Source organism: Lelliottia nimipressuralis (assembly GCF_004402045.1).
Lineage (GTDB): Bacteria > Pseudomonadota > Gammaproteobacteria > Enterobacterales > Enterobacteriaceae > Enterobacter > Enterobacter chinensis.
This window is the reverse complement of record NZ_SOMG01000030.1, coordinates 398045-453930: the sequence shown is the minus strand read 5'-3', so window position 1 is coordinate 453930 and position 55886 is coordinate 398045. Positions and strand designations below refer to the sequence as shown.

Sequence of the window (55886 nt, the reverse complement as noted above, 5' to 3'; positions counted from 1 at the left end):
GAGAATCGCGCATCTTTTTGCTTAGGTCTTCTTTGTCACTTTGTATTAGATCAGCCATATTGATGTTACTGAATGCCACCACCTGTAGAGCGTTATCAAACTCCCCCCGCTTATTCTCCGGAAGTGACTCTCTGACTTTAGCTATAGATGATTTCATTGCGTCATCAGTTGATGAATCAATTTTAGGTTGATCACAACCGGCGAGTAAAAAGGAAAGTAATATTACGCCAACTATTTTTTTCATGTCCCTATTCCATCGGTAAAAATTAGGAATAATCTTATCAGAAAATGACACAACAAAAAACATGCATACAATGCATTTACGTGATTTTCCGCGCGGCAATATCCCCACCATCGACGCAGCAATATTAGGTAAGAAAAATGACAAAAAACCGGGCATCACGCCCGGTTATATTTTCAGCTGCTGATGACTCTACTCACTCAGCCCACGGTTCTCCAGCATCGGTTCAATCTTCGGATCGTGCCCGCGCCAGTTGCGATACAGTTCAGCTAAATCCGTGCTGTTCCCACGAGACAAAATCGCCTCGCGGAATTTCTGTCCGTTTTCACGCGTCAGCCCGCCCTGCTCGACAAACCACTGGTAGCCGTCGTCCGCCAGCATCTGCGTCCACAGATAGGCGTAGTACCCCGCCGCGTAGCCCCCGCCAAAAATATGAGCAAAATAGCTGCTGCGGTAGCGCGGCGGTACGGCCGGCAGATCGAGCCCCTCTTTTTTCAACGCTGCCGCTTCAAAATCTTCCACGCTCGAAACGGCTTCACCGATGCCGTGCCAGTTCATGTCCAGCAGCGCGGCACCCAGCAGCTCCGTCATGTCGTAGCCCTTGTTGAAATGCGTTGCGTTGAGCATGCTTTCCCGCAGCGCGTCCGGCATCGGTTCGCCGGTTTCGTAATGGCGGGCATAGTGGGTAAACACCTGTGGATGGCTGGCCCAGTGCTCGTTGATTTGCGACGGGAATTCAACAAAATCACGCGGGGTATTGGTGCCGGAAAGCGTGGCGAAGCGCTGGCTGGCAAACAGCCCGTGCAGCGTATGGCCGAACTCGTGGAAGAGGGTTATCACGTCGTCCCATGAGAGGAGCGCGACGCCGCCGTTAGCCGGTTTTTGGTAGTTACAGACGTTGTAGATCACCGGACGGGCAGCAAACTCGAAGGATTGCTCAACGAAATTCCCCATCCACGCTCCACCCTGCTTGGAATCGCGCGCAAAGAAGTCGCCGTAAAAAAGCGCCATACCTTCTCCCGTATGGTCGAAAATTTCCCATACGCGGACGTCCGGGTGATAAACCGGAATATCGAAGCGCTCGACGAAGCGGATGCCAAACAGCTGGCTGGCCGCCCAGAATACGCCATCCTGCAGCACGGTGTTGAGCGCAAAATAGGGCCGGATTTGCGACTCATCGAGGGCATATTTTGCCTGGCGCACGCGCTCCGCGTAAAAAGCCCAGTCCCAGGCCTGCACGGTGAAACCACCCTGCTCGTCATTAATGACCTTCTGAATATCGGCCTGCTCGCGTTCCGCGCGGGCGCGGGCGGCAGGCACAATGCCGCGCATAAACTCCAGCGCGGCCTCCGGAGTTTTCGCCATCTGATCGGCGATGCTCCAGCTGGCGTAATCCTCAAAGCCCAGCAGGCGGGCCTGTCGCGCGCGCAGCGCCGTCAGACGAAGGATCAGCGCACGGGTGTCGTTTTCATCCCCTTTCTGAGTGCGCGTCCAGCCTGCGTTGAACAGGTTTTCGCGCGTCTGACGATTGCGCAGCGTTGAAAGCGCGGGCTGCTGGGTGGTGTTCAGAAGCGGGATCAGCCAGCGATCGTTTAGCCCTCTCTCCGCGGCAGCCTGCGCAGCGTCAGCGATCTCAGTGGCGCTGAGCCCATCAAGCTGGTGCGCATAATCCACCACCAGCCCGCCCGTCTTATCGGCAGCTAGCAAGCGCTGATTGAACTGGCTGGTCAGGGAGGCCGCCTCGGTATTCAGCGCCTTCAGCTCGGCTTTTTCTGTCTCATTCAGACGCGCGCCGGCCAGAATAAACCGCTGATATATCTCCTCTACCAGCCGGTGTGATTCGGCGTTCAGCGCGGCACGGTCCTGCCAGACGCTCTCCACGCGGGCGAAAAGCACGTCATTCAGCCAGATATCGTTCGCCAGTGCGGCAAGCTCGGTGGAGAACTGTTCCTCCAGCTCCTGCAGGTACGTATTAGTGTGCGCGGAGGTCATGGCGAAGAAAACGCTGCTGACGCGCGAGAGCATGGCACCGCTTTTCTCCAGCGCCAGCACGGTGTTATTGAAATCTGGCGCAGCGGTTTGAGAGATTATGGCGTCTATGTCCGCCCGCTTCTGGCGCAGGGCTTCATCGAAAGCCGGACGATAGTGGCTGTCGTTGATTTCATCAAAATGGGGAGCCTGGTAAGGCAACAGGCTGATTTCAAAAAAGGGATTGGTGGCCGTCATCTTTCACTCCTGAGTACGGGTATTCTCCCAGAGTAGGCCAGGCCGCCATCCCCTGCAATGCTGTCATACAAATGTTGCCTTAACGCACCCTCTGCGGCCGTGCTATGTTAGTACAACACAAAAAGCGTTGAGGAACAGTGAGATGATTATTTTAGTTACCGGGGCAACGGCAGGTTTTGGTGAAAGCATCACGCGTCGCTTCGTCGCCAACGGGCATAAGGTTATTGCGACCGGTCGCCGTCAGGAACGTCTGCAGGAGCTCAAAGACGAATTAGGCGACAGCATCCTGACCGCGCAGCTGGATGTGCGTAACCGCGCGGCCATTGAAGAGATGATTGCCAATCTGCCCGCCGAGTGGCGCGCCATCGACGTGCTGGTCAACAATGCCGGTCTGGCGCTGGGCATGGAGCCCGCCCATAAAGCCAGCGTGGAAGACTGGGAAAATATGATCGACACCAACAACAAAGGGCTGGTCTATATGACCCGCGCGGTCCTGCCGGGCATGGTCGAGCGCAACCGCGGCCACATTATCAATATCGGCTCCACCGCCGGGAGCTGGCCTTACGCGGGCGGCAACGTTTATGGCGCAACGAAAGCATTTGTGCGCCAGTTTAGCCTTAACCTGCGTACCGATCTGCACGGCACTGCCATTCGCGTCACCGATATCGAGCCGGGCCTGGTGGGTGGCACTGAATTTTCCAACGTCCGCTTCAAAGGCGATGACGCAAAAGCGGGCAAGACCTACGAAAATGCGAACGCGCTGACGCCGGAAGATGTCACCGAAACGGTCTGGTGGGTGGCGACGCTGCCAAAGCACGTCAACATCAATACCGTAGAAATGATGCCAGTCAGCCAGAGTTTTGGCGGACTTAGCGTCCATCGTGGCTAAATGTGCCCTTCCCGGCCTGCGGGCCGGGTCTGTTTCGGGTCATAAAAGAATGGTAGTATGTTCAGGCTAACTCTCTGAGAAATGACAACTCATGGCCGCTGAATCGCAACTTAATCCCACCCAGCCCGTAAACCAGCAAATCTATCGCATTTTGCGACGTGATATTGTCCATTGCCTGATCCCGCCGGGAACACCGCTTTCTGAAAAAGAAGTGTCCGTGCGTTTTGATGTATCCCGTCAGCCGGTGCGTGAAGCGTTTATTAAGCTTGCGGAAAATGGTCTGATTCAAATCCGCCCGCAGCGCGGCAGCTATGTGAATAAAATTTCACTTTCTCAGGTACGTAACGGATGTTTTGTTCGCCAGGCCATTGAATGCGCGGTGGCGCGCCGTGCTGCAACGCTCATCAACGACAACCAGTGCTACCTGCTGGAGCAGAACCTGCATCAGCAGCGTATTGCGATTGACCGCAAGCAGCTCAATGACTTCTTCCAGCTTGATGATGAGTTCCACCAGAAACTGGCGCAAATTGCGGATTGCCAGCTGGCCTGGGACACCATCGAAAACATCAAGGCCACCATCGACCGCGTGCGTTACATGAGTCTCGATCACGTCTCCCCGCCGGAAATGTTGCTCCGACAGCATCATGATATTTTCAGCGCGCTTGAAAAGCGTGACCAGGACGGCGTGGAAAAAGCGATGACGCTGCACCTGCAGGAAATTAGCGAGTCCGTGCAGCTTATTCGTCAGGAAAATAGCGAGTGGTTTAGCGAAGAGTAATATTACGCCGCCCCCTTTCGGGCGCGGCGACAGGGTTAGCGAACGACTAACACCGGAATAGTGGCGTAGCGCAGGATTGTTTCGGCATTTGAACCCAGCAGATGCGTAGTGATGCTCGGATTTTTTGACCCGATGACAATGACGTCATATTCCCCCTCTTTGCTGAGCTTGATGATTTCATCGCGGACGTTGCCAAAGCGAACCATGCTGTGAATATTTTCAGGGGAGATATCGAACAGCCTTTTAAGCTCGTTCATTTTCTTCCCGGACTCTGCGGTCATATACTCTTCAAACTTTTTAATATCGGCATTGAATCCCCGCAGCAGAGACCGACTGCTGGCAGGCAGAATATTGACCAGGGTAATCGACGCGCCCTCTGCCTTCGCCAGATTGGCCGCGTGGCGCACCGCTTTGTCGCTCAAATCCATTTCAAACACATCAACAGGCATCAAAATCTTCTTATACATAAGCCTGACTCCTTATTCCGATGAAAGGGTTATTTCCTGAACCCAGCATGACATCAGGAATATAAACCAATCCTCAACGCTTCCCTGTCGAAACTATGAATTAAAGAAAATAACTGTCGGGTTTGTAAATTACCGTCGTGAACCGTCAGCGCCAGACACAATAAAGAAAAAAGTGTGAGTTTGATCAAAAACAAAAACATGAAGCGCGGACAAGCGTATTTATATGCCCCGTGAACGGCACACCTGAAATAGCGCCGTAACGAACAGGTTAGAGAGGAGAAAATACCATGATGACATACGACCGTAACCGCAATGCAATCACCACTGGCAGCCGCGTCATGATTAGCGGCACAAACCAGTTCGGCGTGATTAAAGCGATCCACAGCGACGGCCTCAGTGCCGAGCAGGTGCGTCGTAGTAAAACGGTTGAAGTGGAAGGATGCGAAGGTAAGTTCGAACCGATCGAGCTGATTCGCCTGGGTATGCACTAAGCCGTGCGCAGACATGCCGCCGCAAACGGCGGCATGTGCTGAATTACCGTTGAGACACGTAATGAGCCACGGTCGCTTTTGCGCCCTTTTGCAGTAACATCTGGTACGCCTTCATCACCGCATCAACAAATTTCGCTTCCCGCGGTAACTCTTTGCCAAAGATGGCCTCGATGCCGAGCAGTGCGTTGACCCGACTTTCCCCTTCCGCGCTTCCCTTCACCGCCGCCTGAATCACCGCCAGCTGCGGATCGCTCACGTCAATGGCGTTACCCTGCTCATCCACGCCGCCGACATAGCGCATCCACCCTGCCACACCCAGCGCCAGCAGCGGGAAAGGTTTCTGATGCACCAGGTGCCATCGTACGGAATCCAGCATACGCTGCGGGAGCTTCTGGCTGCCGTCCATCGCGATTTGCCAGGTACGGTGGCGCAGGGCCGGGTTGCTGTAGCGGGCAATCAGGAGTTCGGCATAGCGTGCTAAATCGACGCCTTTCACTTTTAAGGTTGGTGCCTGCTCGTTAAGCATCAGAGCGTGAGCGGCGACGCGGTAGTGCTCATCTTCCATACACTCGTTGATATGCTGATACCCCGCCAGATAGCCCAGGTACGCCAGGAATGAGTGGCTGCCGTTGAGCATGCGCAGCTTCATCTCTTCAAACGGAATGACGTCTGACACCAGCTCGGCGCCGGCTTTTTCCCATTCGGGGCGCCCTGCGACAAAGTTATCTTCGATCACCCACTGGCGGAACGGTTCGCAGGCCACCGCTGCGGGATCGCGCACGCCGGTCAGCTGTTCGATTTTATCCAGCGTATCGGGAGTAACTGCGGGCACGATGCGATCCACCATGGTTGACGGGAAGGTAACGTGGGCTTCGATCCAGTCCGCCAGCTCACCGTCTACCGCGCGGGCGTAAGCGCAGGTCACATTGCGCATCACGTGGCCGTTCTCCGGCATGTTGTCGCAGGACATTACGCTAAACGCAGGCAGGCCAGCCGCTTTGCGTCGCGCCAGCGCTTCCACGACCACGCCCGGCGCGGATTTTGGCTGGTGCGGGTTTTGCAGGTCGGCAACAATAAACGGGTGATCGAGCATCAGTTGCCCGGTTGCCGGGGAGTGGCAGTACCCTTTCTCGGTGATAGTCAGCGAGACAATCGCCACCTGCGGTTCGCACATCGCGGCCAGCACGGTCTCAAGCCCGTCAACCTGCGCATGCAGCGCCTTTTTGACCACGCCAACCACGCGGGATGTCCACGCATCGGCGGACATTTCCGCCACGGTATAGAGTTTATCCTGCGCGTTAAGATCGGCAATCTGCTGCTCGCCGCCAATCAGGTTAACCTCACAGTAGCCCCAGTCGCTGCCCTGCTCAGCCGCGAGAATGTCGGCATACACCGCCTGATGTGCGCGGTGAAATGCGCCAAACCCTAAATGAACAATGCGTGCTTTAAGGCTGTTACGATCGTACTGAGGCAGCGTCGCCCTGGCCTGTAATAACGTGTTTTCCATGATTAAGACTCATCAATTAGAAAGCTGTGGTTCGCTGCCGCTCTTATCTTAAGCGGCAGCGCCTGCTGACTACACCAACTAGAATGGCAGCTGGAGTAAAAAATATCTGCCATCAACCATACTGATACTGCCGTTTGAGATTTTGATTTATGTTAACTTTTGGTCATGTGGTGTGACATAAAGATAAAGTTGTGTGACAAGTCACGCAAGCTATAAACCATTAGCGTCGCGAGGAGACAGCGCCATAGGCCGCAGGCTCTTTTGGGGCGTTCTCCGCTGCGTCTTCCGCTGCGCTCAAATCACGGTCCCGCACCTCTGGCATCAGGATCGCAGAGATCAGCCCAATCATGGAGTAGGCAACCAGCATGACAACAATCGGCCACCAGGAGCCGGTCATATTGCAGAAGATCCCCGCCAGCACCGGACCAAAGCCCACAGCCACCAGACCGCCCGCCTCTTTTGAGATAGCCATGCGGGTAAAGCGATTTCGCGAACCAAACATCTCGGCCATGGTGATATTTTCCAGGGCAAACAGCCCCAGCACGGCGAAGTTATGAATAACGATGATAGAGAGCATGATCGTCCCCGGCGCATAGCTCTTATCGACGATAATCGACAGCATCGGGTACGCGAGAAGAATGGCGGAGATATTGAGGATAATGTAAGGCAGACGGCGTCCGACTTTATCGGAAAGCCAGCCCAACAGCGGGATGGAGATAAACCCGAGAATGGAGCTGATCATCAGCGCGTCGGTAGGGATGGCTTTATCGAACAGCAGCGTCTGGACCAGATACCCGGCGAGGAAGGTCTGAATCAGACCCGAGTTACCCGCCTGACCAAACCGCAGGCCGGTCGCCAGCCAGAAGGATTTACTTTTTACCATTGAACCCAGTGAGGTGTCCGGATGCACGGTTTGTGCATCGTTCACTTTCTCAAAGACCGGGCTCTCTTTCAGGTTCATACGCAGCCAGATGGCAAAGATCATCACCACCACGCTTGCCAGGAACGGCACGCGCCAGCCCCAGGCAATCAGCTCTTCACGGTCGAGGGCAAAGAACATCACCGCCCAGATCGCCGTTGCGCTCAGCGTCCCGCAGTTAGTGCCCATCGCCACCAGCGAGGAGATGATTCCGCGTTTACCTTTCGGCGCGTACTCCGCCAGCATGGTCCCGGCCCCGGAGATCTCGGCCCCGGCACCCAGCCCCTGAATAATACGCAGCGTCACCAGCAGAACGGGGGCAAAAATACCGATTTGCGCATAGGTCGGCAGGACGCCAATCAGCGTGGTGCAGATCCCCATCATGGTGATGGTGATAAACAGCACCTTCTTACGGCCAATGCTGTCGCCCATTCGTCCGAAGATAAAGGCCCCGACGATGCGCGCAATATAGCCTGCGCCGTAGGTTCCCATCGCCAGGATCAGCGCCATCGCGGCAGACTGTTCCGGGAAGAAGATCTCATGGAAGACCAGGGCGGCCCCCAGGGAGTAAAGCTGAAAGTCCATAAACTCCAGGGCGGTTCCCAGCCAGCCGGAAACGGCGGCTTTCACCAGATCGGAGGTGGTTCTTTGAGGTTGTGCTTGCGTCATAATGGCTATCTCTAAAAGGTAAGATGCGTACCACATAGAGCCTGTCTGCGCAGGCTCTTAACCGCTTATATGATTATTGGCCGAACGTGAGTAACACTTTGCAGCACTGCCGCTGGTCTTTCTCAAACAGTTCGATGGCGTCTGTAACGTGGTGATAGTCAAAGGTATGGGTGATCAGTTTTTCCGGGTCGATCAGCCCCTTTTCCAGCCAGTCGATCACGACCGGGAATTTATTGGCATTCAGGCGCGAGGAGAATATCGACAGCTCTTTGCCGGTGATGCCCTGCTGAACGACCTGGCTCGGCTCGCTGGAGAAGCCCATCAGCACGATGCGCGCCGCCGGAGAAGCCAGGGTTACCGCCTCCTGCAAAATTGTCGGATGGCAGGCGGCATCAATGATTAACGTCGGTTTGATGCCTTTTTCGTCCAGCGCGGCCTGCAACGACTGCTCGCCGTTATTCAACACCCAGTCCGCACCGCTGCGCTGAGCCATTTTCAGGCGTTCATCGATGCGGTCAACTACGATAACCTGCTTCACCTTATAGACGCCTTTCAGCGCCTGCACGGTGACCAGCCCCATCGGGCCCGCGCCGTAAATCAGCGCAACGTCCTGTTCAACAGGACTGGCCTGCCCCGTCACGTTGGCGGCAATGGTGAAGGGTTCAACCATAACGGCGTGTTTATCCGGGATCGCGTCCGGGATGGGCCAGGCATTTTTAGCGGGCACTGCCGCATATTCGCTGAAACCGCCGTCACGGTGAACACCCAGCACCACCAGCGAGGTGCAAACGTTAGGCTTACCGACGGAGCAAGGGTAGCAGTGCCCGCAGCTGATCACCGGATCGACCGAAACGCGCTGTCCCAGACGCGCGCTGTCGACGCCCTCACCCACGGCATCAATCACGCCAAAAAACTCATGGCCGATGACGCGTGGATACTTCGCAAACGGGTTATGCCCGCGGTAGATGTGGCTGTCTGAACCGCAAATTCCGGCCAGTTTAACCTTGACGCGCACTTCACCCGCGCCCGGCAGCGGGAGTGGTCGCTCTTCAATGACCAGCTGGTTCGGCTGTTGAATCACTACGCTTTTCATCGTTCGCTCCTCGTTTACCAGTTCCACAGCGTGCCGTCTTCAAGACGGGCCACCGGCAGATAGGCAGGATCGTACGGATACTTCGCTGCCAGTTTTTCATCAAACTCAATGCCCAGACCCGGCTTATCGCCCGGATGCATATAGCCGTTATCAAACCGCCAGCTGTGCGGGAAGACTTCAAGCATTTGTTCGGAATAGCCCATATATTCCTGCACGCCAAAGTTCGGCACCCACAGGTCGAAATGCAGCGCGGCCGCGTGGCACACAGGCGACAGATCTGACGGGCCGTGTGAACCGGTACGCACCTGGTAGAGCGAAGCGAAGTCTGCGATGCGACGCATCCCGGTGATGCCGCCCGCATGGGTAATGGTGGTGCGGATATAGTCGATAAGCTGCTCTTCAATGAGCTGCTTGCAGTCCCAGATGCTGTTAAACACTTCGCCCACCGCAATCGGCGTGACGGTATGCTGGCGGATAAGACGGAAGCACGCCTGGTTTTCCGCAGGCGTCGGGTCTTCCATCCAGAACATGCGGAAATCTTCGATGCTCTTGCCGAAACGCGCCGCTTCAATCGGCGTCAGGCGATGGTGCATGTCGTGCAGAAGATGTTCATTGAAGCCGAATTGACTGCGCACCGCGTCGAACAGCTTCGGTGTGAAATCGAGGTATTTTTCTGTAGACCAGAGCTGCTCTTCCGGCCAGTCGCCTTTTGTCGCAGGCTCGTAGGCCAGCCCTTTGCCTTTGGCCATTCCGTAGGTGGTTTTCATGCCCGGCACGCCGCACTGCACGCGGATCGCCTTAAAGCCCATCTCTTTATGACGGGCGTAATCTTCCAGCACATCGTCGATGGTGTGACCGGTGGTGTGGCAATAGACCATCACCCCTTCACGGGAGGCACCGCCCAGCAGCTGGTAGAGCGGCATGTTGGCGGCTTTGGCTTTGATGTCCCACAGCGCCATATCCACGGCGGAGATGGCCGACATGGTGACCGGTCCGCGACGCCAGTAGGCACCTTTATAGAAAAACTGCCAGATATCTTCGATGCGGTGCGCATCGCGGCCAATCAGTTGAGGGCAAAGGTGATCTTTCAGATAAGAAGCAACCGAGAGTTCGCGTCCGTTCAGCGTGGCATCGCCAAGCCCGACAATCCCTTCATCGGTGGTAATTTTAAGGGTGACAAAGTTCCGCCCCGGGCAAGTAACAAACACGTCAGCCGCGACAATCTTCATAATTCCTTTCCTTACATCGTTCGTTGTGATGCTGGAAATTTACCCATCAACCCTACTACCATACAAGTATAATGATCATAAAATCAGCTAACGATCACAAAATCCGGGGGGTCAGGCCCGCCCCCATCCCGCCACAATAATCAGCATACCGCACAGGGCAATCAGCGCGCCGGCCCAGTCGTACGCGCTGAGTTTGACGCCGTCCACCACGCGTAACCACAGCAGCGCAGTACAAACATAGACGCCACCGTAAGCCGCGTAAACGCGCCCACTGGCCGCCGGATGCAGCGTTAACAGCCAGACAAACAGGGCCAGCGCGACACCCGCCGGGATCAGCAGCAATACGCTTCCCCCCTTCTTCAGCCAGAGCCAGGGCAGGAAGCAGCCGATGATTTCGCATAGCGCGGTGGCAAAAAAAAGCAGCGTCGTTTTAAGCATATTTCACATCAGGTGAGGATTTATTTAAACATCATACCTGATGATGTCCTTTACTTTTCCATACTTGCTCCGCGGGTATGCCGTCATTTTGCTTTAGTGTAGAATCTGTACGGGGTAACTTGATTATCTGCACCCATTTAAAAGGAAACGCTATGACCACATTAAGCAAACGCCTTTGTCTGACAGCCCTGCTGGCGCTGTCATCGTTCGCCTTCGCCGCCTCCGCGTCAGCGGAAACCAGCAAACTCGTCATTGAGTCTGGTGACAGCGCGCAAAGCCGCCAGAACGCCGCCATGGACAAAGAACAATGGAATGACACCCGCAACCTTCGTCAGAAGGTCAATAAACGTGCTGAAAAAGAGTGGGACAAAGAAGATGTCGCTTTTGACGCACGCGATAAGTGTCAGCAAAGTGCAAACGTCAATGCCTACTGGGAGCCTAACACCCTGCGCTGCCTGGATCGCCGCACTGGCCGCACGGTAGCTCCATAATGTCGGCTCCCTGCGACATTAAGCTCCGTCCGCTGGAGCGTGAAGACCTGCGCTTTGTCCACCAGCTCGACAACAATGCCAGCGTGATGCGCTACTGGTTCGAAGAGCCTTACGAGGCCTTTGTCGAGCTGTCCGATCTCTACGACAAGCACATTCACGATCAAAGTGAACGTCGTTTTGTGGTGGAGTGTGAAGGCGAAAAAGCCGGTCTTGTGGAGCTGGTTGAAATCAACCATGTTCACCGCCGGGCGGAGTTCCAGATCATCATCTCCCCTGAGCATCAGGGAAAAGGCCTCGCCTCACGGGCGGCGAAGCTGGCAATGGATTACGGATTCAACGTTCTGAATCTCTACAAGCTTTACCTGATTGTGGACAAAGAGAACGAGAAAGCGATCCATATCTACCGCAAGCTGGGCTTTATGGTGGAAGGTGAGCTGATTCACGAGTTCTTTATCAACGGTGAATACCGCAATACCATTCGCATGTGCATCTTCCAGCACCAGCACCTGGCCGGGCACAAGCCGTCAGGTGCCAGCCTGCTGAAACCTACCGCGCAGTAACCTGCGCGGCTTTACTCTCAGTAATATTCAATCGTGTTTTTGATGGTGTACTTGCGCTCAACGGCGGGTTTGACGCTATCGTCCGTGATGGTCAGATCGCAGCTCACCGGATTATTGTGGCGATCGTAGTCGCAGCTCTGCGTCACGTTGCCCAGCGGCTTGTCGTTCAGCATGCTGACTGCCGAGTAATCCATTCTTTTGCGAACGTCTTTAGACGGCGTTGCCTGGACGGACAGATGCTGATCCCCGGAGACGGTGGTTTTGCCCAGCGGGTAGCCATCCGCATCGTAGCGGTACTTCACTTCCATCTCTTTGCCGTGCGCCGCCACCACAAAACCGTTATCGTCGGTATCCCACGTGACACCGGCTGACGGCAGTTCGGCCAGCTGGCATTTCCCCTGCAGTTTCACTTTCCGCTGCTGGGTTTCCGCATCGAGGTAGTAATTGGCATCCAGCACCAGCGCGACGCCAGTATTGGCCTCCAGATCATGCAATTCGAGCGTATCGAAACAGCCTTCCGCCGACACGGTACCGGCGATCCGTTTGGACACTTCACCCTTCTCGTTAAACAGCGTCTGGGTAAAATCTTTGACCGGGCCGCGCAGAGGATCAAAATCAAACTCGTTCGAAAAGCTCGCCATCTCGGGCGTAAACGACAGCGGCGCGGAGTTGTTGTCGCACCCCACCAGTGCTGCTGCCAGTAGCGTTATCGCTGCGTATTTCTTCACATTTGTTACCGTACAGGGAGATTATTCCCAATCATATTAGCAAATACAGTTGTTTACACGAAGCCTGCTAAAATTAATCTACACACAGAGAAAAGGAGCTACAGATGAAACGGTTACCCTGGATTACCGCCCTGCTGTTAATGAGCGCCTCAACGGCCGCACTGGCGGCACCGGACTCCTGCGAGCGCGTGAAAAGCGACATTCAGCAGAAAATTATCAACAACGGCGTGCCGGAATCAGGTTTTACGCTGAGCATTGTGCCAAACGACCAGGCCGACCAGCCGGGCACGCAGGTGGTGGGCCATTGTGCCAACGACACCTTTAAAATTTTGTATACCCGAACAGGCTCCGGGGCTGCGGACGCTCAGTAATTTACCCTCAATCCCCATTGATTTGATGAGGATTAAGATCTAATACCCCCAAATAAGTAACACTCACCCCATCATTAGCCCGGTTGTAATTACGGGAAAAATAATACGTAATCTCAATGTTGGGGTGAGCCATGTCTGAGGTCGATCATCACGGCGGAATTAGCCGTCGAACACTCGTAAAATCTACTGCCATAGGTTCTCTGGCGCTTGCCGCCGGCGGTTTGTCGTTGCCCTTTGGCGTGAAAAGCGCTGCCGCTGCGGTGCAAAACGCCATGAACGCTGCCGAAGATAAAGTGGTCTGGGGCGCCTGCTCGGTCAACTGCGGCAGCCGCTGCGCATTGCGGCTGCACGTTCGGGACGACGAAGTGTACTGGGTCGAAACGGACAACACCGGCGAGGATATTTACGGTAACCATCAGGTGCGCGCCTGCCTGCGCGGACGCTCTATTCGCCGTCGCATTAACCATCCTGACCGTCTGAACTACCCGATGAAACGCGTGGGCAAACGCGGTGAAGGCAAGTTCGAGCGCATCACATGGGATGAAGCGCTAAACGCTATCACCGCCAGCCTGAAAGACGTGGTGGCTAAATACGGCAACGAAGCGGTTTACATTAACTACTCCTCCGGCATTGTCGGCGGCAACATCACCCGCTCCTCTCCTTATGCGTCACTGGTGGCGCGCCTGATGAACTACTACGGCGGTTTCCTGAGCCACTACGGCACCTACAGCACGGCGCAAATCGCCTGCGCGATGCCCTACACCTACGGCAGCAACGACGGCAACAGCACGTCTGATATAGAAAATACCAAACTGGTGGTCATGTTCGGCAATAACCCGGCTGAAACGCGCATGAGCGGCGGCGGGATTACGTACTATCTGGAGCAGGCTCGCGAGCGCTCTAACGCCCGCATGATCGTTATCGACCCGCGTTACACCGATACCGCCGCCGGGCGCGAAGATGAATGGATCCCGATCCGCCCGGGTACCGATGCCGCGCTGGTAGCGGGTATCGCGTGGGTATTGATCGACGAAAACCTGGTCGACCAGCCGTTCCTGGATAAATACTGCGTTGGCTACGACGAAAAAACGCTGCCGGAAGGCGCGCCCGCTAACGGTCACTATAAAGCATATATTCTCGGCCAGGGCGAGGACAATACGGCGAAAACCCCTGAGTGGGCCTCCCGCATTACGGGCATACCCGCCGATCGCATCATTAAGCTTGCGCGCGAGATTGGCTCCGCCAAACCGGCGTATATCTGCCAGGGCTGGGGGCCACAGCGTCAGGCGAACGGAGAACTGACGTCCCGCGCGATCGCGATGCTGCCTATCCTCACCGGAAACGTAGGCATCAACGGCGGTAACAGTGGCGCGCGTGAGTCGACGTACACCATCACCATCGAGCGTATGCCGCTGCCGGATAATCCGGTCAAAACGCAAATATCCTGCTTTAGCTGGACGGACGCTATCGCCCGTGGGCCGGAGATGACCGCCCTGCGCGACGGCGTGCGCGGCAAGGATAAGCTGGATGTGCCGATTAAGTTCATCTGGAACTACGCGGGCAACACCATCATCAACCAGCACTCCGATATTAATAAAACCCACGATATCCTGCAGGATGAAAGTAAGTGCGAAACGATCGTCGTCATCGATAACTTCATGACATCGTCAGCGAAGTACGCCGATATCGTGCTGCCGGACCTGATGACCGTCGAGCAGGAAGACATCATTCCTAACGATTACGCCGGGAACATGGGCTACCTGATTTTCCTCCAGCCCGTGACCGCGCCGAAGTTTGAGCGCAAGCCCATCTACTGGATCATGAGCGAAGTGGCGAAACGCCTCGGCCCGGATATCCATCAGAAATTCACCGAAGGACGCACGCAGGAACAGTGGCTGCAGTATCTGTATGCCAAAATGCTCGAAAAAGATCCCAAACTGCCGTCGTATGACGAGCTGAAAAAAATGGGCATTTATAAGCGCAAAGATCCGAACGGGCACTTTGTGGCCTATAAAAAATTCCGCGAGAACCCGGAAGCTAATCCGCTGAAAACGCCATCGGGCAAGATTGAAATATACTCCAGCAAGCTGGCGGAGATTGCGGCCACCTGGGAGCTGGCAAAAGATGAAACCATCAGCCCTCTGCCCGTCTACGCCTCGACCTTTGACGGCTGGGATGCGCCCGAACGCGCGCAATTTCCGCTGCAGCTGTTTGGCTTCCACTTCAAAGCCCGTACCCACTCGAGCTACGGCAACGTCGACGTGCTGAAAGCGGCCTGCCGTCAGGAGGTCTGGCTTAATCCTGTTGATGCCGAAAAACGCGGCATTAAAAACGGCGATACGGTGCGCGTCTTTAACGACCACGGTGAGGTGCGAATTGAAGCGAAAGTCACGCCACGCATCATGCCCGGCGTGAGCGCCATGGGCCAGGGCGCCTGGCACGACGCCAATATGAACGGCGACCGCATCGACCACGGGTCATGCATCAATACCCTGACCACGCACCGCCCGTCCCCGCTGGCAAAAGGCAACCCGCAGCACACCAATCTGGTGCAGATCGAGAAGGTCTAGAAAGTGAAGCGCATGACCGTGGTTTATTCTATGGTCTATAAATTGGTTTAACACAGTCGCGCGGGCGTCATCCGCGCGAACAAGGAAGATGTAATGAAAGACGTCTCACAGCGTGAATCGTTCGCGTTTAGCGCCCGCGTACTGGGCGCGCTGTTTTATTTTGCACCCGACAGCGAGCAGGCTGCGCCGCTGGTGCAGGCCCTCACCGCTGGCGACTGGGTTCAGGACTGGCCCCTGCCGCCGGAAATGCTGCAACCCGTTGCCGAAACCTTTGCCGCGCCTGCCGATGAGCCGCTGACGGACGCCTGGCAACGGCTGTTTATTGGCCCTTATGCCCTGCCCGCTCCGCCATGGGGTTCCGTCTGGCTTGACCGCGAATCCGTGCTGTTTGGCGACTCAACCCTCGCGCTACGCCAGTGGATGCGCGAGAACAGCATTGCTTTTGAGATGCAGCAGAATGAACCGGAAGATCATTTCGGCACGTTGCTGCTGCTGGCGGCGTGGCTGGCCGAGAATGGCCGCGAGTCGGAATGCGATCGGCTTCTGGCGTGGCATATACTGCCGTGGAGCACCCGCTTCCTGTCGGTATTTGTCGACAAGGCCGGGCACCCGTTTTATACCGCGCTGGGCAGGCTTGCGCAGCTAACGCTGGCGGACTGGCGATCCGGGTTGGTTATTCCTGTTGCGGAAAAGACGCTGTATCGCTAAGGGTTGTGGCTTGCTTGCTGGTGGCGAGCAAGCTACGCTCAGAAGAGGACGTTTAAAAATTCATATCGAAACAGGAGGCATATTAATATAAATAATATATAATGACCTTACCTTGAAAGGTCTATGCTATCGTTTGATACATACAAATTAAAAAAATGACTGAAAATCATCACTCCGAGAACAAACTAAAAAGATTACTCATAACAGCCGTGATATTTAGCATTCTCGGTGCATGGATCTGGTATATGTCATGGGTATCAAGCATCTCCAATAATACGATTTTACAAAAATCGGTTCCTGAATGGAAGACGTATATCTACTTTGGAGTATTGATCGGAACCCTTTTTGTTATACGAACCTTTTTTGTGCACGCTTTTAACCAAACATTAAAATACTTTGCCAATGTTTTCTTTAGTGGTTTTTTCCTTGGGTTTTTATTGAGCTTAAATTGTTATGATATTTATGTCTATCTCTTTCCGGACAAAATAATTGGCTATGAATCTGAATATGAGGTTGTCTTCCCGGGACCATCGCGAGGTAAGCATGGACATTGTGAAGCTGGTCTCTGGTTAAAAGATCAGAATACTAACAGATGGATACAGCTTTGTACCAACAAAGAATATCTGCACAGTCACCGTAAGCAGGGAATGACAGGAGTATGGGTAACAGCTCGTGTTAATAAGATTGGAACTTACATTGTGAAATATGAATTTATTTATTTGTAGTCGCCATCTTTTATTGCGCCGATGGGAATGAATAGCACTCAAGGCCTGCTCCTCGCTGTTGGCCAGATGTTCGCACTACAGATTGTGCATCCACAGCGGAGCAACCTGCTATGGACAGGATCATCTCACTGTCCAGTGCCGTCAGTAGTTAAGCCTCGGTGGTAGCAATTGTGAATGTTCCCTGCGTGTCAGAAGCGGTTGTTGTCAAGGTCACGCAAGATAGGTTTAAATATTGTCTTCTAATGGATATGGATTCTACACGTGAAAATACGATTATTACTGCTTATATTGCTCATCACTTCCCAGTCGTGGGCAAGTGAGCTTTCCCCAAGAGAGCAAGCTAAAAAAATGGCTGAAGCAGCATGTCTATACCAATACAATGTGATCTACTCTCGCTTTACTTTAGGCTTTTCTGAGGAAAAAGCAGTTCAGGCGTCATCTAAAATACTCACTAATTATATAGAGAGCAATAAAGAGAATGCAGGTGGTTTTTTTCTCTCATCGATTCGTAGTAGTACAATTGCACAATTACGGGAGATAGAAGTAAATAAAGAGGCAATTCATCAATTAAGAACTCCCCCACCAGATTTTAAAGATAAATTTTTATCATCTTGCAATCAAATGAAAACAGAGCAGTTGGAAGCTATGCATGTTTTTGGTTAAATTCCGCATATAGATATCCTGATACGCTTTTTTGAGGCTATCATAATTGTTACTTTCGCCTCTTGCTCGTACCAGAATTACGACGCCAAAACCTAGCCTTCTTTTCACTGATGAGGGGAAAGCACAGTCCATTATCTGTATCTTGAAGTCGATGATGCGTTAGCGATCTCTGAATCGATTGAAGTTTAAAACGGTCAGGGCTGCAACAGCAGCCCTGTACCAAAAGCAGGAATTACAAGCCTTTAACCAAGGTTTAGTTATACATCGCCGCCTGATTCACCCTCACTCGCACTCTCTTTGCTTTGAATGTACCGGAGAGCAAGATAAAGATCTGGCGCCAGAATCATGTCATCATCATTCATTGTTGGCCGACTATCTTTAAACCAGCGCGTTAATTCCGTTTTCCTGCCCGCAAGGATTAACGTAATCTGTCGACCTTTCAGGTCACGCTTTAACTCATTAATGGTTGCCAGGACACTGATATCTGAATAGGTGAAGCAAGCCACGGCATCAATAATCACCCATTTAGGTTGTAACGCTGCACCATCAACTAAGTTCAATACCCGGCGTTTAAAATAAGCCACATTAAAATAGGTCAACGGCGAGTTAAATCGATACATCAGCACGCCCGGGACCATTTTAATATCGGTTGTATTACCTAATGAGTGAATCATTCCATTTTCGTCAGTACCCAGTAAGTGCTCAGAGGGACGAAAGACTGTGCGAAGGAACTGTAGCAGGCCAAGCAACACCGCAAGGCCGATCCCCTGAATAACGCCGATAATTAACACACAGCCAAACGTGAAGAAGGCCAGGCGAAATGCCTGTTTATTTCTTCGCCTCAGGTTCCATAGCCCACGTAAGTCAATCAATGACCACGATGCATACATTAGAACAATACCTAATGCAGATACCGGAATAAATTGTAATGGCTGAGTGAAAAATACCACTACGATACCGATGAGTAAGGCTGCGACTACGGAAACCAGCTGGCTTTTCCCACCAACTGAATCATTAACCGCGGTCCGGGAATCGGCTCCACTGATAGCAAACCCCTGAGATAAACCAGACATCAGATTCGCAATACCCAGCGCTCTGAACTCAGCATCCGCATTAATTTCATAGCCATTTTTCGCGGCGAAACTGCGGGCGGTCAGCATCAGGCTGACAAAGCTGACCAAAGCCAGGTTCAGCGCCGGGATCACTAAATCACGCATGGGACCGGGCTGGAACGCCCCCCAGTGAACGACGGGTAAACCAGGCTGGAAGCCTTCCCCGCCAATGGTGGCAATACCGTACCGTTGCGCAGATGTTCCCCATACCAGTACCGTTGTTATCACAATGGCAATCAAAGGTGCTGGCCAGTGGCTACGATACGTTTTGATAACCATCAAAATAATTAACGTTAAAAGCGATATCCCTATCGTTAATAAATGGCTGTCTGAAATTCGGCCTGGCAAAGCCATTATTTTCTCAATAACCTGCGTTTCATCTAGCTTTATCCCCAAAACCTTGCCTAATTGCCCGACAATAATCGTCACGGCTACGCCATTGAGCAAACCCGTAAGAATGGGATGAGAAAGCAGATCGGCAAGCGCGCCCAGGCGAAATTTACTGGCAAGCAGGCACCATCCGCCCATCATCAATGTCATGACGATCGTCAGTTGCCAGTGCAGTTCGGGATTTCCCGCTGAAAGAGGAAACACGACGGCCGCAATCACCGCGCAGGTCGTGGCATCAGGGCCCACAATAAGCTGACGTGAAGAGCCAAACAGTGCGTAAGCTATCATTGGTAAAACACAGGAATACAGCCCTACTATAGCCCCAACCCCCGCCAGCTCAGCATAAGCAATAGCAACGGGTAGCGCGACAGCCGCAACGGATAACCCGGCTTTTACATCATCTTTTAGCCAGCTTTTATCGTAGGCCAACAAATTTTGTAACCCTGGCATGTAGTTCAACAATAGTTTTCCGAACACATTATTCTCCGGACATGAATATTATCCACGAAATGTTGGCACACTTTTAAACGAAATTCTGGTTTTCAAATGCTCCGGATTGAGGCCCTAATAACACTTCAACCATTTTATTATTCTGACTGGTTTTAAACATAGTTCAAAAACGACCGGTTAGCCGGAGGTGGGACCGGCAGCCAGATCGCCGACGTTGTGACTGGTTATTGGTAGTTGAAAAGAGGACAGGAATTACGGAAGAATATTTAAACATTACTGAAGATTAAATGGATTGCGGGGTAAGAAGTGGGAATGTCTCAAGCAGTAAAGAAAATCGCTATGGTGGCTATACTGGTGAACCTGGCCGCAGGATGCACGCCGCTACACCCTTCCGGCTGCCATAAGACCACGGCGACGGGTAATTGCGGTTCAGGACGCTGGGACGATCGGGATGAATGGGGTGCGCAAGCGCGGGCAATCAGAGCGGCAATCAATGCCGAAATTGAAGAGCCGCAAACCTGGAAAGGGAAAAAATGCAGGTTGCATATTGAATTTGCGCAGGATGGCACGCCTTTAAACATCTCAACCAGCAACGGCAATAGGGCCTATTGCGAAGCGATAAAATCAGCCGCCCATAAAGCCAAATTCCCGGCCTTCAGCAATCCGGAAGTTTATAGAGATTTTCAAAAATCCGGCTTCGACATGCGCGGTTAGCACCATGATAACGCTTTGAATGGTCGCGCTTTGCTCAACCCCGCCATCCTGAGATAGGCTATGTCTGCTTTGTGCCAAAAGCGGACGGGCGAAGCCAGGGTGTTATCGTAAGCCCTGTGAGCAACCCTTCAGGGCTAAGCAGACGAGTCACAGTTTGCCCCCAGGGCTCTGTGCGGTTAGCCACTAGCAGGCGATACCCCTTCTCACTTAAGATACGGGTAGCGGAATCGAGATCCTGAACCTCATATTCAATCCATCCCTGCGGGATTGGGTGTTCGGCTGACCACTCCTCAGAGCCAAAACATGAAGTAGCGGCCTGTGATAACGGCCAGACGGCAAAATGCTTAACACCCTTAAGCCTGTTTTCCGATAACAGATAATCGCCGTTACCCTCCATTGGCTTAAGCGGCAGACCGAGTACCTGTACATAAAACCCGGAACTGACTTCAGCGTTCTGCGAGATGGGCCCAAACCCAGCGACAAACAAAACGTCAATTCCCGGTAAATTCTGCGACATACCTGCTTCCTTAATTATCTGAAATTGAACCCTGAATTTATCCTACGACTTACTGAATCACCACGCCCAATTTTGGCATCTTTGACACCTGTCAGCGGCAACAATCACGATCGCTTCTCGCTCTCAGCAGAACTTCCGCTCAGTGAGTTCGTCCGCTCCCCGAGCGGCTGTCGTTCCAGTTTATTCTTTTTGAAAGGTTTCCAGCCAACCTCCCTTTTTTATATACCCATAAAAATTAAGCTATTGGCCGGTGTTGCCGATATTAGTTTCTTATGATTAAACAACGGGAAGTATGAATGAATAGTTTGTTATCGAGATCACTTTCAATTGTGTTTACAACTCTGCTACTGACGGCCTGCTCAGGCGTACGCGACAATTCTGCAAAGTCGTACACATACCACGCTGAACATAGCATCGCCTGGAATATCAGCAATGCATCGGATATGGATCCTTTTAGCGATGCCCAGGTCAGCCACTCTCAAAGCGAAATGTTCAGCCGCACAGATTACGATTTTACTTTTCCGATAGTGGAAAATGATAAATTAAATGAAGCGTCATTGCCTTTAACCCCGTTACTGCAGTATCGACCAACGGGTATGGGCGTGGAAGAGTGGCAAACCGATGGAATTCTGGCGTGGATCCCTACTGAACTGGCCCCTACCCCCGAGGCGGCATCACTGGTGCTCTCAGATAAAATTGAATCTGCTGTGCTAGCGACCTTAAAAGAATCTAAACGCAAACATGGCGATGTCCGTAAGGGAGAGGGATATAATAACTGGTTAGGAAAATACGTGTTTCAGACCAATGAATCCCGCTATCTGGTCGTTAAATTTGCAGATAAAGATGCGGGATGTGAGCTTCCAAAAAATGGATATTATGATCCTGCAAGCCAGAATAGTCCGACCTGCGGCTTTTACACCAGCTTCCACGACGCAGAAAAAATTGTTCGCACTCCTGACTTCATAGGTGCGAATGCGACCGGGAAAAGTTATCTCGTAAGGCACGATGGGGTAAATGGAAGTCACCTCAGCCCGGTATTTATAAACAGCGCCGGACAATCGGATGCAAAAAATCAGCGTATGAATTATGCCTTCATGCAACAAGTTAGCCGCCATCTTCCAGCGTGGGTAATTATCTACCTCTCACCCAAAGAAGATAAGGGTTTACCTGCCGTTGTATTACAGCAAGGGAAAGTGCATTTTTTCTTTCGCGAAAAATAAAGCTGATCGCATCAGCGGTTGATCTTAATGTCCGCTCCGTGCAAGGAGCGGACATAGCTAACGTTCTATGTTCTTCAACCAGGTGGGAGCAGGTCCCAGCTTCATTACCCAACCTCAACCTATGAACTTTTTGAGGGGCATTTAGATGGATGTTGAATTTCAGTTCATAAAATTATTCATCAAATGTATCAATAACCTATTCAAACATTTCTTAAACTCAGAGTAGACTAGATTAACAATCTGTTTCAATTGCAAATTGGCAACCTATAGCCAGCGCTAGGGGAGTGTTCATGTTTAGTCAGGTTGACATCGGTAGTTTCGGTAGTTTTACGGACCTCAGTTGGAAAAATAGCCTTAAGGATGCAGGCAACACCGTCCAGAATTTCAAGAGGCTCAACATCCTCTACGGACGGAACTACTCTGGTAAAACTACACTCTCGCGAATTTTCCGCGCTTTGGAAACGGGGCGCATTCCACAAAACTACGTTGACCCAAATTTTACTATTCGTGGTGACAAAGGTGATGTGACACAGGTAGGCCTTGCCGGTCATGGCTACGATGTTCGGGTCTACAACCGGGATTTTGTGAGCGATAACCTAAGCTTCTTGGTCAATCAGACCGACGGCGAGATCAAGACGTTTGCTATCGTTGGTGAAAAGAATAAAGAAATCGAAGATGCCATTACCGCAATCCAAACTAGGCTAGGCAGTGTTGAATCGAAGGCGGGCCTTCGACATGAGCTTGAAGCTAAAAAGAAAGAGCGAGATCGAACGAAAGACAATCATAAAACTGCGTCTGATGCTCTTGAGGGCAAACTTCGTTCTCATGCCAACAATAAGATTAAACAGAATCGCATCTACGGCCCTGCTGTCTACAACATAGAAAGCATCAAAAAAGACATTGGCTCAGTCAAAAAACCTAGCTTCATAGCTCTGACAACCGAAGAACAAGCAGCCAAGGTCAACCTCTTGAAGCAAGAGGCCCTACCTGATATTACCGATACCGTATCGATAAACCTCAACATCGAATCAATAAGCAAAGTAGCTGAAGAACTCCTTTCAAGATTGATTAAGCCAACCCTGCCAATTCAGGAGTTGTTGAATGAGACGGCTCTCCAGATGTGGGTGAAGGAAGGTATACCGCTACACAAAGATAAGCGGGACACTTGCGCATTCTGCCGTCAGAATCTTCCTCATGACATCTGGCAGGTATTAGACTCTCACTTCAGTAAGGAATCCTCGGCTCTGGAGTCGAGTATCGATTCATGTCTGACTTCTATCGCCACCGAAATCCAAGCCATTCCTAACTTCTTGACTTTGACTGGCGATAAGTTCTACGCAGAAGAAAAAATATTATTTGAAACCAGAAAGATAGCACTTGCTGAACATCTTAAAGGCTACATGCAGGACCTCAAAGCTCTGCAGGCGGCGTTGGATAAGAGAAAGAACGCCATTTTTCAGCAGGTTCCCATACCTGTCTATATTTATGATCCGACTGCAATTCAGCAATGCGTGGGCGACATCAATGATCTGATCGCCAAAAATAATGGCCGCACAATTTCGCTGGAGAAAGATAAAAACACTGCACGAGAATCTCTACGGCTTACCGATGTGGCGTCTTTTATCGCTGACATCACCTACGATACAGAATTAGCCCGTATTGCCAGTCTCAAGACAGATGCTGACACAGCCAACACTGCATTTACCGAAGCTGAAGCCGAAATTCTTGAACAAGAAACCGAAGTGACCCGTCTACAGGGTCAGCAGAAGGATGAACGCAAGGGCGCGGAGCGAGTGAATGAGTTGCTCAGCCACTTCTTTGGTCATGATGGCATCGAGCTTGAAGCCAAAGACAATGTTGAGAATACTTCGGTTAAGTTTGAAGTCACCAGAGATGGCAACTCTGCCTACAACTTGAGCGAAGGCGAATGCAGCCTAATTGCTTTCTGCTACTTCATAGCCAAGTTGGAAGAGCCTGAAAGCAAAGGTAAGGAACTGATCATTTATATAGATGACCCAATTTCCAGCCTAGACGGAAATCACATTTTCTTCATGTTCAGCTTGATTGAAAGCCTGATTGCGAAACCCATCAAGAATGCAGATGGAACAAACAGCTATCGCTACAAGCAGCTTTTTATATCCACCCACAACCTAGATTTCTTGAAATATCTAAAGAAAATATCACTTCCTAATGAGAGGAATCACGGTGGATGCCAACATTTCATCGTTGAGAGAAATGGAGGGGCAAGTCAGATTTCCCTGATGCCTTCATATCTGCGAGACTACATCACTGAATTCAACTACCTGTTTCATCAGATCTACAAGTGCCGTAATCAAGGTGGAGCGAATGAATCTCATGAACCATACTATGGATTCGGTAACAACCTCCGCAAGTTCCTTGAGGCATTTCTATTCTTTAAGTTCCCGCACCATGATGACAAGAACGATGCCTTTGAACGGATCAAGAAATTCTTTGGCGAAGATGATCCGACAGCGATAGCTCTTGTGAATAGACTTAACAACGAGTTTTCACATCTCGAATCAATCCCTGATCGCGGATTCAAACCTGTGGAGATTCCAGAAATTTCCAAGGTGGCAAACTACGTGTTGGACAAGATTTATGCGTCAGATCCGCATCAATACAACTCACTGTTAAAAAGCATTGGCGAACCACCAAGGTCACCTTAGGAAAAAGAGCATAAAGAGTTTTTTACGGTGAGCGAGGCGCTATACGGATCTGGAATGCGCCTCTCAAACACGCCGGAAGAGTACCCACTGATGTACGGACAATCGGAACACTCAAAAGAGTGTGGCGCTAAACAGGTATGAATAGTAAATGTCCGTTCCTCGCTCACAGCAGATCTTCAGCTCAGCCAACTCGTCCGCTTAATGCCAACAGCGAACTTCGCTGAAATCAGTGCTTACTGACCGAATTCAGATTGCACAAATTTTAATGTCTGCCCATGCCGCAATTTACAGACGATATTTTGGTTCGCGAAGATGCCAGAAAATGTTTTCGCCTGTTCTCTCGGAAGAGACTTGATCCAACGAACACTAACAACCCATTCGGAAAGCTCTTCATTGTCAGAGTTTGCGTTTGGGTGTTCCGCTTTCAATCCTGCGGAGAGTAGAGGAACATTCGAATCAGTTATGAAATCGCGAATCATAACCGCTGGTTTGGTCACTTCCCCAAAGCCGACGTAACCGCATCCCTTCATGTAAGCATAAATTTTGTCACCAACTGCAAGACGATTAAGTGCAGATGAATACACCTTCCCTTGACCTGCTCCAATAAAGCCAAATTGTCTGTTATCGTCCCAAGTTCGATATTCACATTCGCCCACATTCACGAACCAACTACCAGTCCATTCATCTTGATTAGAAGCAATTGTTCTTTGCTTAACTTCTTTTCGTTCAATATAGTCTTTAGCCTCCGGCAACGGAATAATTGTTTCCGGCTTGATAAATAGCTCACCATCAGAATCGATAAATGGAGCAATTCGAGTGCATTGAATATCTATGCCATATTCTCGTAACCATAATACTGCGGAGATGACTTCAGAGTTAAACTCTTTTGAGGCCAAAATAATATGCTGTTTCGCGTTAAGTAACTCAATGTCAGCATCAATAAATTCCTCAATTTTTTTAGTCGCATCAAATTCAGACTTGTTTAAATAGGACGCGTATAGCTTAAAAATCTCACCGGGCAAGAGACTTGAGCAATACGATGCATACTTTATTGCCTGCCATTCAACGGACGAGCCAGAATCATCCCGTTTCAACTCAACCACAACAAGTGCTGCCGATTTATTTACGCAAAGCAAATCAAGGCGCTTACCAGAGGCAAGAATGACCTCTTTGCCAATGACAAGTAGTTCCTCACCTAAAATAGTCGGGCTTTTTTCGATCCATTCCTGAATATCGAAACGTTCCTTCAGCCCAAGTTCCGAGAAGTTTGTTGGTTTCAGTTTGATTAGTGTCTTATTTATTATATCTACACGAAACATTGGCTCTATCTCCTTTCAAACGTTTCCTACACATGAATATGCCATATTCAGCGGGATGCCTACACTACTATGACCATAAAAAATAGTACGCAACGTCAGCTCCCCGCTCATAAGGGACAGCCGCGATTTTTTCCATTGGTATAAATATCAGGCCGGGTGATACTCCATGCATAGTTTTCCCGATTAACGGGTTCGTACCCAAATTTTTGATAGAGCCAAGGAGCTGTTGTTGTAAACAACATGATTCTGCGAAGCTGCTCAAAGACGGGATGATGATGTATGCATTGCATCATCCATCTTCCCAGGCCCTCACCCTGATATTCCTCAAGAATATAAACATCACATAGATAAGCGAATGTAGCGTAATCTGTTATCAAACGCGCGAAACCTATCTGGTTTTCATCATGGTAAACGCCGAAATTAAGACTGTTTTCAATTGATGCGCCTACAATTGACAGATCAATCCCTTTAGCCCAGGTCGACCTCGTCAGATAGCGATGGATAGCCTGTACATCCAATTTTTCCCTGTCTGTACTCACCAAGTAGTTATCCTTATGCCACTCATGCTTCTCTGAAATGCTCACGGACGTACCTGCTCATAAGGTTATGGGAAACCTGACCTTATCATTTGATGTCAAATCATGCTATCAGTGCTGCTTCGCAATAGCTAAAGCCTGCTGCTGGTATGCGGACCTTATGACCTGGTTTTCTGTCCGCACCGTGCCAGAAGCGAACATAATTGCTATTTACTCGATTGACGTCAGTGAACGTTAAACGGCCCTAATATTCAGCCGTTTAAAATACATAACTAGACCGTTGGGATGGTACCGCCATCTATAACATATTCCGTACCCGTGATAGTGGCAGCACAGGAAGATGCCAGGAAGACGATGAGGTTCGCCACTTCGATGGGCTTTGAGGGACGCCCCACCGGAATGCCACCTAATGCCTTCATAATGATTTGCTTACCGCCCTCGTAGTCCGTTCCTGCCTGCTGCGCCAGTCGTTCTGCCAATGCTACCGATGCTTCGGTTTCTACCCAGCCAGGCGCAACACGAACCACCCGAATTCCCTTAGGGGATACTTCTTTCGACAGGCTTTTACTATACGCCGACAACGCCGCTTTCGCCGCCGCATAACCCGTGGTCGATTCCGGTAACGGAAGCTCACGCTGAATGGAGGTGACGTGAATAATCACGCCATTCTGCTGAGCCAGCATCCCAGGCAACAAGGCACGATCTATTCGTACCGCAGGCAACAGGTTAAGATTGAGTTCCTGTTGCCACTCATCTTCACCGAGTGCTGCAAAACCACCGCCGGGAGAGTTAGAACCACCAGCTATGTGCACGATGATATCGACACCACCCAGGTGCTTCTGAACCGCTTCCACGACTAAGTTACACCCTTTGATTGTGGTCAAATCTGCCGCAACGAATGCGTCTGCAATAGAATCCGTGGGAATGTGACGTGCGGTGGTTAACACCGTGGCCCCTTGCTGCTTTAACAGCGCGACAACCGCTTTACCGATCCCTTTGGTACCAGCGGTAACAAGCACACGCTTACCCTGAAAATCAAGATCCATCGACATCAGACAATCTCCAGCGTGTTAATTTTGTCGCCAACCAGACCGAAAGCATGTTTGAGCACCACTGGGCTGCCGGGGAAATTACCCACCACGTAAGACGTGACTATTAACCGGGCACCTTCAGTGAGAATTTCAATGGGCTCTACGCTGTAGTCAAACTCAGACTGCGCGGCCCGTTGCCACGCTTCGATTGCCGCATGTCCTTGATAAGTTTTCCCTTCGTCGATCACAATAGCATTGGTGGTAAAACAGTGCTTAATGTCGGCAATATCGGCCCCATTACTGATCGTGAAATAGAGTGAAATAGCGTTCGGAAGTGATAATGACATGGCTCAATGATCCCGTTATTTACAGTACGAGAATTTTTAACATAGACTGTTAAATTGACAAGTACGCACGAAAAAGTGAGTGACTGTTCTATGAGTAAGTTATATAGCCCTGAATCTGCCGCAATCGGTGTGGAGCAAGCCCTGCGACTGCTGGAAGGTCGCTGGAAACTGATTATCCTGTTTCATCTTTTCGACGGAAAGGTGCAACGCTATTCGAATTTTGAAAAACTGATTCCCGAAATTTCGCAGAAAATGCTAGCGCAACAACTCAGACAGCTGGAAGCCGACGGCATTGTGTCGCGCATGGTTTACCCGCAGGTACCACCGAAGGTGGAATATCGACTTACTGATTGGGGGCAGGCATTGTGTCCAGCTCTCGATGCAATCCTTAAATGGGCGGAAAAACGCAAGGTTTAGGTATCACTGGTACATTTTGCATCTGAGCGAAATCGTTGGTGTCCGCTTTTCGGTCAAAACCGACCTAACAGCGCTTAAGGTGGTCCGCTTCGCGCCAGGCGCGGACACTGGAAGTAAGTATCATTAGCGAGAGATGTTTTGCCATATTTCCGGAGTCAGGCCGTGCAGAAGCCCGGGACGGCGACCTTCTGGAACAGATGCGGGCTGGCTACGACGGATGAAGGATATGCTGGAAGTTTCGCGAGGAACTCGGGATCTGTGAAGGCCGCACGAACCGTCTCGGTGGATTCCCACATTACATAGTTCAGGTAAGTCGGACTATCGCCGATCGCTCGATGGAGTTGCATGGACATGAAGCCAGGTTGCTTCGTTATGACCTCGGCAGCCGCCTTGAAAGCATCCAGGAAGCCTGCTTCGTCAGCGGGATCTACGACAGTGAAGAGGTTGATGAGCACGAGAGGCGCGGCCGCGATACCGAGTTGGCGGTCAAACGGAAATTTCTCGTCCAGCGGTTTAAATGGTTTTATGGCGGCCATGGTGACGCTCCTGTCTATTATAAATTGAACTGGATGATAGATGCTGCTTGCACTCAACTGAGCATTGACTGCTGAGCGAAGATACCCGCCATCGTGCCTTGCCATGCTGCCGTCGTGACCGAGGGGATACCGGGGTTGGCAAGGTCACCTGCGGCGTAGATGCCTGGCATGCTGGTTTCACGGCGCTCATCGGTCTTGAGGGCGATGCCGGTTGGCGTATTGACCGTGGCAAGGCCCAGTGCGTCATGCAGGCTTGCGGACGGTCTGGTACGCGGATGCGCGAATAGAATATCGACGGAAACATCAGAGCCGGTTTCGATTTTAATGGTGGCACTATGGCTCCCGTAAGGTTCGATTTCGGTGATCCTGCCATCAACTAAAGGTACCTGGCGGGCGGCCAGATCGGCCCGTATGTCGAGGGTGATGTCATGACCGTTGCCAAAGACAGTCAATCTGTCTGTCCAGTCATGGAAGAGCCTGACCTGATTGTGCGACTGCGGGCCAGACCAGACGAGGCCCCAGTGTTGGTCGGCAACTTCAAAGCCGTCGCAGTAGGGGCATGGTATGATGGACGTCCCCCAGCCTTCAGCAAAGCCTGGAATATCAGGCATCTGGTCAGCGACGCCATAGCTCAGAATCAAGCGGCGCGCCCGCAGGCTTTCGTTATCGTCCGTGACGACACAGAAATCGTCGAGGGTGCCAGATACGCTCTCGGCCCGCGCGTTGACCAGCTTGATCGTTGGATAGCGTGCCAGTTGCTGCCGTGCCTCGACCAGGATGTCCTGCGGTGGCTTGTGATCGTGGCCGAGCACGCCATGTGAACGGCCAGCAAAGCGATTGCGTTGCCGGCCAGTGTCGAGGACCGTGACCTTGCGACGGGCGCGGCCAAGCTGCAGGGCGGCGGCAAGACCGGCAAAGCTGCCTCCGATGATGATGACGTCATTCATGGTGATGAGTTCCGTGTTGAGGATGTAAGGAGATGAGCGAGTTCTGGCGCACCTTGCACATTTATGAAACCGAATGGTATCGTAATTAAATAATTACGATACTGTCAAGGACTGTATTTATAGTGACCAATAAAAATAACCCAACCCGGCGGGGCCGCCCTGTCAACGAGGCGCTTGGCCAGACAATCATTGAGGCAGCCTCCGAACTATTCGTAGAACTGGGATTTCAGGCTACGACCCTGGACAAGGTCGCCCAGCGGGCGAAGATATCCAAACTCAGCATCTATCGGCATTTCGAGAACAAGGAGGCACTGTTCAGTGCGGCCATCGTGGCCGGTTGCCATCAGTTGTTTGCACCACAGGCTCTTCTTGAAGGCGTCGACGGTTCAGTTGAAGATCAATTGATGGCGGTGGGAACATTACTGCTGCGCACGCTGTTGAGACCCGACGTAAGTAGCGTCGAAGCCATGGTCATGGCCGACAAGACGAATCAAAAGTCGTTAAGCAAGCTCCATTACGAAGCTGGCCCCGCTCATGTCATCGCCCAAATCGAAGCCCTTTTACGTCAGTTGCACGCGAAGGGACTTCTGAAGGTTCCCGACTCTCTTCAGTCCGCTCGCTTGTTTGCCGCGCTTTTCAAAGGCTCCGACCTTCTGATTATCGCGCGCTTCGATGAGGTCAGAGCAGAGGATGACAACGAAATCGAATCATATTGTCGGTCGGCCGTCGGCATGTTCATCGCCGCGCACGGTGGCACCCAGGATGCGATATCACGACTGTAATCTTGCCCTATATTTCCGCTCACGTACTGGTCGCAGCGTAAAGCCCAGGCGTGATGCATTTTCGCGCCTTCAAGCCACCTGAATGTCCGAGATGTCCGCCCCGCTCTGCGAGTTCAATGGGTCGATGCACGCGACCCTTTAGCAGTGATTTCAGTTTTAATATCAGCTTGCAGATCAAGAGGGTGTCGTATCACTTGGGCATAACCGCTGGTTTCGTGCAGAATTTGATGTATTCTGACGAACTCATGTACTAGCCTAAGGGTTCACAAAAATGACGTTCACCACTATTGATGATGTCAGAAGCCGGATCGACCAGTTAGACTGCGAGCTGGTCAACATCATTGCCCGTCGTGCCGAATGCGTTAAAGCTGCAGCGGCATTCAAGACAGATCACTCAGCCGTTCGGGCTCCCGATCGCGTGCAACAGGTCATCTGTAAGGTTCGCAGGCAGGCAGCTGAGGCTGGGCTTTCAGAAGTGATTATCGAGAAAATCTACCGGACCATGATAAGCGCATTTATCGAGTATGAGCTTGAGCAACATGACCAGCTTCAACATGCTGCGGCAAAGACTGACTGAACCGGTCTGCCTGCAGCGACCGGGTAACGAAAATACAAGCTGGTGTTAATACCCATTCTGGTAGCTGTTAAGAGTACCTTGTTATGACAAAATAGCGCACGCAAACGGTTTCGTTGGTTTTAACCGTTTTCGACACATTATCTATTGCTGTGATGGCATTGTTGTTTAGCATTTTATTCTTGACGTCTCCCTCCCCTGTGGAGACGTTTTTTTTCCCCCACAGATAGTTGCAAACCCAAACTTCGAGACGAAAATGATAGAAACGGGTGAAATGAGCTTCCAACAGACAGATTAGATTATGAGATATAAATCCTACTCAATTAATGAGCTGCAACTGAGGATAACGCGCTAACCAACGTTTCTCATCAACCCGTCTCCTAAAGACATCATACTTTTCCCGCTCAAATGCGGGCGTCGGTCTTAAACGCAGCTCAAACAGGTCATTAAGACCATAGGGTGCAATGACCTCGATAAGATCGTTATCGCCCAGTCTGACGCCCACGGCCGTCGCGGTTTCGGGCCAGTACAACAGCGCATTTTCTGTTGAGTGATAGGGATTATCGCCATTGCGCAGATGCATTCTGGCTTGATTCTTCACAGACCAGTTAAAAGCGGGCAACTGCTGTTTAAGTTCTTTTTCCAGATGACGTTCATCGTCTGGGGTACAACATTCGGGATCGTACCAGACGACATCCACATCGCCGGATAAGGAATGATGCCAATCTCCATGCATATGATCCCATACGGCATCCCTGACGAAACCCGCCCCGACCCAGCAGTCACGAAGTTGCAAATCACGGACCGCGTAAAGAACCTGCATCCGTGAAGGGTCCACTGACAATATTCTCTGCAATGAATTGAGATAGCCCATGATTGTTCCAGCCTGTAAACGGGTCCGCCCCGCCATCTTAAGCGGAGCGGCTTTTATATGTCGCGAGTGCGCGCTCAAAACCTCAGGACAGCGCACCCAATAATCAGAAGCTGTACGTCACCTTCAAACTTCCCGTGGGCGACGTCTTGCGTTGCACAATAGGGCTATCGGCGGCATCTCCCGTCAGCTGCGTCACGCCCGCTGCGGCAAGCACGCTCCAGCGCGAGGTGAGCCTGTGGGTCCAGTCAAGATTCAGCGAATACGCATAAATTCCGGCACCGGCGTCATGTCGGGCAAATCCCGATGCGGCCGACTGGGCGGCGCTGACGCCATAGTACGTTTGCATATACTTGTCGGATCCCCAGCTGCTGGTCAACGCCAGCGTGACCGCATTATTCGGTGAAGTATAGAGCGGACTGGAAATGCCGAAGTGTACAGCCTCACCGTTGTCTCTCTCAGAAACCGGAACCTCAGCCTGCAGCTGCAGATTAAGCCAGTCGGTCACCTTGTACCCCAGCCCGGGCACCACGATAGCCGAGCCTTTTATCTCGCCCATCCCTCGCAGCTCGTCGCTGCCAGAGCTTATCGAATCGCTGCTCACGTCTTTATCTTTACGGCCTATGCGATAGCTCAGCGCCGCGCTGTAATCCAGGTTGCCGATGTTGTTGCCGTAACCGATACCCCGCGTGGTGCCGATAAAAAAACCATTGGCCATGGAGTAATCCACCACCTGAGCCGCGCTGACGCGGGTTTTATCTGAACCCGAGTAGCGTGTCGCGACATCTACGCCGCCGCCCAGGGTTAACACATTGCCCTGGCTCTGCTCTGCCGCCAGTGTCGGAGTGGCCAGTAACGCCAGAACGACGCCCGGCACGATGTTTTTCAGGCTGCGGCCCGGGAATAAATGGGGGAACGTATGACGCAGTTCGATGTTTCTCATTAAGGGAGTCCTTATGGATTCAAATGATGACGATGCATGCGGTTAACCGCCAGAACGCCCATTTTGAATACTGACCCTAAGGTTCTTATGAGCTGAAAATGAAGAAACACTGAAGCACGCGCGGGTGCTGTAAACCGGACAGATTTCCTGATACCGTTTTTTTCTTAAGATGTTCTTCATTCACTGTCGATACAGTTACCAATGTGAAAATTCTACTTATTGAAGACGACCTGGATCTCGGCAATGGCGTACGTATCGCCCTCTCAGATCAGGGATTTGACGTTATATGGGTTCGCCGGAAAGAGGATGCGCTGCATCAGCTTGACGTCTGCGTGCCCGAGCTTATTTTGCTCGACCTGGGGCTGCCCGATGGCGATGGCATGAGCCTGATGACGCGTTTGCGTCAGCAGCTTAAGGGGATCCCCGTGATCATCCTGACGGCGCGAGGTACGCTGCAGGATCGCCTGTGCGGGCTGGATGCGGGCGCAGACGACTATCTGGTCAAACCCTTTGTTCTCGCCGAGCTGCTGGCGAGAGTGAGAGCCCTTGCACGACGCAGTTACGGTTTTGAGAATGAGGCAATAGAAATTCGCGGGCTGTCTCTGCATGTGCCGACGCGTCGCGTAACGGTGAGCGCCCGCCATATTGACCTGACGGCCAGTGAGTACGCCCTGCTTGAAACGCTGATGCTGCGCGCTGACCGCGTGCTTACGCGACGGTTCCTTGAAGAACGGATATTTGGCAACAAAGAAAACCTCAGTAATGCGCTCGACGTACATATGGGTAATTTGCGGCGAAAAATCGGCGACGGCTATGTGCGAACGGTGCGTGGGGTCGGGTATGTCATTGATACCGTCTCTGTCCAGAAGGTGACCGGTTAATGCGAAACTTATGGTACCACCTGAGGCGCCCGACGCTGGTACGGCGAATTATCATCGCCCAGATGTTGCTGCTTACCCTGCTGTGGAGTCTTTTTTTAACCTTTATTTTATGGGAGGACCTGCGCAGCCCTCCCATCCTCACGGGCAGTAATACGTACGAAACCCTTTTTACCCTGGTTGAGCGTACGGACGGACGCCCGCAGGATCGTAGCGCCGTGCTGGAAGCCTTCAGCAAGGCGCTGCGCGAGGGCTATGGCGGCGGGGAAGATCCCGCGCTGTCCATTAACCTCATCGTTCGCAAGAATAATACCGTTATTTTTGCATCAGACGGCGCACCCGCAGGGGTAATAAACACCCGGCTTGGGGAAATGCAGCATGTTCAGAGTGAAGGTCGCGTCTGGACCAGCCGCACCCTCAAATCCGCTCACTCCGACGTGGAGGTCACCCTTTTCACCCCAGCAAGCGGCTGGAACTTCTTTATCTACCTCAACTCGCGCGGCTACTACATCCTGCCGCTGCTGGTGTGCTTCCCTTTCCTGCTGTTTCCCGCGTGGCTTTCAATTCGCATTGCGATGCGCCCCTGGAACCGGGTGGTCAATGAAATTTCATTACGCACGCCGGACGATCTCTCTCCCTTAAAAGCCGTCCCCAAACACAGAGAGCTTCGCCAGATGGTGGATGCGATTAACGACTTCCTTGCCAGGGTGCGTGAAAGCGCTGAAAGGGAACGGGTTTTCATTGCGGATGCCGCGCACGAGCTGCGTACGCCTCTCGCTGCGATGCGCATCAACGTGGAGGCGCTGCAGTCCTGGGTCATCAGCGAGAGCCAACAGGAGCTGCTTGCGGGGGTTATCCGCAGTAACAGCCGTGCTGCGCGCCTCGTTAATCAGCTGCTGCTGCTGATGCACAGCGAAGCGCGCATTGACACGGACATGGAGCCCGTGCCGCTGACGACGCTCATCCAGGAGCGAATGGCCGAGCTGGAACCGTTAGCCTCTGCGCGCAGGATTGAGCTGGAATTCTTCTCTGAAGATGAAATCTGGATCCCAGGCGTCAGGGAACGCCTGATGTCACTGATTGATAACCTCATCGAGAACGCCGTGAAGTACAGTCCTGAGGGCAGGCGGATTCAGGTTGACGTACGCGCACGCGATCGCTGCACGCAGCTGCGTGTCTCCGATGCAGGCCCCGGCATTCCGGTTGAACTGCGGGACCGCGTGTTCGACAGATTTTTCCGCGATCCGAATCAGATGCAAAGCGGGAGCGGTCTGGGGCTTGCCATCGTCAAAGCGGTGGCGCAGCAGCACAACAGCAGCGTAAATCTGAGTACTTCCGCTGAAGGGGGTCTGATGGTGACGGTTGACTTCCCGAACCGCACGTTTAGCTAAACCGGAACAGGGTGTTTGATCGCAAATGCCGCAGATTGCTTCAAAAAAATTACCGTATTTGTTATATTGTTGTTTATTGCTTATTCACCTCTGCGGTGCCAAAAAGAACAAGATTCACCGCAACCCAGGATACAAAAATGTTAGATTACCGCTTCCCGACAGCTTTGCAGATGGTTCTCAGCGTAGCGATGGCGGAGCAATTGGGTGAACGTTCGACAAGTGCGATTCTGGCCTACGGCCTGGAAGCGAACCCGAGCTTCATCCGCAAATTGATGGTTCCGCTGACGCGTGACGGCATTATCGTCTCAACGCTTGGCCGTAACGGCTCAATTCACCTCGGTCGCCCGCCGGAAGAGATCACCCTGCGCGACATCTACCTTTCGGTCATCGAAGATAAAAAGCTGTGGGCGTCGCGCCCTGACGTGCCGGCCCGCTGCGTGGTCAGTGCTAACGCGTGCTGGTACTTTAAATCGATTTCCGAAGAAGCTGAGCAGGCATCGTTAGCGGTACTGGCCCGCCATACCGTGGCAAGCGCCCTGGACGCGGTGAAAAACGCCGACAGCAGCGGATGGGATCCGCTCCCCGATCTTATAGCTCAGTATCAAAAAACGTCATAATGCTTTACCTGTTGCGAAAAAAAACCGCCTTCACAGTGAAGGCGGTTTTTTATTATCTGCAACGTCCCTACGCAGGCAGAACTTCCCTTTCTACTTTGCCGCGCGTCACGAATTTACGCAGCGTCACGTAGAACACCGGCGTCAGGAACAGGCCAAACAGCGTCACGCCCAGCATCCCGGAGAACACCGTGATCCCGGTGACGCCGCGCACTTCGGCACCCGCGCCGTGGCCGAGGATCAGCGGAATGGTCCCGGCAATAAAGGCGATGGAGGTCATCACAATCGGGCGTAAACGCAGGCGACACGCCTCCAGCGCGGCCTCCATGATGCCTTTGCCCTGAATTTCCAGCTCACGGGCAAACTCCACGATAAGAATGGCGTTTTTACAGGCCAGCCCCATCAGTACCACCAGCCCCACCTGCACGAACACGTTGTTATCGCCACCGGTCAACCAGACGCCAAACAGCGCGGAGAGCATCGTCATCGGCACGATAAGGATCACCGCCAGCGGCAGCGTCCAGCTTTCGTACAGCGCCGCCAGCACCAGGAACGCCAGCAGTACCGCGACCGGGAAGACGATCAGCGCCGTATTGCCCTGCGTGGCCTGCTGGAAGCTCAGGTCCGTCCATTCAATATTCATCCCGTTCGGCAGGATCTGCTTAGACATGCCTTCGAGCTGCGTCATCGCCTGCGTGGACGAGAGCATGCGCGGGTCGGCATCGCCAATCAGGTCCGCCGCCGGGTAGCCATTGTAGCGAATCACCGGGTCCGGCCCGTAGGTAGTACTGATTTTCACCATACTGCCAATCGGTACCATTTCGCCCTGGTTATTACGGGTACGCAAGTTCGCAATGTCTTCCACGCTGTCGCGGAACTGTCCGTCTGCCTGGGCCATCACGCGCCAGGTACGCCCGAACTGGTTGAAGTCATTCACGTACGACGAGCCCAGATAGGTTTGCAGCGTACCGAAGAGATCGGTCAGCGACACGCCCTGCGCTTTCGCCTTATCGCGATCAACCTGCACGTCCAGCTGCGGCACGTTAGCCTGGTAGGTCGAGATCGGGAAATGCATCCCCGGCGTCTGCATAATCGCCCCGGACATGGTGTTCACCGCGTTTTGCAGCGCGCCATAGCCCAGACCGGCGCGATCCTGAATGTACAGGGAATAGCCCGACCCCTGCCCCAGCCCTAAAATCGGCGGCGGCAGGATGGAGAAGCCAAAGCCCTCCTGGATTTGCGCGATTTTCGCGTTAATCTCCGCGTTTATTTCCGCAGCAGAATGTTTACGCTGGTCGAACGGCTTCAGGCCAAAGAAGACCGTCCCGGTATTCGGCGTGTTGGTGAACTGCAGCGCATTCAGCCCCGGAAACGCGACCGCATAGTCCACGCCCTCGGTATTCATCCCGATTTCGCTCATTTTGCGGATCACCGCGTCGGTACGCGCCAGGGAAGAACCTTCCGGCATTTTCACGCCGCCGATCAGGTACAGCTTGTCCTGTGTCGGAATAAACCCGCCCGGTACCGCTTTAAACATCACGCCTGCCGCACAAAGCAGCAGCAGATAAACGACAAACACTGAGCCGCGACGTCCAAGCGTTTTGCCCACCAGCCCCTGATAGCCGCTCGAACTGCGGTGGAAAAAGCGGTTAAACGGACGGAAAAGCCAGCCGAACAGACGGTCGATAAGCCGGGTCGGAAAATCTTTCGGCGCGCCATGCGGCTTTAACAGCAGGGCCGCCAGCGCCGGCGAAAGCGTCAGCGAGTTGATGGCGGAAATCACCGTGGAGATGGCGATCGTCACCGCAAACTGCTTGTAGAACTGGCCGGTCACGCCCGAGAGAAACGCCATCGGGACAAACACCGCGCACAGCACCAGCGCAATCGCGATAATCGGCCCGGACACTTCACGCATCGCCTGATGCGCCGCCGCAAGCGGCGCAAGCCCCTCTTCGATATTTCGCTCGACGTTTTCCACCACCACAATGGCGTCATCCACCACGATACCGATGGCCAACACCAGCCCGAACAGGCTCAGGGTATTCAGCGAGAAGCCCAGCAGGTAGAGAATGCTGAAGGTCCCCACCACCGAAACCGGCACCGCGATCAGCGGAATGATCGACGCACGCCAGGTTTGCAGGAACAGAATCACCACCAGCACGACCAGCACCACCGCTTCCAGCAGCGTTTGCACGACGGCACGGATGGAGTCGCGCACAAACACGGTTGGATCGTAAGGTGCCGCCCACTTCATATCCGCCGGGAAACGCGTGGACAGTTCGTCCATTTTGGCGCGCACCGCGTTAGACAAATCGATGGCGTTCGCCCCCGGTGACTGGAAGATACCAATCCCGACCGCATCTTTATTGTTGAGCTGGGAGCGCAGCGCATAGCTGCCGGAGCCCATTTCGATACGCGCCACGTCGCGCAGGCGAACGACCGTACCGTCCTGCGTTGTTTTCAGGACAATATTGCCAAACTCTTCTTCGGTATGCAGACGCCCCTGAGCGTTAATGGAGATCAGGAAATCGCTCTCTTTCGGCAGCGGCTCGGCGCCAAGCTGCCCAGCGGACACCTGCACGTTCTGCTCCTGCATCGCCGTCACCACGTCCGAGGCCGTCAGCCCGCGCGCCGCCACCTTGTTTGGGTCCAGCCAGACGCGCATCGCGTATTCGCCGGAGCCAAAGATCTGAATCTGGCCGACGCCGGGCAGACGCGCCAGCTCGTCCTTCACTTTCAGCGTGGCGTAGTTACGCATGTACAGGGAGTCGTATTTACCGTTTGGCGAAAACAGATGTACCACCAGCGTCAGCGTCGGCGACTGTTTCTGGGTGGTAATGCCCAGACGCCGCACGTCTTCCGGCAGACGCGCCTCGGCCTGCGCGACGCGGTTTTGCACCTGAACCTGCGCCTGATCCGGGTCAGTCCCCGGACGGAAGGTGACGGTGGTCACCAGCACGCCGTCCGAGCCCGCGACGGACTTCATGTACATCATGTTCTCAACGCCATTGATCGCCTCTTCCAGCGGCGTCGCCACGGTCTCGGCAATCACTTTCGGGTTGGCGCCCGGGTACTCTGCGCGCACCTGCACGCTTGGCGGCACGACGTCAGGATATTCGCTTACCGGCAGCAGCGGGATGGCGATTAATCCTGTGATAAAAATCAGAATCGACAGGACGGCGGCAAAAATCGGCCTGTCGATGAAAAAACGGGAAAAGTCCATGGGTTGGATTCTCAGGTCAAGGGATCAGTTGAGGGCGGCGCTGGCGGTCATAGCAACGGTTTTCGCGTTAACCGGCATACCCGGCATAAACACTTTTTGTAAACCATCGACGATGACTTTATCGCCAGGGTTCAGCCCCTGCCGCACGATGCGTAAACCGTCAGCCAGACGCCCCGGCGTAATGTCGCGGCGCTGCGCTTTCCCCTCTTTATCCACGATATAGACGTATTTACGATCCTGATCGGTCAGCACTGCCTTATCGTCGACAAGCGTGGCTTTAAATTCCGCGCTGCCCGGCAGGCGCACGCGGGCAAACAGTCCCGGCGTGAACTGACGCTGCGCGTTATCGAGCAGCGCGCGCATGCGGATCGTCCCGGTGCTCGGCGTGAGCTGATTATCAAGGAAGTCCACTTTGCCCTGATGGGGGTAGCCCTCCTCGCCCGTCAGGCCAATCTCAACCGGCAGCGCCGTGTGATTGCTGGACGCTCCCTGCCCGCTGCGGGCAAGGTTTTGATAGTGAAGGTAGGTTGACTCGTCCACGTCAAAGTAGACGTACACCGTCTTCTGCGAGACCAGCGTGGTGAGGACGCTGGCAGTGTCGCCCGCGGTGACCAGATTCCCGCTGGTGATCAACGCCCGGCTGGCGCGACCATCGATAGGCGCGGTCACTTTGGTGAAGTCCAGGTTGAGCTGAGCCGCGTCAACTGCCGCCTGCGCGGCGCGAATGTCGGCCTGCGCCTGAACGGCGGCCGAGCGACGCTGCTCCCACTCTTCCCGTGAGACCAGGTGAGTATTGATCAGCTTATCGGTACGGTTAGCCTCACTTTGCGCCAGGCTGGCCTGCGTTTTGGCTCTCGCCAGGTTCGCCTGCGCCTGTTCCAGCGCGGCGCGATAGGTTCTGTCATCAATGGTGAACAGCACCTCGCCCTTCTTCACTTCCTGGCCGTCGGTGTAATTCACTTTATCAATGTAGCCGGACACGCGCGGACGTAGCTGAACGCTCTCCACCGCTTCAATCCGACCGTTAAAGCTATCCCACTGGCTAATAGATTTCACAACCACGTCAGCGGCACTGACGGCGGGCGCAGGTGGCGCGGCGTTTTGCGCGACGCTGTTATCACACCCGACGAGCAGCACGGAGAGCAACATCACCCCCAGCGCGCTCAGTTGAAAGTTACCCCAGGTTTTTTGCAGGCTCATTATTTTTATTCCGGTATTGGTAGCCGCCGGGCAAGACGCAGCAGGAGACACCGCGCCACTTCCTTTGTCCGGTAGCTGGCTTAAGGCCATTTGTGTCGTTCATCGCCACAAAACTGTAACAGTTGCGAATACACTATCGCGGCGATTGTAGGAAGGCGCTTAACTAAGTGCAAGAATAATTGTTGCACTTTATGTGCTATTTGAGCCAATGTGAAAAGACCCGTTTCGGTCAAGAATTTAAATGCAACAATAAAACTTGCAATTAATACAAAAACGCGCCACCTTTTAATGCAACAGACAAAGATACTTTTAGATATGCTGCGTGGGGGTAACCAGATGAACACTGGCGCATTTATGCATGATTTACTCGACTGGATCGACAACAACCTGGACAGCCGTCTGGACATTGAGTCCGTCGCCAGGCGATCCGGCTATTCAAAATGGCACCTCCAGCGGCTGTTCAAAGAACATACGGGCTATCCCCTCGCCGGCTATATTCGCGCGCAAAAGCTGCAAAAATCGGTCGAGCGCTTAACCCACAGCGATGAGCCGATTCTTAACGTGGCGATCGCGCTGGGCTTTGACTCACAGCAGTCCTTCAACCGCAGCTTTAAGCGTCAGTATGGTCAGGCGCCTGGTGCATGGCGGCGCAGTATAAGTGGCCCGGAAACGCAACCGTTGCGCCAGCAATCCAGGTAGTGTGCCGTGCGGGATGGTGCCCTCAGTCATCATTCCCCGCATCAGCGGAAATGCCCTTACGTATGCTGGCAATAAAGTTGTCACGGATGACATCTTCTTTGCCTGCGTCCCAGGCGATGCCCACCTTCCAGCTTATTGACTCCCCCGTTAACGAAATCATCACCAGTTCCGGCGGCGCGATATGCGTCACGCTGGTGGGCAGAATGGCAACGCCGATGCCCGCAATCACCATCGCGACGATAGTTTGGATATCATCAGTCAGCTGAGTTGATGAGATGAAAAGACCGTTGTCATGCAGGAAGCGGTCAATTTGCGCATTTAACCCCCTCCCTCGCTCATCATACAGCCGCAGCAGAGGCCGTTGCGTTAGCCACTCAGCGGCCGACATTGTCGGCGACGCGGCGGGCGCAACCAGAACCAGCCGATCGGTAAATAACGGCAAGTATTCAAGCGCCACTGGGGGAGGAACCCTGACAAAACCCACCTGAAGCTCATCATTTTGCAAAAGCGCGTACTGCTGGAAGGAAGGCAGATCCGTCAAGGACATCTCGACTCCCGGGTAGTCCCGGCGAAAGTCAGCGATACAGCGCGGTGCCAGATAAAAGCTTGAAAGACCGAACCCGACGGAAATATGCCCCTCAACCCCCTTTGATACTCGCTCAGCATGCTGCATAAATAGCTGGGTTTGCCTGACCACTTTTTCAGCCTCTGGCAGCAAACGCCTGCCGCCGGCCGTCAGTATTGCGCCGTGACGTCCTCGTGAAAACAAAGACATATTCACCTGAGATTCGAGGAGATTTATCTGTTTGGTCAATGCCGGTTGCGAGATAAACAGCGCTCGCGCCGCATCGGCATAATTTCCTTTTTCAGCCAGCATCAAAAAGGCTTTGAGCAACCGGGTGTTCATTTTTTCATTCCAGATGGTTATCGAAATCAGAAATATTTTGATTATACAGTTATTGGTAATCGTTATGTAATTCAGTTTCGATAACAACCGGAGACGCACCATGAACGAACCTGAATTCTTAAAGGCTGCAACCGTACAGTTTCAGCATCAGGCCAATAACAAAAAATACAACCTGCTGATCATGGAGAAATTTATTGAACAGGCAGCGCTTGAGCAGGTGAACATTCTCACCTTCCCTGAAATGTGTATCACTGGCTACTGGCATGTCCCTAAGCTCACCGCAGCGGAGGTGTCTGCGCTGGCCGAACCGATTGCTGACAGCCCTTCCCTGACGTTAATCCGCTCTCTGGCAATCAAACATCAAATGCTGATTGGCGCCGGGCTTATTGAACGAGCCGACGATGGCCGCCTCTACAATGCGTATGTTGCCTGTATGCCGGACGGCTCAATGCATACGCATCGTAAACTCCATGCTTTTGAACATCCGGCCATCAGCAGCGGGGACCGCTTTACCGTTTTTGATACGCCCTGGGGAGTGAAGGTCGGTATCCTGATTTGCTGGGACAATAATCTGGTCGAAAATGTGCGCGCGACGGCGCTGCTGGGTGCGGATATTCTTCTCGCGCCGCATCAAACAGGCGGTACCGATTCCCGCAGTCCTCACGCAATGAAGCCAATTCCGCTCGCGCTCTGGGAAGAGCGGGAAACGCGCAAGGAAGAGATTACGGCCGCATTCAAAGGCCCAAGCGGTCGGGAATGGCTCATGCGCTGGCTGCCTGCCCGCGCGCATGACAACGGAGTATTTGTCCTCTTCAGCAACGGCGTCGGTGCCGATGACGACGAAGTGCGCACAGGCAATGCGATGATCCTCGACCCTTATGGAAGGATCGTGAGTGAAACCTGGGCAGCGGAAGATGCGATGGTGAGCGCCGAGCTGGATTTAAGCCTGCTCGCTATGAGCACCGGGCGCCGCTGGATCCACGGTCGCCGTCCTGATTTATACCAGATACTGACGCAGCCGCAGGGCTATGAGCGTGATGCGATCGGCGCACGGTTTTCGAATGCGCCCCCTGCTCGCTAGAAATGTGAGCATTTTTTAGCTGCAAAATACATCCGGAACTGTTATACTGTATATAATTACAGTATGAGGTGCGCATAATGGCTGTTGAAACAAAATTTGTTGTCGTAAGAAAAGGTGAAGAGAAAATGACATTTGCCAGTAAGAAAGAGGCTGACGCTCACGACAAGCTGCTCGATATGGCAGACGCGTTCACCGACTGGCTGTTGCAAAGCGGAATGCCGATGGATGAAACGCAGGCTGAAAATCTTGGACTGTATCTCGCCGAGCAGAAAGAGACCGTGCAGCATATTCTGCGTACCAGCAAGCTTCCCGATCTCAACGCTCCAGCTGCAACGGATAAAACAGAATCCGATGGGGCTGACACGAAAAAAATCAGAGCTGTGAAAGCGGCCTGATTGTCAGAAAAATCATCACCGATCCGTAAGCCGTAAGCAGATAACTGCTTACGGCTTTTTTAGTCAGAAAATGAAAAGAGTAAGGAGATGGCGTGCGGCAGGGAATGAAGGAAAAAATCATCAGGATCTGTGATGCAAAAATCGCCTCTAAGGGAAGCAATGTTGGGCTCTCGTTTTATGCTTTTTTTGCTAATAAAAATGACGAGCCTGAACTGCTTATGGAAGTGGCGCACTGGTGGATTATGGAAATGAAACTGGACCATTTTGAAAAGGCTGAGAAGATCAGAAACCTCATTTCAGCCCTTTAACCCGCTAAAGCGGGATGGCCGGTAACATAGCGGGATTTCATCGCTCTGACCGTCGCATAACGCTTCAGAGACCAGTCTGCCAATCGTCGCTGCGCAAGTCACGGCTGGGTGCATAGAGGCGACGTAAACCGTCCTGCTCTCATCAGTAAAAGAAGAACAGGATAACCAAATTCGCGGTGGGCAAGATGCCATGCGATGGATACGCCAGTAATCCCAGCGCCTAAGACGACAATCCTTTTTTCAGGTCACGGTACTATTCTTCGTCTACGAACGTATCTGCTTCAGGAGAATAAGGATGACAAACGCATGCCAGCTTATGTCCGTCAGGATCACGCAGATAGGCAACATAAAAGTCGGGGCCGTACGCGGTTCGTGTACCTGGTGCACCTTCATTTTTCCCTCCCGCAAGGAGGCCAGCAGCATGGAACCGTCTGACAAGTTCCGCGTTATCTGCTCTGAATGCGAACATCGTCCCGTTTCCCGCCGTTGCGGGTTGTTGGTCAAAAGGAGGACAAATACAAAAGTTGAACATCTCATCAGGATTATTTTCATTTCCCCACATTACCCAGTCTTCTGTCCATGCAGGCTGACGTGAGTAGCCAAGAACGTTAAAAATAGCGTCATAAAAGTCCACGGAGCGCTGAAGATCATTTGTATCTATAGTGATATAAGTCAGCATCTTATTACATCCTTTTTGCTGTTTGTCTGAACTAATATTATATCTCAGAGTAGCAATGAATTATTTCCCGGTTCCGCCTTACCATGATTCGCATGGAATCGCCTCCTTTATGGAAAATCACTTTTCTCAATGGCTATGATTCCTGCAGTTAGTCAAAGTAAGGTTTTAAAATTTCTTCTGTCCAGCTCATAAAAGCCCTGACCCGCTGCGACAAATTGCGTCTGTGCGCGACGACAAAAAAAGCAGCGAGTGGTTCTGGAGGCAAATCCGGCAGAACTTCAACCAGTGCGCCGCGTTTGATGTGGGGTAAGAGCGAGGAATAACCGCCCTGGATTAAGCCTAAGCCCGCCAGTCCTGCCTCATGATAATCCGGTACGCTGTTGACTCTCACCGCGCCGGGTAACATCAGAGACTTATAGCCATCTTCAGTCGGATACGCCCAACCGTCAGGTTTAGAACCAAAATTGCGAATATAATGTACCATTCTGTGTCCCTGGTTAATCAGATCATCAATAGTCTGTGGCACACCAAATCGTTCAAGATAGCGCGGGCTAGCGGCATTGATCATTCGTAGATGTCCCAGTGGCCGCGCAATAAGCGTTTCATCAACAATCGGGCCGAGACGCACTACGCAATCAAATCCTTCCTGAACCAGATCGACCCGGCGGTCAGTGCTTGAAAGCTCAAGTTCCAGTTCAGGGTGAGCTTCCATCAACTCCGGCAATGCGGGAATCACCACGCTCTGCGCTAATACCGCCGGCATATCAACGCGTATTCTCCCCCTTAGTGACATGCCCTCGAGAGAGAACATTGATTTCAACTCCTCGGCTGCTGACAGAAGATCGAGGGCTCGCGAATAAAAAGCCCGCCCATCTTCCGTCAGTTGTACAGTTCGAGTTGTCCGATGCAACAGTGTCGCGCCAACTTCTCGTTCAAGCTCGCGTACCACCATTGACACGCGTCCTTTCTGAATGCCCAAACTTTCCGCCGCCAGCGTAAAGCTCTTCATGTCCGCCACGCGAGCAAAAATGTTCAGTATCTCCAGATTTTTCATTGTTCACCTTTCAGGTAACAGTGCGTTACTTTATTCGATATTTATAACTACTATAATACCTAATAAACTCCTTTCACACTCAATTCAGCTTAAGTTATCGCCTGTTGGTGTATTTAGGCTGGAATACCTCATCACTGACGAAGGTTTAAAAATGAATAAAGGTTATTTAATTGCTCATGTGACGATAAAAGATCCCATCGCATATGCTGAATATGCCAAAGCTGCCGGAGATGCCATGAAGAATTTCAATCCAAAAATAATTGCCTGGTCCGGACAGTATGAAAATCTTGAGGGGGAAATTCATGAACGGCATGTTATTTTTGAATTCGATTCTTTTGCCGAAGCCAGGCGTTTTTATGAAAGCCCAGAATATCAGAAAGCAAGGGCAATACGGTCAGGTGCTGCGATCGGAACATTTGTATTAGTTGAAGGTGCAGCTCTTTAACAATTAGGGTTTTATATCCGCTTCTTTATAGCTGACGTAACGTTAACTAAAAACCAGTGCTACCAGCCATAAAACCTGGTAGCTATACAAACGCACCAGGCTGTTACGTTAATACGTGTTTACCCCCCAAAGAGGAAATGCGCATGACCCCACACCCGCTACGCCAGATAATCGAATCCTGTGACCACGCCATCACGACCAAAAACTATGACGCCCTGATGGCGTTCTACGCCGAAGATGCGGCTCTGGTGGTCAAGCCCGGCATGACGGTTAAAGGCAAAGAGAACATCCGCAGCGCGTTTATTGCCATCTCTGATTATTTTCAGGACCAGCTGGTCGTCGAACAAGGGGAGATGCAGGTAATAGAGGGGGGTGGTAATGCCCTCGTTATCATGGAAACCGTTCTGCGTTTTCCTGATGGTCAGGGCGGAAGAACGGAAATGTCGCGCCGCGCGACCTATGTTTTTCGACAGGAAAGCGACGGTCGCTGGCTTTGTACCATCGACAACTCCTACGGTACGTCGCTTCTTGATACCGCGAACTCATCACGTTAATCACGCATTCAAAGGGGCGCTACCGCCCCTCCACGCCAGTGCCCTTAATGCGCAGTAATGCGCGGCTCCTTTACAAACTCAGCCAGCAGCCACACCATATCGTGCAGCAAGCCCGTAAGCTCTTTCGCTACGTGGGCGGGCAGCGTTCCACCCATAACCGCTTGTGTCAGCGCCAGAACATAGTCCACCTGAGTTAGGGTGTCCTGCCAGCAGTCCGGCACGCAGGAGTTCATTTTCTCACCCATGATCAACTGCGCGATCAGGTCTGGCGGCAAATCGACATCGCAGAGTTCCCGCAGCTTACGCAGAGCCTGAAGGAGACGCTCGCACAGCGCAGTAAACAGCTTCGCATCCTCGATTTCGACCAGCACGCTTACCAGCGCGGCGCAGTTGTCGGCGACGACAAACAGATCGGCATCAGCCGGAAGCGGTTGGGACAGAAGTTGCAGAATGACGCTTTCGTCAGACGGGAGAGAAGTCAGGGTTGGGGTAGTAGCCATACAAGGCATCCTTCTATATGCAGTTCATTAAGCCACCCAATAAGTTCCTACGCTCGGGGGGTAGCGCTGACAGAGGTAGGAATACCGCCCATATAGAAAAACGGCCAGCCTTTCGGCTGCTCCGCCAGCGCCACCGCAATTGTAACGGGATCGGCGCTGCCGCGACATACGAAATGTCACTATATGGTAGATGCGGGTTCCTACGCCCGATTGCGGATGTGCCGCAACGCAGGCACTTTACGACTCCGTAGAAATGAATAAAAGACATAACCCTCGATTACAGAGGGTTATTTTGCAGTTTGCGAGGCGTCTTCCAGAAAGGCGGTCAAGCCGGGGGCGCTTCGCTTAGCCGGCCATCTAAAAGCTACTCTTTAGCGGATCAACCTCCGCCCTCAGGGCGATGGATGCTAATCCGCACTAGATTTGTGAGGGATTATTTATGATCGGTCTGAATAATATTAAGTCTGTCGCCGTTTCCTGTAACCTTGAAGGTTGAAACATACGCTTTTCTGGTTATTTTCTTATCTTCTCCCTCTGTACCTACATTCACTTCAATCTGAGTGAGGTACTCCCGATCTGCTTTGAATGTAAACTCGCCGGGCAGAATACAGAAAAGCCCGGATTGCGGTTGTTTGCCAGATGGGAAAATAATCTGCTCTTCAGGTTTCTCAATGTTATATGTAATTGCTGATACCACTACCTCCTGGCCCTGCATAGGTAAGGTAAGGCAAACATCATTGTTTCTCATATGCGCAGGAATTGATGCTTCTTTGGTATACCTGTGCTCGAGATTTTCACCTAATGTACAGCCGCTCAGAAGGACAATTAATAATATTGTTTTTTTTAAATATGATCATTTGAACGGGAATCCTTCAAGAACTTTTTGATAGTTTGCGTTAAGCCGATCGTCTACAGGTCCCACATAGGAAACTTTACGATCTTCTATAGGCTATAGAACTTCCGAAGACAGATCTCGCTAATGCTATTTCACCTGGGGTCAAGAGTCTTAAACTTCCTTCAGTATCACTCACACATCCTCCATAATGTTTTTTCAATAAGTTATTAATATATTTGCCTTCGTTTTTACCGACACAACATAACGACTAACTCGTTGATTCTAGCAAAAATAAAACATGTGAACTTCATATCACATGCGTTCTGTGAGCAATTACGAATTTTGAGGCGCATTTCCAGAACAACAACCCCCTCCCCTAAATCCTCAACGTATCAATCACCGCTCTCAGCGCGGGCGACACGTTACGATGCGGATAATAGAGGAACAGCCCGTCCATGCGCAGGCTGTAGCGCTGCAAAACCCGGATAAGCATGCCGCGCTCCAGATCGTCGGCCACCAGCTCCACCGGCACATAGGCCAGCCCGAGCCCCAGACGAGCGGCTTCGGCTTCCATATAGCTGTCCGACAGCGCCCATTGCCCTTCCGGCCGATGGGTAACGCTCTTTCCGTCCACCACAAGCTCCCACTGATAGAGGCTGCCATCGGCAAACTGGTAGGCGATGCAGGGATGCCCCCCTAAATCCGCTGGCGTCTGCGGGAAACCGTGGCGCCGAAAATGTTCCGGAGTACCAACCACGGCCATCTCCATATCGGGCGTGATACGCACCGCGATCATCCCCTGCGCCACCTCCGGGCCCAGCCTAACGCCCGCATCGAACCGTTCGGTGATGATGTCGACAAATCGACTCTCGTTCATCAATTCCAGGCGAATATCAGGATAGCGCTGCTTAAAGACCGCAAGCTTTGGCAGAAGACATTTATCGATGGCGTGCTGACTGGCGTTAATCCGCACCGTACCGGACGGCGTCTCGCGGAAATGCGCCAGGGTCGCAAGGCCATTATCAAGCGTATCGAACGCGGACTCGGCGGTCTGATAGAGCTGCTCCCCCGCGTGGGTCAGCGATAGTTTTCGCGTTGTGCGCACCAGCAGCTGAACGCCCAGGCGCGCTTCCAGTTCCCGCACCGAACGGCTTATTCCGGATTGTGCGAGCCCGAGCCGCTGCGCGGCAGCCGTAAAGCTTCCCTCCCGCACCACCTGCGTAAAGAGATACAGCTCATTATAGTTTTCCCGTTTCGCCATCTTGTCTTCGCCATTTATAACAATCTGATATGAATCCTAGCAGTTCTGGGCCTCTAATCAGCACTATTTCTGCTCACTATAATGACCGCATCACAACAACGCAGGGTATCTCTGATGAAAACATTCACCCAAAAACTGTCAGTTGCGATGCTGCTATGCGCATCATTAAGTGGAGTAACGACAATGAGTTATGCAGAAACAACCAACCCAAACGCGCCCATTTCGATGGTGACCACCTGGGACAAAACGTTCGCCGAGAGTGACAAAGTCGACCACCGCAAAGTGTCGTTCCAGAACCGCTACGGAATTACCCTCGTGGGCGATCTGTATCTCCCGAAAGACCGTGCAGACCGTAAGCTGGCGGCAATCGCCGTCAGCGGCCCCTTTGGCGCGGTTAAGGAGCAGTCCAGCGGCCTGTATGCGCAGACCCTGGCAGAACACGGTTTTGTGACTCTGGCGTTCGACCCGTCCTACACGGGTGAAAGCGGCGGACAGCCGCGCAACGTCGCCTCTCCGGATATCAACACCGAGGACTTTAGCGCGGCGGTGGATTTCCTGGGGCTACAGAAAGAGGTCGACCGTAACCGCATTGGTATTCTCGGCATCTGCGGCTGGGGCGGGATGGCGCTGAATGCGGCCTCCATGGACACCCGCGTGAAAGCGGTCGCCACCAGCGTGATGTACGACATGAGCCGGGCGATGGGTCACGGCGTCGGCGACGGCAAAGATCGTTATTCAACGTCCGATCGCCGTGCCGTCCTGCAGTATCTGAACGAGCAGCGCTGGAAAGATGCCGAGCGCGGCACCTTCGCGCACGGCGGTCATGACATCTATGTCGATGCCAACGGCAAGGTGACTGCTGCGGAACGTATTCTGCCGGAAGCGTTACCCGCCAACCCGAATCCGGTACTCAAGGAGTTCTTTGATTACTACCGGATGCCGCGCGGCTTCCATGCCCGCTCAGTCAACTCCACCGGCGCGTGGACCGCAACAACGCCATTATCGTTCATGAATATGCCGCTGCTGAGCTATGCCGGGGAGATTACCATTCCTACGCTTATCGTAACCGGTGAAAACGCGCACTCCCGCTATTTTGCAGAAGATGCGTATAAAGCCGTCGGCAGTAAGCAGAAAGAGTTGGTGATTGTCCCAGGCGCGAACCATGTCGACCTGTACGACAATGCTGCCGGGAAGATCCCTTTCGCGCAGTTCGAGCAGTTCTTCAAAACCAGCCTGAAATAACCCCCTATGCCACCCGTTTTACGGGTGGCTCTTGATGAAATCTGAATATGTCCACATTAAGCCAAACCACATCACAACAAGCCGGGACGTCGTACTGGGGCGGGATTTTTGCCATGACCTTGTGCGTATTTGTGCTGATTGCATCAGAATTTATGCCCGTTAGCTTGCTCACGCCCATCGCCAGCGATCTGGACGTGACGGAGGGGCTCGCGGGCCAGGGAATTGCCATCTCCGGCGCGCTGGCCGTTGTGACCAGCCTCTTCCTGTCCCGGCTGGCCGGAAATATGAATCGCAAATATCTCCTGCTGGGGATGACGTTGCTGATGGCGATATCGGGGATCGTTATTGCCTTCGCATCCCGTTACTCGGTGTATATGGCTGGCCGCGCGCTGATTGGTATCGCGATCGGTGGCTTTTGGTCAATGTCCGCCGCAACGGCCATTCGACTTGTGCCGAGACATCAGGTTTCCCGCGCGCTGGCGATTTTCAACGGCGGGAACGCGCTGGCGACGGTCGTGGCGGCCCCGCTGGGCAGTTATCTTGGCGCAACCCTTGGCTGGCGCGGCGCCTTTCTGTGCCTGGTTCCCGTGGCGATCGTGGCCTTTATCTGGCAGTGCTTTAGCCTGCCGACGATGAAATGCAATAAAAATACCGCTGCGGGCGGGAGCGTATTTCGCTTGTTTCGCCAGTCGGTGGTTTCTGTCGGCCTGATTGCCTGCGGCCTGTTCTTTATGGGGCAATTTGCGCTCTTTACCTACGTGCGGCCGTTTCTTGAAACGGTTACGCAGGTGAGTGATGCCGGGCTATCGCTGATCCTGCTGGCTATCGGAGCGGCGGGCTTTATCGGCACCCTGATTATCGCCCCAATCCTTAACGCCGCATTTTACCTGACGTTGATGGCGATCCCTCTGCTGATGGCCGCCATTGCCGGATTGTTAATTCTTTCCGGGCAAAGCGTCGGGGGCGTCGCCCTGCTGCTGGTTTTTTGGGGAATGCTGGCAACGGCAGCACCTACCGGATGGTGGACGTGGCTCGCCCGCACCCTTCCCAATGATGCTGAAGCAGGCGGCGGGCTGATGGTTGCGGTTATTCAGCTTTCCATTGCGCTGGGCTCAACGGCGGGCGGCACGGTGTTTGACCATGTTGGCTGGCAAAGCACGTTCGCCATGAGCGGGCTATTGCTGATAAGCGCGGCGGTAATAACCTTTTACACGTCCCGCCAGCACGCTAAAGGCATTAAATAAACAGGCTTATTTTAATTAATTACGAAACCCCCACTCTTTTTCAATACGCTAATAATTAAGCAATATCCTGGTCAGCCCATTCACGCGCTTTGCTAGCCTGAAAAGGCAAAGCTCAAACCGGAGGTATTCTTTGCTCATTAAGCTAAAAAAAGATCGAACGCATCAGGAGGATCGTCGGCTTGCCCTGTGGCTGGCGACCTCTGCAGGTTTGCTGAATGCCATCGCGCTGGGTGCGTTTGGCTTCTTTCCCTCCCACATGACAGGCAATACCTCCCAGTTATCAAGTGAAGTCTCTTCCACTGACCTGAACGATATTCTTTTCTTCGGCGCTATTATCCTTTCATTTGTGGCGGGGGCGATAGCGGCGCGCATAATGGTGCTGTGGGGCATTATCCATAACGTCAGGCTCATTTTTTGTCAGATTCTGATTATTGAGGGATTATTACTGGCCGGCGTTTCGCTGTACGAAATGTATTTCCACTCATTTTCCACAAATCGTCAGATTATCGTTTTCCTGTGTGGCCTGATGGGCATTCATAATTCCACCTCCACTCAGCTTTCCAGCGGACGGGTGAGATCGACGCATATCACAGGAACGCTTACCGATGCGGGAATATCGCTGGCCTCTGTCGTCGTCGCCATGCTGCGACGGGATTACTCTAAAGATACTGCGGCCCAAAAAAGCCAGCTCAAAACCCATTTAACCACCCTGTTTTCGTTTATTACCGGCGGTATTGCAGGGCTGATCCTGTTCAGAGGGTTTGGATTTCACGCGATGCTGGCGCTGGGCTTAATGCTCGTTGTGGTTGCGGCCTTCTCCATCATGAGGATCTCGCTTCGCGTGCGCAGGGTTCGCCCTGCTCTCAGTAAATAATTCCCTCTTTTCTTCACTGCGGGTGTATTGTTTTTAAACGATTCCCCACAGTGAAGAGAAGCGTCTGCATGATTAAAATCCTCGGTAAAACAACCTCCATTAACGTGCGTAAAGTGCTCTGGACCTGCGAAGAAGCTGGTATTGCGTATCAGCAGGAAGATTACGGTAGCGGCTTCGCCTCAACGCAAACGGAGGCCTTCCGCGCCATGAACCCGAACGCCATGGTGCCGGTACTGATCGACGACGATTTTGTGTTATGGGAATCCAACGCTATCTGCCGTTATCTGACGCGTAAGGCGGGTCGCGACGATCTGCTCCCCGACGAGCCGCAGGCCTGTGCTAACGTCGAACGCTGGATGGACTGGCAAGCGACTGAATTCAACAACGCCTGGCGCTATGTCTTTCCGGCCCTGGGCCGTAACAACCCGGATTTTAACGATCCAGACCGAATTGCCGCAGGTATTAAAGAGTGGAATCACTGCATCACTATTCTTGAGCAACAGCTCCAGCGTTCAGGGGAATGGGTGGCGGGTGAAGGCTTCACCCTCGCGGATATCGTGCTGGGGTTGTCGGTTAACCGCTGGAAAATGACGCCGTTTGATAAACCGGCCGTGCCCGCTGTTGAAGCCTGGTTTGAACGCCTGAATCAACGTCCGCCGTTTTTACGCCACGGCAATAACGGCATGGTGTAATGCCTGCGACCCGCACCACATCGTGCGGGTTATCTCCCATTAAGTGACGGTGTCACATATCAAAAACATCTTTAAGATAATTCTGCCTGACCCGCATCAAGGCCTTTTACCATAAGGCTTGAGCTAAGGTTATCTCATTTTTCATAGGGTTACTGATTTCCCCCCTTCGCTGGAACCCTTCCCAAACGCTTGCTATAGGTCATCTACCCCTGCCGAAACATGGCATAACAACAGGCAACCGGTGGTTGCTATAACGCATGCGCACAGGGAGACACACCGCAATGCACCCATTACTCAAACGTTCGCTGCTGTTCGTCAGCGCCATTATCGTGATCCTCGCCCTCCTCGTCTGGGGCATCGGGCTGGAGACGATTAAGGCGCGTCAGGTTGACCTGGTTTATCTCGGGCAACAGCACATGATTCTGGTTTTCTCGTCGATGTTTTTTGCCCTGCTGGTCGGTATTCCAGCCGGGATCCTGCTGAGCCGCCCGGCCGCGCGGGGTATCGCCGAATACGTGATGCAAATCTTCAACGTCGGCAACACGCTGCCGCCGCTGGCCGTGCTGGCGCTGGCGATGGTGGTGATTGGCATCGGCGATACGCCCGCCATTATTGCTCTGTTCCTCGCTTCGCTGCTGCCGATAGTGCGCAATACCTACGCCGGGCTGTGCTCGGTCCCGCCGTCGTTACTGGAAGCGGCAAACGGGATTGGGATGACCAAATGGCAGCGTCTGCGCCAGGTCGAGCTGCCTGCTGCCTGGCCGGTCATGCTCTCGGGGATCCGCATCGCCACCGCCATTAACGTCGGTACCGCGCCGCTGGCGTTCCTGATTGGCGCCAGCAGCTACGGCGAGCTGATTTTCCCCGGTATTTACCTGAACGATTTCCCAACCCTGATCCTCGGCGCGGCGGCCACCGCCCTGTTCGCCCTGATCCTCGATACCCTGCTGGCGGCGCTGGGTCGCGTGATGAGTCCCCATCTCGCTCGATAACAATAACAAGGAGCTTTTATGAGACTGTTTTCCGGCCTGACGGCGCTGTGTGCCGCGGCGCTGTTCACCAGCCAGGCAATGGCGGCACCGCTGATTCTGGCGACCAAGAGCTTTACCGAGCAGCATATTCTCTCGGCGATGACCGTGCAGTACCTGCAAAAGAAGGGTTTTCAGGTTCAGCCGCAAACCAATATCGCCACGGTGATTTCCCGTAACGCGATGATCAACAAACAGATTGATATGACCTGGGAATATACCGGTACGTCATTAATCATCTTTAACCACATCAACAAGCGCATGTCGCCGCAGGAGTCTTACGAGACGGTGAAACGCCTGGACGCGAAGCACGGTCTGGTGTGGCTCAAACCCGCCGATATGAACAACACCTATGCCTTCGCCATGCAGCGCAAGCGCGCCGAGGCGGAACATATCAACACTATGTCAGAGATGGTGGCGAAGATTGAGCAGGTTCGTAAAACCAACCCGGACAAAAACTGGCTGCTGGGCTTAGACCTGGAGTTTGCCGGGCGCAGCGACGGCATGAAGCCGCTTCAGGCGGCCTATAACATGACGCTGGACCGCCCGCAGATCCGCCAGATGGACCCCGGCCTGGTTTACAACGCGGTGCGCGACGGCTTCGTCGATGCCGGTCTGATTTACACCACCGACGGCCGCGTGAAGGGTTTCGACCTGAAAGTGCTGAAGGATGATAAAGGCTTCTTCCCGAGCTATGCGGTCACCCCAGTGGTGCGTAAGGACACGCTGGAGGCCAACCCGGGCCTGGAAGAGGCGCTCAACACCCTCTCGGCCCAGCTCAATAACGACGTTATCACCGAACTGAACAAGAAGGTGGATATCGACCATCAGTCACCGCAGCAGGTCGCCCGAGATTTCCTGCGTAGCAAACAGCTGCTGTAGGAGGCGCTATGGAGACGATTCACTACATTCTCGATAACTGGGACTACCTGCTGACCCTGACGCTGCAGCACCTGTGGCTGGTGGCGCTGGCCGTGGGCTTAGCCATTCTCATCGGCGTCCCGCTGGGCATTTTGATTGTCCGCCACAAGTGGCTGGCGACGCCGGTGCTGGGAATAGCCACCATCGTGCTGACCATTCCGTCCATTGCTCTGTTTGGCCTGATGATCCCGCTATTTTCGCTGATCGGTCAGGGGATTGGCGCCCTGCCCGCGATTACGGCGGTGTTTCTCTACTCGCTGCTGCCGATTGTGCGTAACACCCACACCGCGCTCGACAGCCTGCCGCCGGGCCTGCGCGAAGCCGGGCGCGGCATCGGCATGACGTTCTGGCAGCGCCTGCGCTGGGTTGAAATCCCGATGGCGCTGCCGGTGATTTTCGGCGGCATCCGCACCGCCGTGGTGATGAACATCGGCGTTATGGCGATTGCCGCGGTGATCGGCGCGGGCGGCCTGGGTCTGCTGCTGCTCAACGGCATCGGCGGAAGTGACATTCGCATGTTGATTGCGGGCGCGCTGATGATTTGTCTGTTAGCGATTGTGCTCGACTGGCTGCTGCACCGTCTGCAGGTGGTACTGACTCCAAAGGGGATTCGATAATGATAAAACTGGAAAACCTCACCAAACAATTTTCACAGAAGCACGGCCAGACCGTTAAAGCCGTCGATAACGTTAACCTGAACGTGCC

At 52.8% G+C, this 55886-nt stretch carries 61 protein-coding genes (2 of these 61 running past the window's edge); 33 read left to right on the top strand and 28 right to left on the bottom strand.

From position 1 onward, the window contains the following. Together E3U32_RS19855 and dcp are read right to left on the bottom strand one after the other, a co-directional pair. Positions 1–244, bottom strand: partial view of a DUF6694 family lipoprotein gene (locus E3U32_RS19855; protein WP_134350144.1) — the start only. 548 nt of this gene lie to the left of the window's left edge; 244 of the gene's 792 nt are visible here — the first part of the coding sequence; its start codon is at positions 242–244; its stop codon lies off the left edge, out of view. Between the two features lie 189 nt (positions 245–433). Beyond that, on the bottom strand, positions 434–2467 hold the full coding sequence (dcp, locus tag E3U32_RS19850) for a peptidyl-dipeptidase Dcp (protein WP_134350143.1): 2034 nt from the start codon (positions 2465–2467) through the stop codon (positions 434–436). Between the two features lie 142 nt (positions 2468–2609). On the opposite strand from dcp, the gene ydfG reads away from it, so the two are divergent. Together ydfG and E3U32_RS19840 are read left to right on the top strand one after the other, a co-directional pair. Continuing rightward, complete coding sequence (gene ydfG / locus E3U32_RS19845) at positions 2610–3356, top strand: bifunctional NADP-dependent 3-hydroxy acid dehydrogenase/3-hydroxypropionate dehydrogenase YdfG (protein ID WP_063431503.1); 747 nt, start codon at positions 2610–2612, stop codon at positions 3354–3356. A 91-nt stretch (positions 3357–3447) separates the two neighbouring features. Continuing rightward, positions 3448–4134, top strand: coding sequence for a GntR family transcriptional regulator (locus tag E3U32_RS19840; RefSeq protein WP_134350142.1), 687 nt, complete (start codon positions 3448–3450; stop codon positions 4132–4134). A gap of 35 nt (positions 4135–4169) precedes the next feature. Here E3U32_RS19840 and E3U32_RS19835 read toward each other — a convergent pair whose 3' ends face one another. Beyond that, on the bottom strand, positions 4170–4601 hold the full coding sequence (locus tag E3U32_RS19835) for a universal stress protein (RefSeq protein WP_059311321.1): 432 nt from the start codon (positions 4599–4601) through the stop codon (positions 4170–4172). Positions 4602–4888: 287 nt separating this feature from the next. On the opposite strand from E3U32_RS19835, the gene ydfZ reads away from it, so the two are divergent. Continuing rightward, positions 4889–5092, top strand: coding sequence for a putative selenium delivery protein YdfZ (gene ydfZ, locus E3U32_RS19830; RefSeq protein WP_134350141.1), 204 nt, complete (start codon positions 4889–4891; stop codon positions 5090–5092). A 43-nt stretch (positions 5093–5135) separates the two neighbouring features. Here the strand turns inward: ydfZ and E3U32_RS19825 are convergent, their stop codons facing one another. From E3U32_RS19825 to E3U32_RS19805, 5 genes are all read right to left on the bottom strand, one after another. Next, the gene (locus tag E3U32_RS19825; protein WP_134350140.1) at positions 5136–6599 is read right to left on the bottom strand and encodes a mannitol dehydrogenase family protein; all 1464 of its coding nucleotides are present in this window, start codon (positions 6597–6599) and stop codon (positions 5136–5138) included. Between the two features lie 220 nt (positions 6600–6819). After that, positions 6820–8187 carry an MFS transporter gene (locus tag E3U32_RS19820; RefSeq protein ID WP_134350139.1) on the bottom strand — a complete coding sequence of 456 codons (1368 nt, stop codon included), beginning with the start codon at positions 8185–8187 and terminating at the stop codon, positions 6820–6822. 73 nt (positions 8188–8260) lie between these two features. Next, positions 8261–9280, bottom strand: a complete 1020-nt coding sequence (locus E3U32_RS19815; RefSeq protein WP_134350138.1) for a Zn-dependent oxidoreductase — start codon at positions 9278–9280, stop codon at positions 8261–8263. A gap of 14 nt (positions 9281–9294) precedes the next feature. Then, the gene (gene manD, locus E3U32_RS19810) at positions 9295–10509 is read right to left on the bottom strand and encodes a D-mannonate dehydratase ManD (protein WP_134350137.1); all 1215 of its coding nucleotides are present in this window, start codon (positions 10507–10509) and stop codon (positions 9295–9297) included. A 111-nt stretch (positions 10510–10620) separates the two neighbouring features. After that, positions 10621–10947 carry a YnfA family protein gene (locus E3U32_RS19805; RefSeq protein WP_134350136.1) on the bottom strand — a complete coding sequence of 109 codons (327 nt, stop codon included), beginning with the start codon at positions 10945–10947 and terminating at the stop codon, positions 10621–10623. A 152-nt stretch (positions 10948–11099) separates the two neighbouring features. Here E3U32_RS19805 and E3U32_RS19800 point away from each other — a divergent pair, with 152 nt between their 5' ends. Together E3U32_RS19800 and speG are read left to right on the top strand one after the other, a co-directional pair. Beyond that, complete coding sequence (locus E3U32_RS19800) at positions 11100–11438, top strand: DUF1283 family protein (RefSeq protein ID WP_134350135.1); 339 nt, start codon at positions 11100–11102, stop codon at positions 11436–11438. Then, entirely contained in the window at positions 11438–11998 is a 561-nt protein-coding gene (speG, locus tag E3U32_RS19795) for a spermidine N1-acetyltransferase (RefSeq protein ID WP_047348678.1), read from the top strand. The genes E3U32_RS19800 and speG overlap by 1 nt, the downstream gene beginning before the upstream one ends. 17 nt (positions 11999–12015) lie before the next feature. On the opposite strand, the gene E3U32_RS19790 is transcribed toward speG, so the two are convergent. Next, the gene (locus tag E3U32_RS19790; RefSeq protein WP_134350134.1) at positions 12016–12726 is read right to left on the bottom strand and encodes a YnfC family lipoprotein; all 711 of its coding nucleotides are present in this window, start codon (positions 12724–12726) and stop codon (positions 12016–12018) included. Between the two features lie 104 nt (positions 12727–12830). Between E3U32_RS19790 and E3U32_RS19785 the strand changes: the two genes are divergently transcribed. The 5 genes from E3U32_RS19785 to E3U32_RS19765 all read left to right on the top strand — a co-directional run bounded on the left by E3U32_RS19785 (position 12831) and on the right by E3U32_RS19765 (position 17763). After that, a complete protein-coding gene (locus tag E3U32_RS19785) occupies positions 12831–13097 on the top strand; it encodes a DUF1161 domain-containing protein (RefSeq protein ID WP_059311314.1) in 267 nt (88 codons plus the stop codon). A 131-nt stretch (positions 13098–13228) separates the two neighbouring features. Further along, positions 13229–15667, top strand: coding sequence for a selenate/tellurate reductase subunit YnfE (gene ynfE / locus E3U32_RS19780; protein ID WP_134350133.1), 2439 nt, complete (start codon positions 13229–13231; stop codon positions 15665–15667). Between the two features lie 93 nt (positions 15668–15760). Beyond that, positions 15761–16375 (top strand): Tat proofreading chaperone DmsD, encoded by a 615-nt coding sequence (dmsD, locus tag E3U32_RS19775; protein ID WP_134350132.1) that lies wholly within the window; start codon positions 15761–15763, stop codon positions 16373–16375. A 155-nt stretch (positions 16376–16530) separates the two neighbouring features. Then, a complete protein-coding gene (locus E3U32_RS19770) occupies positions 16531–17100 on the top strand; it encodes a hypothetical protein (RefSeq protein WP_134350131.1) in 570 nt (189 codons plus the stop codon). A gap of 261 nt (positions 17101–17361) precedes the next feature. Next, positions 17362–17763 carry a hypothetical protein gene (locus tag E3U32_RS19765; RefSeq protein ID WP_134350130.1) on the top strand — a complete coding sequence of 134 codons (402 nt, stop codon included), beginning with the start codon at positions 17362–17364 and terminating at the stop codon, positions 17761–17763. A 257-nt stretch (positions 17764–18020) separates the two neighbouring features. On the opposite strand, the gene E3U32_RS19760 is transcribed toward E3U32_RS19765, so the two are convergent. Continuing rightward, on the bottom strand, positions 18021–19742 hold the full coding sequence (locus tag E3U32_RS19760) for a SulP family inorganic anion transporter (RefSeq protein WP_134350129.1): 1722 nt from the start codon (positions 19740–19742) through the stop codon (positions 18021–18023). Positions 19743–20027: 285 nt separating this feature from the next. On the opposite strand from E3U32_RS19760, the gene E3U32_RS19755 reads away from it, so the two are divergent. Next, positions 20028–20429 carry a cell envelope integrity TolA C-terminal domain-containing protein gene (locus tag E3U32_RS19755; RefSeq protein WP_134350128.1) on the top strand — a complete coding sequence of 134 codons (402 nt, stop codon included), beginning with the start codon at positions 20028–20030 and terminating at the stop codon, positions 20427–20429. A 58-nt stretch (positions 20430–20487) separates the two neighbouring features. Here E3U32_RS19755 and E3U32_RS19750 read toward each other — a convergent pair whose 3' ends face one another. Continuing rightward, on the bottom strand, positions 20488–20946 hold the full coding sequence (locus E3U32_RS19750) for a VOC family protein (protein ID WP_134350127.1): 459 nt from the start codon (positions 20944–20946) through the stop codon (positions 20488–20490). 296 nt (positions 20947–21242) lie between these two features. Between E3U32_RS19750 and E3U32_RS19745 the strand changes: the two genes are divergently transcribed. Both E3U32_RS19745 and E3U32_RS19740 read left to right on the top strand, forming a co-directional pair. After that, the gene (locus E3U32_RS19745; protein WP_134350126.1) at positions 21243–22166 is read left to right on the top strand and encodes a hypothetical protein; all 924 of its coding nucleotides are present in this window, start codon (positions 21243–21245) and stop codon (positions 22164–22166) included. 290 nt (positions 22167–22456) lie between these two features. Continuing rightward, positions 22457–24853 carry an AAA family ATPase gene (locus E3U32_RS19740; protein ID WP_166790964.1) on the top strand — a complete coding sequence of 799 codons (2397 nt, stop codon included), beginning with the start codon at positions 22457–22459 and terminating at the stop codon, positions 24851–24853. A 233-nt stretch (positions 24854–25086) separates the two neighbouring features. On the opposite strand, the gene E3U32_RS19735 is transcribed toward E3U32_RS19740, so the two are convergent. The 4 genes from E3U32_RS19735 to E3U32_RS19720 form a co-directional block, all read right to left on the bottom strand. Beyond that, on the bottom strand, positions 25087–26172 hold the full coding sequence (locus tag E3U32_RS19735) for a DUF91 domain-containing protein (protein ID WP_134350124.1): 1086 nt from the start codon (positions 26170–26172) through the stop codon (positions 25087–25089). A 107-nt stretch (positions 26173–26279) separates the two neighbouring features. Further along, positions 26280–26756, bottom strand: a complete 477-nt coding sequence (locus E3U32_RS19730; protein WP_134350123.1) for a GNAT family N-acetyltransferase — start codon at positions 26754–26756, stop codon at positions 26280–26282. Between the two features lie 224 nt (positions 26757–26980). After that, on the bottom strand, positions 26981–27760 hold the full coding sequence (locus tag E3U32_RS19725; RefSeq protein WP_134350122.1) for an SDR family oxidoreductase: 780 nt from the start codon (positions 27758–27760) through the stop codon (positions 26981–26983). Next, entirely contained in the window at positions 27760–28086 is a 327-nt protein-coding gene (locus E3U32_RS19720; RefSeq protein WP_134350121.1) for a nuclear transport factor 2 family protein, read from the bottom strand. The genes E3U32_RS19725 and E3U32_RS19720 overlap by 1 nt, the downstream gene beginning before the upstream one ends. A gap of 90 nt (positions 28087–28176) precedes the next feature. On the opposite strand from E3U32_RS19720, the gene E3U32_RS19715 reads away from it, so the two are divergent. Next, complete coding sequence (locus tag E3U32_RS19715) at positions 28177–28503, top strand: winged helix-turn-helix transcriptional regulator (protein WP_134350120.1); 327 nt, start codon at positions 28177–28179, stop codon at positions 28501–28503. A 155-nt stretch (positions 28504–28658) separates the two neighbouring features. On the opposite strand, the gene E3U32_RS19710 is transcribed toward E3U32_RS19715, so the two are convergent. Continuing rightward, on the bottom strand, positions 28659–29039 hold the full coding sequence (locus tag E3U32_RS19710) for an antibiotic biosynthesis monooxygenase family protein (protein ID WP_134350119.1): 381 nt from the start codon (positions 29037–29039) through the stop codon (positions 28659–28661). A 53-nt stretch (positions 29040–29092) separates the two neighbouring features. Then, positions 29093–29986, bottom strand: coding sequence for an NAD(P)/FAD-dependent oxidoreductase (locus tag E3U32_RS19705; RefSeq protein ID WP_134350118.1), 894 nt, complete (start codon positions 29984–29986; stop codon positions 29093–29095). Between the two features lie 122 nt (positions 29987–30108). On the opposite strand from E3U32_RS19705, the gene E3U32_RS19700 reads away from it, so the two are divergent. Beyond that, positions 30109–30768: a TetR/AcrR family transcriptional regulator gene (locus tag E3U32_RS19700; protein WP_208527923.1), complete on the top strand. Its 660-nt coding sequence runs from the start codon at positions 30109–30111 to the stop codon at positions 30766–30768. Between the two features lie 271 nt (positions 30769–31039). After that, positions 31040–31345, top strand: coding sequence for a chorismate mutase (locus E3U32_RS19695; protein ID WP_134350116.1), 306 nt, complete (start codon positions 31040–31042; stop codon positions 31343–31345). A gap of 316 nt (positions 31346–31661) precedes the next feature. Here the strand turns inward: E3U32_RS19695 and E3U32_RS19690 are convergent, their stop codons facing one another. Next, positions 31662–32216, bottom strand: coding sequence for a nucleotidyltransferase family protein (locus E3U32_RS19690; protein WP_134350115.1), 555 nt, complete (start codon positions 32214–32216; stop codon positions 31662–31664). 103 nt (positions 32217–32319) lie between these two features. Then, complete coding sequence (locus E3U32_RS19685) at positions 32320–33156, bottom strand: MipA/OmpV family protein (protein WP_134350114.1); 837 nt, start codon at positions 33154–33156, stop codon at positions 32320–32322. 203 nt (positions 33157–33359) lie between these two features. Here E3U32_RS19685 and E3U32_RS19680 point away from each other — a divergent pair, with 203 nt between their 5' ends. From E3U32_RS19680 to E3U32_RS19670, 3 genes are all read left to right on the top strand, one after another. Then, entirely contained in the window at positions 33360–34037 is a 678-nt protein-coding gene (locus tag E3U32_RS19680) for a response regulator (protein ID WP_134350113.1), read from the top strand. Next, on the top strand, positions 34037–35425 hold the full coding sequence (locus E3U32_RS19675; protein ID WP_134350112.1) for a sensor histidine kinase: 1389 nt from the start codon (positions 34037–34039) through the stop codon (positions 35423–35425). Before E3U32_RS19680 ends, E3U32_RS19675 begins: the two co-directional genes overlap by 1 nt. Positions 35426–35562: 137 nt before the next feature. Continuing rightward, positions 35563–36042, top strand: a complete 480-nt coding sequence (locus tag E3U32_RS19670; RefSeq protein WP_134350111.1) for an RrF2 family transcriptional regulator — start codon at positions 35563–35565, stop codon at positions 36040–36042. A gap of 67 nt (positions 36043–36109) precedes the next feature. Here E3U32_RS19670 and oqxB read toward each other — a convergent pair whose 3' ends face one another. Further along, positions 36110–39262: a multidrug efflux RND transporter permease subunit OqxB gene (gene oqxB / locus E3U32_RS19665; RefSeq protein ID WP_134350110.1), complete on the bottom strand. Its 3153-nt coding sequence runs from the start codon at positions 39260–39262 to the stop codon at positions 36110–36112. A 24-nt stretch (positions 39263–39286) separates the two neighbouring features. Beyond that, positions 39287–40462, bottom strand: coding sequence for an efflux RND transporter periplasmic adaptor subunit (locus E3U32_RS19660; protein ID WP_134350109.1), 1176 nt, complete (start codon positions 40460–40462; stop codon positions 39287–39289). 336 nt (positions 40463–40798) lie between these two features. On the opposite strand from E3U32_RS19660, the gene E3U32_RS19655 reads away from it, so the two are divergent. Further along, entirely contained in the window at positions 40799–41161 is a 363-nt protein-coding gene (locus E3U32_RS19655; protein ID WP_134350108.1) for a helix-turn-helix domain-containing protein, read from the top strand. A gap of 22 nt (positions 41162–41183) precedes the next feature. Here E3U32_RS19655 and E3U32_RS19650 read toward each other — a convergent pair whose 3' ends face one another. Continuing rightward, entirely contained in the window at positions 41184–42068 is an 885-nt protein-coding gene (locus E3U32_RS19650) for a LysR family transcriptional regulator (protein ID WP_134350753.1), read from the bottom strand. Positions 42069–42168: 100 nt separating this feature from the next. On the opposite strand from E3U32_RS19650, the gene E3U32_RS19645 reads away from it, so the two are divergent. From E3U32_RS19645 to E3U32_RS19635, 3 genes are all read left to right on the top strand, one after another. After that, entirely contained in the window at positions 42169–43149 is a 981-nt protein-coding gene (locus tag E3U32_RS19645) for a nitrilase family protein (protein ID WP_134350107.1), read from the top strand. Between the two features lie 77 nt (positions 43150–43226). Then, positions 43227–43544, top strand: coding sequence for a YebG family protein (locus E3U32_RS19640; RefSeq protein ID WP_134350106.1), 318 nt, complete (start codon positions 43227–43229; stop codon positions 43542–43544). A gap of 92 nt (positions 43545–43636) precedes the next feature. Further along, positions 43637–43852, top strand: coding sequence for a DUF6500 family protein (locus E3U32_RS19635; protein ID WP_134350105.1), 216 nt, complete (start codon positions 43637–43639; stop codon positions 43850–43852). A 98-nt stretch (positions 43853–43950) separates the two neighbouring features. Here the strand turns inward: E3U32_RS19635 and E3U32_RS23920 are convergent, their stop codons facing one another. The 3 genes from E3U32_RS23920 to E3U32_RS19620 form a co-directional block, all read right to left on the bottom strand. Beyond that, complete coding sequence (locus E3U32_RS23920) at positions 43951–44049, bottom strand: hypothetical protein (protein ID WP_353620406.1); 99 nt, start codon at positions 44047–44049, stop codon at positions 43951–43953. Between the two features lie 56 nt (positions 44050–44105). Further along, complete coding sequence (locus tag E3U32_RS19625; protein WP_134350104.1) at positions 44106–44531, bottom strand: VOC family protein; 426 nt, start codon at positions 44529–44531, stop codon at positions 44106–44108. Between the two features lie 148 nt (positions 44532–44679). Beyond that, entirely contained in the window at positions 44680–45585 is a 906-nt protein-coding gene (locus E3U32_RS19620; RefSeq protein WP_134350103.1) for a LysR family transcriptional regulator, read from the bottom strand. A 151-nt stretch (positions 45586–45736) separates the two neighbouring features. On the opposite strand from E3U32_RS19620, the gene E3U32_RS19615 reads away from it, so the two are divergent. After that, positions 45737–46030 (top strand): DUF1330 domain-containing protein, encoded by a 294-nt coding sequence (locus E3U32_RS19615; RefSeq protein WP_134350102.1) that lies wholly within the window; start codon positions 45737–45739, stop codon positions 46028–46030. A gap of 143 nt (positions 46031–46173) precedes the next feature. Then, positions 46174–46584, top strand: a complete 411-nt coding sequence (locus E3U32_RS19610) for a YybH family protein (protein WP_134350101.1) — start codon at positions 46174–46176, stop codon at positions 46582–46584. Positions 46585–46628: 44 nt separating this feature from the next. Here the strand turns inward: E3U32_RS19610 and E3U32_RS19605 are convergent, their stop codons facing one another. The 3 genes from E3U32_RS19605 to E3U32_RS19595 all read right to left on the bottom strand — a co-directional run bounded on the left by E3U32_RS19605 (position 46629) and on the right by E3U32_RS19595 (position 49180). After that, complete coding sequence (locus tag E3U32_RS19605; protein WP_134350100.1) at positions 46629–47084, bottom strand: hypothetical protein; 456 nt, start codon at positions 47082–47084, stop codon at positions 46629–46631. A gap of 433 nt (positions 47085–47517) precedes the next feature. Continuing rightward, positions 47518–47910: a putative T6SS immunity periplasmic lipoprotein gene (locus E3U32_RS19600; RefSeq protein ID WP_353620405.1), complete on the bottom strand. Its 393-nt coding sequence runs from the start codon at positions 47908–47910 to the stop codon at positions 47518–47520. Positions 47911–48295: 385 nt separating this feature from the next. After that, entirely contained in the window at positions 48296–49180 is an 885-nt protein-coding gene (locus E3U32_RS19595) for a LysR family transcriptional regulator (RefSeq protein ID WP_134350098.1), read from the bottom strand. A gap of 114 nt (positions 49181–49294) precedes the next feature. Here E3U32_RS19595 and E3U32_RS19590 point away from each other — a divergent pair, with 114 nt between their 5' ends. The 8 genes from E3U32_RS19590 to osmV all read left to right on the top strand — a co-directional run. Further along, the gene (locus E3U32_RS19590) at positions 49295–50422 is read left to right on the top strand and encodes an alpha/beta hydrolase (RefSeq protein ID WP_134350097.1); all 1128 of its coding nucleotides are present in this window, start codon (positions 49295–49297) and stop codon (positions 50420–50422) included. Positions 50423–50469: 47 nt separating this feature from the next. Continuing rightward, positions 50470–51666, top strand: a complete 1197-nt coding sequence (locus tag E3U32_RS19585; RefSeq protein WP_134350096.1) for an MFS transporter — start codon at positions 50470–50472, stop codon at positions 51664–51666. Positions 51667–51796: 130 nt separating this feature from the next. Further along, the gene (locus E3U32_RS19580; protein ID WP_134350095.1) at positions 51797–52540 is read left to right on the top strand and encodes a YoaK family protein; all 744 of its coding nucleotides are present in this window, start codon (positions 51797–51799) and stop codon (positions 52538–52540) included. A 68-nt stretch (positions 52541–52608) separates the two neighbouring features. Further along, a complete protein-coding gene (locus E3U32_RS19575) occupies positions 52609–53232 on the top strand; it encodes a glutathione S-transferase family protein (protein ID WP_134350094.1) in 624 nt (207 codons plus the stop codon). A gap of 281 nt (positions 53233–53513) precedes the next feature. Then, positions 53514–54224, top strand: a complete 711-nt coding sequence (gene osmY, locus E3U32_RS19570) for an osmoprotectant ABC transporter permease OsmY (RefSeq protein ID WP_134350093.1) — start codon at positions 53514–53516, stop codon at positions 54222–54224. An 18-nt stretch (positions 54225–54242) separates the two neighbouring features. Then, a complete protein-coding gene (gene osmX / locus E3U32_RS19565) occupies positions 54243–55142 on the top strand; it encodes an osmoprotectant ABC transporter substrate-binding protein OsmX (RefSeq protein ID WP_134350092.1) in 900 nt (299 codons plus the stop codon). 8 nt (positions 55143–55150) lie between these two features. Continuing rightward, positions 55151–55798 carry an osmoprotectant ABC transporter permease OsmW gene (osmW, locus tag E3U32_RS19560; protein ID WP_014169860.1) on the top strand — a complete coding sequence of 216 codons (648 nt, stop codon included), beginning with the start codon at positions 55151–55153 and terminating at the stop codon, positions 55796–55798. Further along, positions 55798–55886 carry the start of an osmoprotectant ABC transporter ATP-binding protein OsmV gene (osmV, locus tag E3U32_RS19555; RefSeq protein WP_134350091.1) on the top strand. It continues 1060 nt past the right edge of the window, so 89 of the gene's 1149 nt are visible here — the first part of the coding sequence; its start codon is at positions 55798–55800; the stop codon falls past the right edge of the window. Before osmW ends, osmV begins: the two co-directional genes overlap by 1 nt.

What these genes read in the sequence shown, in the direction of transcription:
- dcp (WP_134350143.1), bottom strand. Translation starts at nt 2,467, where the DNA reads ATGACGGCCACCAATCCCTTTTTTGAAATCAGCCTGTTGCCTTACCAG.
- ydfG (WP_063431503.1), top strand. Translation starts at nt 2,610, where the DNA reads ATGATTATTTTAGTTACCGGGGCAACGGCAGGTTTTGGTGAAAGCATC.
- E3U32_RS19840 (WP_134350142.1), top strand. Translation starts at nt 3,448, where the DNA reads ATGGCCGCTGAATCGCAACTTAATCCCACCCAGCCCGTAAACCAGCAA.
- E3U32_RS19835 (WP_059311321.1), bottom strand. Translation starts at nt 4,601, where the DNA reads ATGTATAAGAAGATTTTGATGCCTGTTGATGTGTTTGAAATGGATTTG.
- ydfZ (WP_134350141.1), top strand. Translation starts at nt 4,889, where the DNA reads ATGATGACATACGACCGTAACCGCAATGCAATCACCACTGGCAGCCGC.
- E3U32_RS19825 (WP_134350140.1), bottom strand. Translation starts at nt 6,599, where the DNA reads ATGGAAAACACGTTATTACAGGCCAGGGCGACGCTGCCTCAGTACGAT.
- E3U32_RS19820 (WP_134350139.1), bottom strand. Translation starts at nt 8,187, where the DNA reads ATGACGCAAGCACAACCTCAAAGAACCACCTCCGATCTGGTGAAAGCC.
- E3U32_RS19815 (WP_134350138.1), bottom strand. Translation starts at nt 9,280, where the DNA reads ATGAAAAGCGTAGTGATTCAACAGCCGAACCAGCTGGTCATTGAAGAG.
- manD (WP_134350137.1), bottom strand. Translation starts at nt 10,509, where the DNA reads ATGAAGATTGTCGCGGCTGACGTGTTTGTTACTTGCCCGGGGCGGAAC.
- E3U32_RS19805 (WP_134350136.1), bottom strand. Translation starts at nt 10,947, where the DNA reads ATGCTTAAAACGACGCTGCTTTTTTTTGCCACCGCGCTATGCGAAATC.
- E3U32_RS19800 (WP_134350135.1), top strand. Translation starts at nt 11,100, where the DNA reads ATGACCACATTAAGCAAACGCCTTTGTCTGACAGCCCTGCTGGCGCTG.
- speG (WP_047348678.1), top strand. Translation starts at nt 11,438, where the DNA reads ATGTCGGCTCCCTGCGACATTAAGCTCCGTCCGCTGGAGCGTGAAGAC.
- E3U32_RS19785 (WP_059311314.1), top strand. Translation starts at nt 12,831, where the DNA reads ATGAAACGGTTACCCTGGATTACCGCCCTGCTGTTAATGAGCGCCTCA.
- ynfE (WP_134350133.1), top strand. Translation starts at nt 13,229, where the DNA reads ATGTCTGAGGTCGATCATCACGGCGGAATTAGCCGTCGAACACTCGTA.
- dmsD (WP_134350132.1), top strand. Translation starts at nt 15,761, where the DNA reads ATGAAAGACGTCTCACAGCGTGAATCGTTCGCGTTTAGCGCCCGCGTA.
- E3U32_RS19770 (WP_134350131.1), top strand. Translation starts at nt 16,531, where the DNA reads ATGACTGAAAATCATCACTCCGAGAACAAACTAAAAAGATTACTCATA.
- E3U32_RS19755 (WP_134350128.1), top strand. Translation starts at nt 20,028, where the DNA reads ATGTCTCAAGCAGTAAAGAAAATCGCTATGGTGGCTATACTGGTGAAC.
- E3U32_RS19750 (WP_134350127.1), bottom strand. Translation starts at nt 20,946, where the DNA reads ATGTCGCAGAATTTACCGGGAATTGACGTTTTGTTTGTCGCTGGGTTT.
- E3U32_RS19745 (WP_134350126.1), top strand. Translation starts at nt 21,243, where the DNA reads ATGAATAGTTTGTTATCGAGATCACTTTCAATTGTGTTTACAACTCTG.
- E3U32_RS19740 (WP_166790964.1), top strand. Translation starts at nt 22,457, where the DNA reads ATGTTTAGTCAGGTTGACATCGGTAGTTTCGGTAGTTTTACGGACCTC.
- E3U32_RS19735 (WP_134350124.1), bottom strand. Translation starts at nt 26,172, where the DNA reads ATGTTTCGTGTAGATATAATAAATAAGACACTAATCAAACTGAAACCA.
- E3U32_RS19725 (WP_134350122.1), bottom strand. Translation starts at nt 27,760, where the DNA reads ATGTCGATGGATCTTGATTTTCAGGGTAAGCGTGTGCTTGTTACCGCT.
- E3U32_RS19720 (WP_134350121.1), bottom strand. Translation starts at nt 28,086, where the DNA reads ATGTCATTATCACTTCCGAACGCTATTTCACTCTATTTCACGATCAGT.
- E3U32_RS19715 (WP_134350120.1), top strand. Translation starts at nt 28,177, where the DNA reads ATGAGTAAGTTATATAGCCCTGAATCTGCCGCAATCGGTGTGGAGCAA.
- E3U32_RS19710 (WP_134350119.1), bottom strand. Translation starts at nt 29,039, where the DNA reads ATGGCCGCCATAAAACCATTTAAACCGCTGGACGAGAAATTTCCGTTT.
- E3U32_RS19705 (WP_134350118.1), bottom strand. Translation starts at nt 29,986, where the DNA reads ATGAATGACGTCATCATCATCGGAGGCAGCTTTGCCGGTCTTGCCGCC.
- E3U32_RS19695 (WP_134350116.1), top strand. Translation starts at nt 31,040, where the DNA reads ATGACGTTCACCACTATTGATGATGTCAGAAGCCGGATCGACCAGTTA.
- E3U32_RS19690 (WP_134350115.1), bottom strand. Translation starts at nt 32,216, where the DNA reads ATGGGCTATCTCAATTCATTGCAGAGAATATTGTCAGTGGACCCTTCA.
- E3U32_RS19685 (WP_134350114.1), bottom strand. Translation starts at nt 33,156, where the DNA reads ATGAGAAACATCGAACTGCGTCATACGTTCCCCCATTTATTCCCGGGC.
- E3U32_RS19675 (WP_134350112.1), top strand. Translation starts at nt 34,037, where the DNA reads ATGCGAAACTTATGGTACCACCTGAGGCGCCCGACGCTGGTACGGCGA.
- E3U32_RS19670 (WP_134350111.1), top strand. Translation starts at nt 35,563, where the DNA reads ATGTTAGATTACCGCTTCCCGACAGCTTTGCAGATGGTTCTCAGCGTA.
- oqxB (WP_134350110.1), bottom strand. Translation starts at nt 39,262, where the DNA reads ATGGACTTTTCCCGTTTTTTCATCGACAGGCCGATTTTTGCCGCCGTC.
- E3U32_RS19660 (WP_134350109.1), bottom strand. Translation starts at nt 40,462, where the DNA reads ATGAGCCTGCAAAAAACCTGGGGTAACTTTCAACTGAGCGCGCTGGGG.
- E3U32_RS19655 (WP_134350108.1), top strand. Translation starts at nt 40,799, where the DNA reads ATGAACACTGGCGCATTTATGCATGATTTACTCGACTGGATCGACAAC.
- E3U32_RS19650 (WP_134350753.1), bottom strand. Translation starts at nt 42,068, where the DNA reads ATGAACACCCGGTTGCTCAAAGCCTTTTTGATGCTGGCTGAAAAAGGA.
- E3U32_RS19645 (WP_134350107.1), top strand. Translation starts at nt 42,169, where the DNA reads ATGAACGAACCTGAATTCTTAAAGGCTGCAACCGTACAGTTTCAGCAT.
- E3U32_RS19640 (WP_134350106.1), top strand. Translation starts at nt 43,227, where the DNA reads ATGGCTGTTGAAACAAAATTTGTTGTCGTAAGAAAAGGTGAAGAGAAA.
- E3U32_RS19625 (WP_134350104.1), bottom strand. Translation starts at nt 44,531, where the DNA reads ATGCTGACTTATATCACTATAGATACAAATGATCTTCAGCGCTCCGTG.
- E3U32_RS19620 (WP_134350103.1), bottom strand. Translation starts at nt 45,585, where the DNA reads ATGAAAAATCTGGAGATACTGAACATTTTTGCTCGCGTGGCGGACATG.
- E3U32_RS19615 (WP_134350102.1), top strand. Translation starts at nt 45,737, where the DNA reads ATGAATAAAGGTTATTTAATTGCTCATGTGACGATAAAAGATCCCATC.
- E3U32_RS19610 (WP_134350101.1), top strand. Translation starts at nt 46,174, where the DNA reads ATGACCCCACACCCGCTACGCCAGATAATCGAATCCTGTGACCACGCC.
- E3U32_RS19605 (WP_134350100.1), bottom strand. Translation starts at nt 47,084, where the DNA reads ATGGCTACTACCCCAACCCTGACTTCTCTCCCGTCTGACGAAAGCGTC.
- E3U32_RS19595 (WP_134350098.1), bottom strand. Translation starts at nt 49,180, where the DNA reads ATGGCGAAACGGGAAAACTATAATGAGCTGTATCTCTTTACGCAGGTG.
- E3U32_RS19590 (WP_134350097.1), top strand. Translation starts at nt 49,295, where the DNA reads ATGAAAACATTCACCCAAAAACTGTCAGTTGCGATGCTGCTATGCGCA.
- E3U32_RS19585 (WP_134350096.1), top strand. Translation starts at nt 50,470, where the DNA reads ATGTCCACATTAAGCCAAACCACATCACAACAAGCCGGGACGTCGTAC.
- E3U32_RS19575 (WP_134350094.1), top strand. Translation starts at nt 52,609, where the DNA reads ATGATTAAAATCCTCGGTAAAACAACCTCCATTAACGTGCGTAAAGTG.
- osmY (WP_134350093.1), top strand. Translation starts at nt 53,514, where the DNA reads ATGCACCCATTACTCAAACGTTCGCTGCTGTTCGTCAGCGCCATTATC.
- osmX (WP_134350092.1), top strand. Translation starts at nt 54,243, where the DNA reads ATGAGACTGTTTTCCGGCCTGACGGCGCTGTGTGCCGCGGCGCTGTTC.
- osmW (WP_014169860.1), top strand. Translation starts at nt 55,151, where the DNA reads ATGGAGACGATTCACTACATTCTCGATAACTGGGACTACCTGCTGACC.